At 36.9% G+C, this 57,671-nt stretch carries 46 protein-coding genes and 3 pseudogenes (1 of these 49 only partly in view); 29 read left to right on the top strand and 20 right to left on the bottom strand.

The genetic code is table 11. The features are described 5' to 3' along the window. The 3 genes and pseudogenes from NG743_RS13750 to NG743_RS13740 form a co-directional block, all read left to right on the top strand. Positions 1–628, top strand: the 3' portion of a protein-coding gene (locus NG743_RS13750) for an LOG family protein (RefSeq protein WP_257120265.1). 443 nt of this gene lie to the left of the window's left edge; the window shows 628 of its 1,071 coding nt (coding positions 444–1,071); its start codon lies off the left edge, out of view; its stop codon occupies positions 626–628. Positions 629–990: 362 nt separating this feature from the next. Then, positions 991–1,218, top strand: a pseudogene (locus tag NG743_RS13745) (RNA-guided endonuclease TnpB family protein); the annotation flags it as partial. Between the two features lie 585 nt (positions 1,219–1,803). Further along, complete coding sequence (locus NG743_RS13740) at positions 1,804–3,126, top strand: D-alanyl-D-alanine carboxypeptidase (protein WP_027403315.1); 1,323 nt, start codon at positions 1,804–1,806, stop codon at positions 3,124–3,126. 152 nt (positions 3,127–3,278) lie between these two features. Here the strand turns inward: NG743_RS13740 and lptC are convergent, their stop codons facing one another. The 3 genes from lptC to metG form a co-directional block, all read right to left on the bottom strand. Next, a complete protein-coding gene (gene lptC / locus NG743_RS13735; RefSeq protein WP_257120264.1) occupies positions 3,279–4,523 on the bottom strand; it encodes an LPS export ABC transporter periplasmic protein LptC in 1,245 nt (414 codons plus the stop codon). After that, positions 4,523–5,152 carry a LabA-like NYN domain-containing protein gene (locus NG743_RS13730; RefSeq protein ID WP_027403313.1) on the bottom strand — a complete coding sequence of 210 codons (630 nt, stop codon included), beginning with the start codon at positions 5,150–5,152 and terminating at the stop codon, positions 4,523–4,525. Before NG743_RS13730 ends, lptC begins: the two co-directional genes overlap by 1 nt. A gap of 363 nt (positions 5,153–5,515) precedes the next feature. Further along, positions 5,516–7,111: a methionine--tRNA ligase gene (gene metG / locus NG743_RS13725; protein ID WP_027403312.1), complete on the bottom strand. Its 1,596-nt coding sequence runs from the start codon at positions 7,109–7,111 to the stop codon at positions 5,516–5,518. 672 nt (positions 7,112–7,783) lie between these two features. Here metG and NG743_RS13720 point away from each other — a divergent pair. After that, a complete protein-coding gene (locus tag NG743_RS13720; RefSeq protein WP_257120263.1) occupies positions 7,784–8,629 on the top strand; it encodes an alpha/beta fold hydrolase in 846 nt (281 codons plus the stop codon). Between the two features lie 168 nt (positions 8,630–8,797). Here NG743_RS13720 and NG743_RS13715 read toward each other — a convergent pair whose 3' ends face one another. Next, on the bottom strand, positions 8,798–9,187 hold the full coding sequence (locus tag NG743_RS13715; RefSeq protein ID WP_027403310.1) for a DUF1815 family protein: 390 nt from the start codon (positions 9,185–9,187) through the stop codon (positions 8,798–8,800). 1,030 nt (positions 9,188–10,217) lie between these two features. On the opposite strand from NG743_RS13715, the gene NG743_RS13710 reads away from it, so the two are divergent. Further along, entirely contained in the window at positions 10,218–10,391 is a 174-nt protein-coding gene (locus tag NG743_RS13710; RefSeq protein ID WP_257120262.1) for a hypothetical protein, read from the top strand. Here NG743_RS13710 and NG743_RS13705 read toward each other — a convergent pair. The 5 genes from NG743_RS13705 to NG743_RS13685 form a co-directional block, all read right to left on the bottom strand. Continuing rightward, the gene (locus NG743_RS13705) at positions 10,376–10,600 is read right to left on the bottom strand and encodes a PIN domain-containing protein (protein WP_257120261.1); all 225 of its coding nucleotides are present in this window, start codon (positions 10,598–10,600) and stop codon (positions 10,376–10,378) included. The two genes, NG743_RS13710 and NG743_RS13705, sit on opposite strands and share 16 nt — an antisense overlap. A gap of 86 nt (positions 10,601–10,686) precedes the next feature. Beyond that, positions 10,687–10,884 carry a hypothetical protein gene (locus tag NG743_RS13700; RefSeq protein ID WP_027403308.1) on the bottom strand — a complete coding sequence of 66 codons (198 nt, stop codon included), beginning with the start codon at positions 10,882–10,884 and terminating at the stop codon, positions 10,687–10,689. Between the two features lie 159 nt (positions 10,885–11,043). Further along, positions 11,044–11,304 (bottom strand): hypothetical protein, encoded by a 261-nt coding sequence (locus tag NG743_RS13695; protein ID WP_193962688.1) that lies wholly within the window; start codon positions 11,302–11,304, stop codon positions 11,044–11,046. Between the two features lie 329 nt (positions 11,305–11,633). Next, positions 11,634–12,080, bottom strand: a complete 447-nt coding sequence (locus NG743_RS13690; RefSeq protein WP_168466213.1) for a type II toxin-antitoxin system VapC family toxin — start codon at positions 12,078–12,080, stop codon at positions 11,634–11,636. Continuing rightward, positions 12,077–12,319, bottom strand: a complete 243-nt coding sequence (locus tag NG743_RS13685; RefSeq protein WP_257120260.1) for a hypothetical protein — start codon at positions 12,317–12,319, stop codon at positions 12,077–12,079. The genes NG743_RS13690 and NG743_RS13685 overlap by 4 nt, the downstream gene beginning before the upstream one ends. Positions 12,320–13,324: 1,005 nt before the next feature. On the opposite strand from NG743_RS13685, the pseudogene NG743_RS13680 reads away from it, so the two are divergent. The 9 genes and pseudogenes from NG743_RS13680 (at position 13,325) to NG743_RS13640 (ending at position 21,891) form a co-directional block, all read left to right on the top strand. Beyond that, positions 13,325–13,681: pseudogene (locus tag NG743_RS13680) on the top strand (type II toxin-antitoxin system RelE/ParE family toxin). Next, positions 13,678–14,007: a helix-turn-helix domain-containing protein gene (locus NG743_RS13675; protein WP_027403304.1), complete on the top strand. Its 330-nt coding sequence runs from the start codon at positions 13,678–13,680 to the stop codon at positions 14,005–14,007. The pseudogene NG743_RS13680 and the gene NG743_RS13675 overlap by 4 nt, the downstream one beginning before the upstream one ends. A gap of 220 nt (positions 14,008–14,227) precedes the next feature. Then, positions 14,228–14,785: a YjaZ family protein gene (locus tag NG743_RS13670; RefSeq protein ID WP_257120259.1), complete on the top strand. Its 558-nt coding sequence runs from the start codon at positions 14,228–14,230 to the stop codon at positions 14,783–14,785. 673 nt (positions 14,786–15,458) lie between these two features. Further along, entirely contained in the window at positions 15,459–16,583 is a 1,125-nt protein-coding gene (locus NG743_RS13665) for a formylglycine-generating enzyme family protein (protein ID WP_306459768.1), read from the top strand. A 585-nt stretch (positions 16,584–17,168) separates the two neighbouring features. Further along, on the top strand, positions 17,169–18,758 hold the full coding sequence (locus tag NG743_RS13660) for a Ycf46 family AAA ATPase (protein WP_257120258.1): 1,590 nt from the start codon (positions 17,169–17,171) through the stop codon (positions 18,756–18,758). Between the two features lie 84 nt (positions 18,759–18,842). Continuing rightward, a complete protein-coding gene (locus NG743_RS13655; RefSeq protein WP_257120257.1) occupies positions 18,843–19,217 on the top strand; it encodes a DUF1257 domain-containing protein in 375 nt (124 codons plus the stop codon). 91 nt (positions 19,218–19,308) lie between these two features. Next, positions 19,309–19,521 (top strand): DUF2997 domain-containing protein, encoded by a 213-nt coding sequence (locus NG743_RS13650; RefSeq protein ID WP_015079055.1) that lies wholly within the window; start codon positions 19,309–19,311, stop codon positions 19,519–19,521. Positions 19,522–19,593: 72 nt separating this feature from the next. Beyond that, a complete protein-coding gene (locus NG743_RS13645; RefSeq protein WP_257120256.1) occupies positions 19,594–20,145 on the top strand; it encodes a nucleotide exchange factor GrpE in 552 nt (183 codons plus the stop codon). Positions 20,146–20,304: 159 nt separating this feature from the next. Next, positions 20,305–21,891, top strand: coding sequence for an Hsp70 family protein (locus tag NG743_RS13640; RefSeq protein WP_257120255.1), 1,587 nt, complete (start codon positions 20,305–20,307; stop codon positions 21,889–21,891). A gap of 502 nt (positions 21,892–22,393) precedes the next feature. On the opposite strand, the gene mutL is transcribed toward NG743_RS13640, so the two are convergent. Continuing rightward, positions 22,394–24,052, bottom strand: coding sequence for a DNA mismatch repair endonuclease MutL (gene mutL / locus NG743_RS13635; RefSeq protein ID WP_193964605.1), 1,659 nt, complete (start codon positions 24,050–24,052; stop codon positions 22,394–22,396). A 176-nt stretch (positions 24,053–24,228) separates the two neighbouring features. Here mutL and NG743_RS13630 point away from each other — a divergent pair, with 176 nt between their 5' ends. After that, positions 24,229–24,564, top strand: a complete 336-nt coding sequence (locus NG743_RS13630; protein WP_027403295.1) for a rhodanese-like domain-containing protein — start codon at positions 24,229–24,231, stop codon at positions 24,562–24,564. A gap of 291 nt (positions 24,565–24,855) precedes the next feature. On the opposite strand, the gene NG743_RS13625 is transcribed toward NG743_RS13630, so the two are convergent. Next, the gene (locus NG743_RS13625) at positions 24,856–25,866 is read right to left on the bottom strand and encodes an adenosine deaminase (RefSeq protein ID WP_027403294.1); all 1,011 of its coding nucleotides are present in this window, start codon (positions 25,864–25,866) and stop codon (positions 24,856–24,858) included. A gap of 225 nt (positions 25,867–26,091) precedes the next feature. Here NG743_RS13625 and NG743_RS13620 point away from each other — a divergent pair, with 225 nt between their 5' ends. Beyond that, positions 26,092–26,550, top strand: coding sequence for a pentapeptide repeat-containing protein (locus tag NG743_RS13620; protein ID WP_193899758.1), 459 nt, complete (start codon positions 26,092–26,094; stop codon positions 26,548–26,550). Between the two features lie 91 nt (positions 26,551–26,641). Here NG743_RS13620 and metK read toward each other — a convergent pair whose 3' ends face one another. Next, positions 26,642–27,883 carry a methionine adenosyltransferase gene (gene metK, locus NG743_RS13615; protein ID WP_027403292.1) on the bottom strand — a complete coding sequence of 414 codons (1,242 nt, stop codon included), beginning with the start codon at positions 27,881–27,883 and terminating at the stop codon, positions 26,642–26,644. Between the two features lie 307 nt (positions 27,884–28,190). On the opposite strand from metK, the gene NG743_RS13610 reads away from it, so the two are divergent. The 3 genes from NG743_RS13610 (at position 28,191) to NG743_RS13600 (ending at position 31,143) form a co-directional block, all read left to right on the top strand. Then, the gene (locus NG743_RS13610; RefSeq protein ID WP_027403291.1) at positions 28,191–29,858 is read left to right on the top strand and encodes an AAA-like domain-containing protein; all 1,668 of its coding nucleotides are present in this window, start codon (positions 28,191–28,193) and stop codon (positions 29,856–29,858) included. Between the two features lie 581 nt (positions 29,859–30,439). Beyond that, positions 30,440–30,859, top strand: a complete 420-nt coding sequence (locus NG743_RS13605) for a XisH family protein (protein WP_027403290.1) — start codon at positions 30,440–30,442, stop codon at positions 30,857–30,859. Then, positions 30,844–31,143 carry an element excision factor XisI family protein gene (locus tag NG743_RS13600; RefSeq protein WP_015080193.1) on the top strand — a complete coding sequence of 100 codons (300 nt, stop codon included), beginning with the start codon at positions 30,844–30,846 and terminating at the stop codon, positions 31,141–31,143. The genes NG743_RS13605 and NG743_RS13600 overlap by 16 nt, the downstream gene beginning before the upstream one ends. A gap of 224 nt (positions 31,144–31,367) precedes the next feature. On the opposite strand, the pseudogene NG743_RS13595 reads toward NG743_RS13600, so the two are convergent. Next, positions 31,368–32,015 (bottom strand): annotated as a pseudogene (locus tag NG743_RS13595) (NF041680 family putative transposase); the annotation flags it as partial. 168 nt (positions 32,016–32,183) lie between these two features. Here NG743_RS13595 and NG743_RS13590 point away from each other — a divergent pair. From NG743_RS13590 to NG743_RS13570, 5 genes are all read left to right on the top strand, one after another. Then, complete coding sequence (locus NG743_RS13590; RefSeq protein ID WP_257120253.1) at positions 32,184–35,177, top strand: AAA-like domain-containing protein; 2,994 nt, start codon at positions 32,184–32,186, stop codon at positions 35,175–35,177. Positions 35,178–35,590: 413 nt separating this feature from the next. Continuing rightward, positions 35,591–35,827 (top strand): four helix bundle protein, encoded by a 237-nt coding sequence (locus NG743_RS13585; protein ID WP_306459853.1) that lies wholly within the window; start codon positions 35,591–35,593, stop codon positions 35,825–35,827. Between the two features lie 128 nt (positions 35,828–35,955). Continuing rightward, positions 35,956–36,078: an element excision factor XisH family protein gene (locus NG743_RS13580; protein WP_228043730.1), complete on the top strand. Its 123-nt coding sequence runs from the start codon at positions 35,956–35,958 to the stop codon at positions 36,076–36,078. Next, the gene (locus tag NG743_RS13575) at positions 36,066–36,419 is read left to right on the top strand and encodes a XisI protein (RefSeq protein ID WP_027403289.1); all 354 of its coding nucleotides are present in this window, start codon (positions 36,066–36,068) and stop codon (positions 36,417–36,419) included. Before NG743_RS13580 ends, NG743_RS13575 begins: the two co-directional genes overlap by 13 nt. 226 nt (positions 36,420–36,645) lie before the next feature. Further along, positions 36,646–37,041, top strand: a complete 396-nt coding sequence (locus NG743_RS13570) for a CU044_2847 family protein (protein WP_257120252.1) — start codon at positions 36,646–36,648, stop codon at positions 37,039–37,041. A 1,518-nt stretch (positions 37,042–38,559) separates the two neighbouring features. Here the strand turns inward: NG743_RS13570 and NG743_RS13565 are convergent. Then, positions 38,560–39,561, bottom strand: a complete 1,002-nt coding sequence (locus tag NG743_RS13565; protein WP_027403287.1) for a phosphoribulokinase — start codon at positions 39,559–39,561, stop codon at positions 38,560–38,562. Positions 39,562–40,909: 1,348 nt separating this feature from the next. Here NG743_RS13565 and cpcD/petH point away from each other — a divergent pair. Both cpcD/petH and NG743_RS13555 read left to right on the top strand, forming a co-directional pair. Beyond that, a complete protein-coding gene (cpcD/petH, locus tag NG743_RS13560) occupies positions 40,910–42,265 on the top strand; it encodes a bifunctional rod-capping linker CpcD/ferredoxin--NADP reductase PetH (protein WP_257120251.1) in 1,356 nt (451 codons plus the stop codon). Positions 42,266–42,398: 133 nt separating this feature from the next. Further along, a complete protein-coding gene (locus NG743_RS13555; RefSeq protein WP_257120250.1) occupies positions 42,399–43,688 on the top strand; it encodes a homoserine dehydrogenase in 1,290 nt (429 codons plus the stop codon). A 1,375-nt stretch (positions 43,689–45,063) separates the two neighbouring features. On the opposite strand, the gene NG743_RS13550 is transcribed toward NG743_RS13555, so the two are convergent. Then, on the bottom strand, positions 45,064–45,501 hold the full coding sequence (locus NG743_RS13550; RefSeq protein WP_027403284.1) for a CAAD domain-containing protein: 438 nt from the start codon (positions 45,499–45,501) through the stop codon (positions 45,064–45,066). Between the two features lie 457 nt (positions 45,502–45,958). Here NG743_RS13550 and pcrA point away from each other — a divergent pair, with 457 nt between their 5' ends. Further along, a complete protein-coding gene (gene pcrA, locus NG743_RS13545) occupies positions 45,959–48,286 on the top strand; it encodes a DNA helicase PcrA (RefSeq protein ID WP_257120249.1) in 2,328 nt (775 codons plus the stop codon). A 147-nt stretch (positions 48,287–48,433) separates the two neighbouring features. Here the strand turns inward: pcrA and NG743_RS13540 are convergent, their stop codons facing one another. The 5 genes from NG743_RS13540 to NG743_RS13520 all read right to left on the bottom strand — a co-directional run bounded on the left by NG743_RS13540 (position 48,434) and on the right by NG743_RS13520 (position 52,317). After that, on the bottom strand, positions 48,434–48,736 hold the full coding sequence (locus tag NG743_RS13540; RefSeq protein ID WP_257120248.1) for a DUF4351 domain-containing protein: 303 nt from the start codon (positions 48,734–48,736) through the stop codon (positions 48,434–48,436). A 334-nt stretch (positions 48,737–49,070) separates the two neighbouring features. Beyond that, on the bottom strand, positions 49,071–49,784 hold the full coding sequence (locus NG743_RS13535) for a PulJ/GspJ family protein (RefSeq protein WP_257120247.1): 714 nt from the start codon (positions 49,782–49,784) through the stop codon (positions 49,071–49,073). 5 nt (positions 49,785–49,789) lie between these two features. Next, a complete protein-coding gene (locus NG743_RS13530; RefSeq protein ID WP_257120246.1) occupies positions 49,790–50,320 on the bottom strand; it encodes a pilus assembly FimT family protein in 531 nt (176 codons plus the stop codon). Next, positions 50,295–50,831, bottom strand: coding sequence for a type IV pilus modification PilV family protein (locus NG743_RS13525; protein WP_257120245.1), 537 nt, complete (start codon positions 50,829–50,831; stop codon positions 50,295–50,297). Before NG743_RS13525 ends, NG743_RS13530 begins: the two co-directional genes overlap by 26 nt. Before the next feature lie 91 nt (positions 50,832–50,922). Beyond that, positions 50,923–52,317 carry a hypothetical protein gene (locus NG743_RS13520; RefSeq protein ID WP_257120244.1) on the bottom strand — a complete coding sequence of 465 codons (1,395 nt, stop codon included), beginning with the start codon at positions 52,315–52,317 and terminating at the stop codon, positions 50,923–50,925. A gap of 1,097 nt (positions 52,318–53,414) precedes the next feature. Between NG743_RS13520 and hpsA the strand changes: the two genes are divergently transcribed. Together hpsA and hpsB are read left to right on the top strand one after the other, a co-directional pair. Next, a complete protein-coding gene (gene hpsA / locus NG743_RS13515; protein ID WP_257120243.1) occupies positions 53,415–56,579 on the top strand; it encodes a hormogonium polysaccharide biosynthesis protein HpsA in 3,165 nt (1,054 codons plus the stop codon). After that, a complete protein-coding gene (gene hpsB / locus NG743_RS13510) occupies positions 56,579–57,304 on the top strand; it encodes a hormogonium polysaccharide secretion pseudopilin HpsB (RefSeq protein WP_257120242.1) in 726 nt (241 codons plus the stop codon). Before hpsA ends, hpsB begins: the two co-directional genes overlap by 1 nt. Positions 57,305–57,671 lie beyond the last annotated feature (367 nt).

The following is a 57,671-nucleotide window of genomic DNA, read 5'->3' as shown; positions in this document are numbered from 1 at the left end:
TATTGATGGTGATGCTAAACTAATTAATTTTAAATACTTTTTCACTCGCAAGTTATTTCTTCTGAAAGAAAGTGATGCTGTGGCTTTGTTTCCCGGTGGTTTTGGCACTCAAGATGAGGCTTTTGAATGTATGACATTGAGCCAAACAGGTAAATTTGGTCCAGTTCCTTTGGTGTTAATTGATCAACCAGGAGGCGATTATTGGCGTTCTTGGAGTCAATATATTGATGAGAAATTGGTAAAAACAGGGCTTGTTAGTGCAGATGATCCGAGTTTGTACACTGTTACAGATAATCTTGAAGTTGCTTGTAATGCCATTACTGGATTTTACCGAATTTATCACTCTAGTCGTTATGTTGGTGATCAGTTGGTGATCCGGTTAAAAGAAGATTTATCCGATGCTCAAGTGGAATTACTTAATACTCATTTTTGTGATATTTTGCTGACAGGTAAAATTGTTAAAACCCAAGCATTACCGCAGGAGGAACAAGATGAAACATCTAGTTTACCCCGGTTAGTTTTAAATTTTAATCAACGAGATTTAGGGCGTTTATATCAAATGATTGGAGTAATTAATCAGGTGGGTGTTCCCACTCCAGAGGAATTGGCACATCCAGAAAGGAAGTAACCTATACCAATTTATTAATTAGCCAAAATATTTTACTCAATACTTACAGGTCGTAAACAATAAACCAATGATAAGTAGGTAAAGAGAAAAATTTAAAGGTATGTGACGAAATGTAAATTCAATGAATGCCTTGCAAATAGGTTATTTCACGGTTTTTACAAAACTAAACATATATCGTTTTTATTATGTTTACCTACTTAGTTCTAGAGTATAAAGTTAAGGGTAAACAACATCAATACAACGCCATAAGTAGGTGAACACAATAAAACCAATTTGTGTAAAGAAAAGTAAAATCGCCCAAACCCTCTTCACTCTTGCCTCTTGCATGAGTGCCTCTTGCCTTTCCATAACGACGATTTTCAATGCTAACCTACTTAGACGATGCAATTCGGACTACCCAATTCATTCGCAATAAAGCGATTAGATATTGGATGGATGCACCACGCAAGCTAAAAATTGATAAGTTTGCTCTTAATAAATACTCTACTGAACAACGGATAGAATTCCCCTTTGCTGCTGAATTAAACTCAATGGCTGTACAATCAGCCGCAGAAAGGGCTGGGTCTGCCATATCAAGGTTTTACGACAATAAACACTTAAAGTATCAGTGTCAACAATACTGATAAATATAATCAGGCTCGTATATTAGTATAAGTTGCTAGGAAAAGAGGGAATTAAAAGTTAAAAATAGTTTCAGAATACAGCACTTCCCGATGTTATGAGGTACAAGAACCCCACCCCCCACCCCCTCCAGTATCAAAAGCTTATCCTTTTCTTCCCTCCGCTGCGGGGGGATTGAGGGGGGTGCGATGAGGGGGCTAAGATGTACCTCATAAGAGCGGAAACCGCTGTATCAATACCTTGTCCAAATTGGCAAAAGCCTTGATTTGTAGGTTGGATATCAGCTTAAGGGACTTCCAAGAAATAAATTATCCTGATTAACGAACCACAGAGGCGCAGAGGACACAGAGGAATAAGGGTTTGAGAGATTTTTGCGTTAGGTGGTTGAGTATTTTTTTATTTGGAAGTCCTTAAAAAATATGAAACCCAACAAATGCGCTGGGTTGCGCTGTCGCTTAACCCAAACTACAGAAAATGGACAAGATATTGAATATAGTTTACGCTTACGAAATTAAAGAAAACTCTTACCAATTAACGAATAAAGGAATTTAAATATGCTGGAATTATTAGGATCAGGTTTGTTTTCTATGTGGCTAGAAGTGGCTAAGGCGCAGATTCAACCTTTAGAAGCCTTAAGTGTCTTGGCTTGGCAAGGTAGCTCTAGCTTGATTCTTGTCCCTGATCCAAGTCCAGCAGGCGCTATTACGGTTCACGAATATCTTAATGGGTTAATTACGTCAAAATTAATTGACCAAAATCTTATGTCCTCTCAGGGGATTTGGTTACAGTCGGGACCAATGCTGATGGCTAATCATCAAGGTACTATACCTTTACCCGCTGCTTCTTTAACTAAGGTTGCTACTTCATTGGTGGCTTTGAAAGCTTGGGGACCGAATCACCAATTTGAGACTTTAGTTAGTAGCACTGGACCTTTAGTAAATGGGGTGGTGCAGGGTGATTTAGTGATTACTGGTAGTGGTGATCCTATGTTTGTGGGGGAGGAAGCGATCGCCCTGGGAAATACTCTGAATAAAATGGGTATTAAGCAAGTTAAGGGCAATTTGGTAATTACTGGGGCTTTTGCGATGAATTTCCAACGTCATCCCTTGCTCGCCGGTCAATTACTCAAACAAGCACTAAATCATCAAACTTGGTCTCGTTCTGTGGTTTTCCAACACTCAGTTATGCCCAAGGGAACACCCAAACCCCAAGTGATTATTGCTGGTAATATTCAAGCAGATCCTCAACCGAGAGTTGGACAGACTTTACTAATCCGTCATTTTTCCTTACCTTTGCAAAAAATCATTAAGGAAATGAATGTTTTTAGTAATAACGATATTGCGGAAATGTTAGCCGATTCTGTGGGAGGTGCAGATGTAGTTAGCGCCACAGCATCCCAACTGGCTAGATTCCCAAAGTCAGAAATTCTCTTGATTAATGGTTCTGGTTTAGGGAAGGAAAATCGAATTTCTCCCAGGGGGGTTTGTGCTATGTTCATGGCATTACAACGGGAAGCTAGTTTTTATCAGTTAAATTTAGCTGATTTATTTCCTACCTCTGGACTAGATCATAGAGGCACGATACATTCTCGACATATGCCCAAAGCAACGGTAATGAAAACTGGTACTCTCAATAATGTTAGTGCTTTAGCTGGAGTTGTCCCCACACGCGATCGCGGTTTGGTTTGGTTTACAATCATTAATCGTGGTGGCAATGTATCAGCTTTTCGGGTTCAACAAGATAAACTTCTCCAGACTTTAGAAAAAGAATTAGAAGTATCTACTGACACTCCCGATCCTGTCACACCTCGATTAGATAATTCTTTACCAAATTTTGGTGCAGCTAATCGCAATCAAGTTTTGTATAAGCAATCATAGGAGTTAGGAGTTAGGAGTTAGGAGTCAGGAGTCGGAAGGAAGAAGGAAGAAGGAAGAAAATAAATTTATACCCTGCCCCCTGCCCCCTGCTCCCCTGCCCCCTGCCCCCAACTCCCCCTACTCCCCAACCCCCCCCACTCCCCCAACTCCCCCTACCTTTCCCCCTGGGGGATAATTTCTGTGACTACTCTGCTTTCGGAGGAATTACCACCTTTAACAACAATATTTTCTGTTTCCAAATTACCGACGGCTGTTTCCCCTTGAAAAGTTAATTTTGGTTCGATTTGACGATAAATTATATTTCCTTGAGCTTCTAACAATTTTTTATCTAAATACCAAGTTAGTTGATTTGATTTTAAAGACTGACTACGTTTTCCAACCGCATTAACATTACCAGTGAGATACACCGTGTTTTCTGGTATTTTCATTTTTCCCTGATTAGCGGTGACAGTGACATTCTCAGCAACTTGGAATATGCGAATAGGAGAATTTGTGGTAATATTTTCTTTGTTAATATTCCAGGTTATAGAGTTACTAGTAATTTGCATTGGTGGATCTATTAACTCTAATTTTGCCTGTGGTTTGAGAGTCGCAATTTGAGTTTTTAAATTAATTTCTGCGGCGTTACCCTGACCACGTGCAGTAATTTTGTTATCTTTATATCTTTCTATTTGAATTGGGCGATCGCTAAATAATTTCTCTTCCTTAAGATGCCACATTAAATGCTCAGTTCGCATTTGCAACTGTGGATCTGTGGATTTAGCAACTACTCCTTGTGAAAATTCTACCCGTTGTTCACGAGTTTTAATCTTTGCCTCTTGAGCTACAGCCTGTAATTGTTTATGACTACCATTTAACTGATTGCGAACAATTAATAAATCTTCTTGAGGCCGCCATTCTAGCTCATTACCCTTGAAGACAATCCCATTACGAGTATCAGTAGCGACAATTTTACCTTGAAGAAATAGTTGCTTACCATCTTGCTTAATGTCAGCTTTTTCTGCTTTAATTTGGTAGACAACTTTTCCATCTTGGTAAAGTTCCCCTTCAGGATTTTCCGCCTGACCTACTTGTTTATCTGTAGTGTACTTTGCCTCTTTAGCTTTAACTTTCCAAATTGGTCTACCTACCTCATCAAATTGTTCAAAAACAATCCTAAAAAAAGTTACCTTAGTATCATCATCTTTTGGAGATGAAGGATCAGTTTTTGATTGGGTAGGTGATGGATTACCGCAACTCGACAAGCATAAGCCTAAACATAATATCAAAGGCAGGTAAAACCAATTAGTTAGTGATGTTAACCCCAAAAATGAATAGAAGTGGGGAGAATGATTTTTAATTCCCCTCTGATGTTTTCCATCTTGTCTTCCATTCTCCCTCGCTTGTGAATCTTGCATTATTCTGGAACTTCTAGATGTCTATTACTATCTCTAGGATCGTCTAAAAAGCCCATACTAGACAATGGCCGATATGGATAACTTTGGCGGGGAGTTTTTTGGATATCTTCTTTGATGGCTTCTAAATCTATATAGCGATCGCTCACATTAATTAAACTATCACTAGTCATAGAACGCAAACTCACCACCTCTACCCTCACCCCACGATAGCTGACAGAATTGACAGCATAAGCCAAATCGCCGTCACCGCTGACTAAAACTGCGGTATCATAGGAATCGCACAATGCCATCATATCAACAGCTATTTCCACATCTAAGTTAGCTTTTTTAGAGCCATCTGGTAATTGCACCAAATCCTTAGCAATCACCCGATAACCGTTACGACGCATCCACAACAAAAAGCCTTGTTGTTTCTCATTTGTCCGATCCACTCCTGTATAGAAAAAAGCCCGTAATAGCCTTGATCCGCCAGTCAACCGGCACAATAACTTAGTGTAATCAATTTCGATTCCTAGTTGTAGTGCCGCATAGAATAAGTTTGAGCCATCAATAAAGATAGCCACCCGACCCCGATTTTCCAAAACCTGTTCTGGGGTAAATATTGAGTCGTTTTCAAAATTGTTCAACATTGTTGTCATACCTTGTGTTGTTATCCCTGTTATGATAGAAATTTCTAACTATCTACTTGTTAGAGTTGCTTATGATAAGTCTCTGGGGCTAATACATTAGGAGTTATCAATCATCAGTAAAACTGTTTTGATTATTCACTCCCTTTAGCTGCTACAAGCCTTTAATAGTAGCCCCGAATTGTTTTTTGAAGAAATTCGCAGTTCCCAAAATTAATCTTTTATTGTGAGAAGTCACCGAGTCAGGAGGTAGGGGCGCAGGGCCTGCGCCCAGTCAGGAGTCAGAAAGAAGGATGAAGAATATTTTCTGATTCTCTTCCCTATTGCTTGCCATATCAAACATTCTGTATCCTAAATCCTTACCTTTTATTTTGATGTTTCTATCCGTTTAAAAACTGGTTTTGGCGTTCCCAATATTTGTTTATCGGATAATATTCCCCATGTTGAGTGGGTACAAAAAGGAGCTAAAATTGCACTTTCTTTTTGTTCATTAAAATTTATTCCCCAGCCTAATTGCTGATAAATATCACTGCTGATATTAGGAATAATTGGGGAGAGAAGATAAGCTGCTAGTCTTACAGATTCCAGCACCGCATATAGCACCACTTCCACTTCCCCCTGCTTACCTTGTTTATATAATGACCAAGGAGCTTGATCATCAATAAACTTATTACTGGCTTGTACCAGAGATAGAACATAGTGACAGGCTTCATTGAAAGCTAATGCTGTGTATGCTTGTTTCACCTTTTCTCCTAACTGCAAACCCATTGTTTTCAAAGGATTGTCAATGGGAATAGCTGATTGGCTAATGGACGGTACTTGACTAGCACAGTATTTCTTCACCATGTTTAAAGTCCGATTTAACAAATTACCTAAATCATTCGCCAAATCTGCATTCAAAACATTAATGAACCTTATTTCATTAAAATCGCCATCTTTACCAAATTCGATTTCCTTAAGGAAGTAATAACGAACGGCATCACTACCATAATTTTCCACTAAAGTAATAGGATCAAGGGTATTACCTAAAGTCTTCCCCATTTTTTGACCATCTTTAGTTAAAAAACCATGTCCAAATACCCTGTCTGGTAAAGGTAAACCTGCTGACATCAACATTGCTGGCCAGTACACAGCATGAAAGCGTAAAATATCTTTACCAATCAGGTGCAGGTTAATCGGCCACCATGTTTGTAAAGCATTAGCTATAGTTGGTTCTGCATCTGGTTCTAACAATGCCGTAACATAACCCAGCAAGGCATCAAACCACACATATAATGTATGTTGAGGATTCACAGGTACAGGAAAACCCCAATCCAGATTTACCCGGGAAATTGAAAAGTCCTGTAAACCTTGAGCGACAAAATTGAAAACTTCATTCCGTCTGCTGACAGGTTGGATAAAATCTGGGTGGGATTGGTAAAACTCCTCTAGCTGGGTTTGATATTTAGACAAGCGAAAGAAATAGTTCTGCTCGTCTCGCCACTCTACTTGTTTGTTGGTATGGGTGGGACAGTGTTTGTCTGCAAGTAAATCCCGTTCTTCCTTGAATTCTTCACAGGAAACGCAGTACCAACCTTTCTGTTGTCCTTGGTAGATGTCACCAGTTTCCCAAACTCGCTGAAAGAACTCTTTCACTATCGCTTGGTGACGGGGTGCTGTAGTCCGACTAAAGCGATCATATTGAATATCGAGTAAATCCCACAAGTTAAGAAAACTAGGAACGATTTCATCACAAAAATCTTGGGGTGGTTTTCCTAAATTTGCTGCTGAACGCTGAATTTTTTGCCCGTGTTCATCTGTACCTGTAACTAGTAGTACTTGATGTCCCTGTAAGCGATTAAATCTGGCTACTACATCCGCTGCTATAGTTGTATAAGCACTGCCAATATGCGGAACATCGTTGACATAGTATAGTGGTGTGGTCAGTGCAAAAGTCTTTTCTGTTTTATTCACAAGATTCATGGACTATAAAAGCAAATTATTAATCAGTTTTCTCTATTAATAATCTAGATGATTTAGACAAAACTACGTAATTATATAACATTGCTACTTTTTTTTCAAACTCCTGGCGATGGATAACAAGTTTATGGACTGAAGAATTGTTTAATTACTTCTATAAATCCACCTGATTTTTAACTAAATCAGAGAAAGTATTTACTAATAATCATGGTAAAACTTGTTTCTGTCCTTAGTAGTTACAGAGAATACACTAACTGAAAATCTAGCGATATAACTAATTGTGTGGATATGATTTTGCATATTAGATGTTCCCAGTAATAATTGACTAAACTGTTAGTTGCAATTCTGAGTAATTTACTAGGTTGTTGTTCTAGAAATTCCTAATTTAGCGAGCCTTGTTTGGGAATTTTAATTCATTAATCATTGAACTAACTATTAGAAATTTACTCGCAGCATTTAGCTAATGTCTAGCGACTGAATGCCGACTCACATACTTATATATCATGAATACAAATTGCTATAAATTCTGTAATTATGGTTTCAGAGTGGATGATTTTTTATCTGGAAAGGTTGATTTTAGACAGATGAGAAAAGATAAAAATTTCATCACAATCCCTATCTGGATACCGAAGAGGGTAAAGTTAAAGATAGAGTAGACGAATAAAAATAAGTAAAATGCCAGCAGTTGATCCTAAACCTTGTTTTTTAACGCCAAATCCAGTAAAATCAGATTCTCCTTTATTCATCTATTTACCAGGTATGGATGGGACTGGTGAGTTATTTCAATCTCAAATCCCGGAATTAGCCTCTGGTTTAGATATTCGTTGCTTGGCTATACCCAAAGACTATCTGGCAACTTGGGATGTTTTAGCGAGGAATGTTTTGGACTTGGTTCACGCTGAGTTAGAAAAAAGCTGTCAACGGAAAATATATCTATGTGGTGAATCTTTTGGTGGTTGTTTAGCAATACAAGTCGCCATCCAGTCACCGCAGTTATTTAAGCGTATTATCTTAATTAATCCTGCTTCGGCTTTGCAGCAGCAATCTTGGTTTAATTGGATATCCCCGGCTACTCAATTTGTGCCATCATTCCTATTTGATATTGGTGCGTTGGGTTTGTTGCCGTTTCTAGCATCATTAGAACGGATTTCTCCAAGCGATCGCCATACACTACTTACAGCTATGCGTTCCCTACCATCAGCAACCGTAAATTGGCGCTTATCCTTACTGCGAGATTTCCAGGTTGATAGCAAAGAGCTACAACAGCTAACACAACCAATTTTACTCATTGGCAGTGGTAGCGATCGCTTATTACCCTCTGTAAGTGAAGTTACTCGATTGGCAGGTATTTTACCAAATAGCCAGACATTCATATTACCACATAGCGGTCATGCCTGTTTATTAGAGAAGGATGTCAATCTCTATCAAATTCTCAAAGATAATGATTTTTTAGAAGTTAATATTAATATACCGAAAATTACCAAATCAACGGACAGTCCTATTTTCACCAAGTCCGTGTGAAGCCCGGTTGTATTAGTATAGGGGGTATAGGGGCAATTTATCTAGCTTGCGTCCGAAAGGGTCTTGCCCCTACAATGTGCAATTCTCCAGAGAGATGATCAGCCTATTTTCATCCTTCTATAGGTAATAGAAAATAGCAACCTGAAATACCAATATATTGTCAGGAGATTATCGGTGAGTTTTCACACTTCCCGCTGTATTCTGTAACATCCGTTTACTCTTCGGAGATGAATACTCAGTACCTCTAGAAGTTTGCATCGCCTCTTTAACAAGGGTTGCTAGTTCTTCTAACTGATTAATTGCTTCTGCACCCTCTAATTTCATTAACTCTCTATCATCACGCATTTCTGTCCAAGTAATCCCATAATCGGATACTAAAAAGCGAATTAAGTGATTATCGCCTAAGCTTACCATAAAAGATGCACTGTTCATTTGGTCGCCGCAAGTATAACAAGAAGCCGGATAACCATACCTCTCTAGTACAACTGCTAGAGCTTGCAAATTCATTACTAAATCTTGAACAAATTGTCTATGCTCGTTTGCTAGTCTTAAAAACACTTGTCCCTCCAGACACCACAGTCATTTGAGTTTATTTTATATTTTCTTTAGATTTTCTCATGAATCGGTGTTGTAAAATAGATTTTACAATTTTTAGTGTTTCATGAGTTCGTTAATTAGTTAACTTGTCTAGGTTAGTAGATAACGATTCTTGAATAAGTATCAGGCTATTCAATTCATCAGGTAGTTATAGCAGGCTCAATTACTAAAATTTACATTTTGGCTTTATTGCTCTGTCGGAACTGTACCTAATAAAATTTAGACCTTATTAGCCTAGCTTAAATTCCTTCATAGTCAAGTCCTTTAAAGCCATACTTGGCACTATTACAGGTCATATAGAACCATATTAAGATGATTTATTTAGTCTAACGCTTATTTTCGTTCTTTGTGTTTTTACCTCCACTTCAAATAAACCTCGAATGATATAGCATAGATTGAGATTAACGCAAGTGTTGAATATACTTAATTAATGTATCGTTTTTAATATATATTTTTAATACCCTCCATAACACTGATTAGGATTAGAGGATTTACAGGATTGTAATTTGATGGTTAATGACTCAGTTTATAATATTTTGTCAGAATCAGGATAACCAGGATTATAGGATTAACAGGATGATTATTTGATAATTACTAGACGTGAATGATGTATTGATTATTACAATAATTTGATAAAAATGAACCTTTCTTCATACTAATCATCAACAACCAACCAATAATTAAGAGACTTCCAAATAAAAAAATGTCCCAAAACTGATGCAGAAATTCTCTCTCTGTGTACTCTGTGCCTCTGTGGTTCGTTTCTTAGGATAATTTATTTCTTGGAAGTCTCTAAACAATCACATCCTGTACATCCTCAAATCCTGGACATCCTGATTCAGACAAATGTAAATTTTTGACTTCCCTAAGAGTGTCCTGATTCTGACAATAATATGCTATTTTTAATCAGTTTTGCTTTTGCTAATTCTGAACAACTAGAAAATCATGATAGTGGTTTTTTTCGTAATCTTAGAAAAGATGGTTTAGTAATATGAATCCTGAACAACAAAGATTGTTAGAAAAAGCTGAGAGGAGATTACAAGCAGCAGAACTTAATAAAAGTCATATCTTCCTCCATTATCAATTAACAAAGGGATTTTCAATCTTTAGTCCAGTAATTCCTTTAAAATCACCGATATTTCTTGTTACTCAAAATGCGTCTTGATTTACTGCTGTAGCGGCGATAATTGCATCAGGAAGTTTAATTTTATATTGTCGTTTGATTTGGATTGTCTGATTTTCAATTTCTCGTAAAAATGGAACTGTATTAAACTGAGATAGTAAATCTTCAATAGACTGTTCCTCCTCTTTTGATAAGTCGGCAAAACTCAGTAATTCAATGCGGATAATCGGTGAAACTAGAATTTCGTGCAAATTCAAAAACTCTTCTGTAAACTATGAATTAACTGTTATATCATCGGCTAGATAGTAAATAAAAATATTGGTATCATAAAGATATTTTATTCTTCCCATTCCTGACGCAGAGTATCTAAATGAGCTAACATTGCTGCTTTTTTATGCTTTAAAATTCCTTTGGCTTGAATAATTTTTTCATAGTTTTTTTTCCAATGTGATAGCATTGATTCTGGTACATCTACTGTAATTGAATCTTCATCTTGAGATACAAGATAATGTCTTGGTATTTTGATTAATGGCATAGTTTTATGCTCCTGTTTCTCTCAATTCAGATTGTAACATAATGTCAGAATCAGGATAACCAGGATTAGAGGATTTACAGGATGATTATTGTCTACATCAAATATAGCATCAATTAATAGCATAAATAATTGCCATAATAGCAGAAGTATCAATAACCATTATTCTAGGATTCCAAAATCGTTATAACCAATAATTTCATCAGGAGTTCTGCTATCAAGAACTGGTAAATTTCTAATCTGATGACAAATACTCCGAACAAGATTAATATCAATTTTGTTCTCTTGGCGATTGGGTAAGGAAATAGGATGAACTTGATATAAAAGTTTTCCTGTTATTTCCATCCCGGCAAAATTTGGGGGAAGTTTCAGGTATAAACAACCATTTTCATCTACACGAGCATCAAAATTAATTTGTTGCATGGTCTTTTCTGATCAATTTAATTACGGAATTTTTGATTTTACCTCTATTCCAATTGTAACATATTGTCTGATAGCGAAGCGTGGCGTTAGCCATATCAGGATACCCAGGATTATAGGATTTTCAGGATGATTATTTGATGATTACTAGACGTGAATCATGTATTGATTATTAAAGTAATTTCATAAAAATTAACTTTTCTCCATACTAATCATCAACACCTAACCAATAATTAAACAATCACATCCTGTACATCCTTAAATCCTGGACATCTTGATTCTGACAACATTAAATCTATCTAAAAACTTAGTAAAATTACCCAAATATGGTCTTAGCTATTAATACTTTGAGGATGAATAATCGTAATTTCTGGAACAGCTATAAAATCTTTGGGGTTTAAAGTTAAAATATGGCTGATATTATGAGCAAGCATCACTGCTAATATGTGTATATCATGAGTTCGTTTACCAGAAATATTATATGTTGTTACTAAGTTCAACCAAATAGAAAATACATCTGGTGTTTCTTCTAGTAAATCAAATTGATTTATTAGCATTTGTACTGCTTGAGTTGTTTGTTCTACAGTCCATCCTAAGCCATTAACATTAACAGGACGAGTAGCAACAACCCAAAATTCAATAATTACTTGAGAGGTAATAAAACATTGATGATTATTAGATATTAAATATTTAATTGTTTTATCAACTAGATGAAAATCAGGAGATGTGATATCTCTTGAACGTAACAGAATATTGGTATCTAATAAGTAATTACTCATGTTCCTCTATCATCATAAATGTTTTCTCGACGTAGTGCTTCATCAGGAAGATTAACAGAACTTTGAGGAGCTTTTTCTATCCACTCTTGCCAAAGTTGTAATCTTTCTTCAGAGGTTAAAGGCTTTTTAGTTTGTTTGTTGAAATCTTGATAAGTTAACCTTTGTTGGAAAAGTTGTTTTTCTTCAGGAGTTAATTTTAAAACAATTTCTACAAGGGAATCAACAAGTTGTACATTCATAATTGTTTATGTGATTTACTAGGTTATAGGCATATTGTACTGTATTTTAATTATAATCTGTCAACTGTCAGAATCAGGATAACCAGGATTATAGGATTTACAGGATTGTAATTTGATGGTTAATGGCTGTTGTTTATGTATTTATTCTTCCATGTGACTTTATGAATATTTATTTAAAATTTTGTCAGAATCAGGATAACCAGGATTATAGGATTCACAGGATGATTATTTGATGATTACTAGACGTGAATGATGTATTGATTATTAAAGTAATTTCATAAAAATTAACCTTTTGTCTGAATCAGGATATCCAGGATTATAGGATTTACGGGATGATTATTTGATGATTACTAAACGTGAATGATGTATTGATTATTACAGTAATTTCATAAAAATTAACCTTTTGTCTGAATCAGGATAACCAGGATTAGAGGATTTACAGGATGATTATTTGATGATTACTAGACGTGAATGATGTATTGATTATTAAAGTAATTTCATAAAAATAAACCTTTTGTCTGAATCAGGATAACCAGGATTAGAGGATTTACAGGATGATTATTTGATGATTACTAGACGTGAATGATGTATTGATTATTAAAGTAATTTCATAAAAATAAACCTTTCTCCATACTAATCATCAACACCTAACCAATAATCATCCAATCACATCCTGTACATCCTTAAATCCTGGACATCCTGATTCTGACAACCACAACTTTCACCACACAACAAAAAATCATCCAATCACATCCTGTACATCCTTAAATCCTGGACATCCTGATTCTGACAACCACAACTTTCACCACACAACAAAAAATCATCCAATCACATCCTGTACATCCTTAAATCCTGGACATCCTGATTCTGACAATATTAAATTTATCTAAAAACCTAGCAAAATTACCCAAATATGGTATATTTAATAGAGGATATATCAAACAAAAATTGATTTATAACAATGTACAACTGATTGAGATAAAATAGAATAAGTTAAATGAATTTATGGAATGGAATATAATATTTGATCCTGATTTTAGAATTTGGTTTTATCAACAAGAACAGGGATTTCAAAATGAAGTATTTGCTGTATTAGGTATTTTAGCAGAATTTGGACCCGGTTTAGGAAGACCAAGAGTTGATACTTTAGAAGGTTCTGATTTCAGCAATATGAAAGAACTGCGTATTCAACATCAAGGATAACCTTGGCGGATTTTATTTGCATTTGATCCTAAAAGACAAGCGATTTTATTAGTTGGAGGTAACAAAGCTGGTAATAAAAAATGGTATAAAGAAAATATTGCCATAGCAGATAAACGATATAGAGAATATTTGGAGACAATCAAGGAAGAAAAATCATGAAAAAATATACAACTTTATCTGAAGAATTAAATCAACTTTCTCAAGAAAGAAAAGAAATTATTGCTGCAAGAACTTCTGAAATAAGGTTAGAAGAAATTACGCTTCAACATTTGGGGGAAAAACTGGGTTTATCACAATCAGAATTAGCTGCTAGTTTGGAGTTATCCCAAAAAGAAATATCTGATTTAGAAAGTGGAGAAAGTTTAGAATTAAATACGCTGCGTAATGTTGTTAATGCTTTAGGAGGAACTATGGAAATTATTATCAAACTTCCTAACAAAGAACCTATTATGATGAATTTGTCAGAATCAGGATATCCAGGATGAAAGGATTTTCAGGATGGTTATTTGATGGTTAATGGCTGTTATTTATGTATTTATTTTTACATCTCACTTCATAAATATTTACTTTCTCCATACTAATCATCAACAACCAACCAATAATTAAACAAGAACATCCTGTAAACTTTAAATACTTGACATTGTGATTTTTATACTATTAAGATTACAAGATTATTGTATAAATCATAGCAGCTTATATTAACTCATGGGTAAAAATTTTAATACAGTCAAAACGGAGGTTAAACACTGGAGAAATTTCACATTTAATGGTCAAGTTTACGACTTATCACATCTTGATGTTCACTGGGTTGAATATACTGATGATACAGATGAAAATAACCCATTCACATACAAATTTATCGTTACATATAGCTCACATTGTTTTACTAAAGAATCGGATGAACTGAGTAGCGAAGAATCAAATTTATTGATGTATAATGCTCCAAGAGAGTCTAGACCATTCAATTTTGAAAGATACAATTTGTCAAAGCATTTACCCAGTATTATCAAGTCACTGGGTGAAAAAACAACATTAGTATGTCATGCTGGATATGGAAACTTTGCAACCGTTAAAATTTTAGATTCCAATGGTATTGAATTTGATTATTTTGTTGTTTTTACAGTATTTCGGGAAAGTAAAAAACTGAGGTTGCACGTAGAAAGCGCCTACCCTAAATATGATGGTATAGGTAAAATCAAAAAAGTTCGCTTTTTTGTGATAGCCAAAAACTTATTAAATAATAAAAAATTACCCAGTCCTTAAATAACAAAGACTCCTTGAGGAGTCTTCGCCAAAAATCAATTTTTGGTATTCAGAACGTCTTTACCGGAATTCCTCGACCATAAAGGTAACGGGATGTCATGTTTAGACTATCTTTCAACGCCTAAATCATGTCTGCTGCATCCTATATTTTTATATTAGAGTATATTTTCAACTTCGTCAAGTTTCTATTTGTCAGAATCAGGACTACCTTCGGGAAGTCAAAAGTCAAAAAGTTAGAATTTTTTGTCTGAATCAGGATAACCAGGATTATAGGATTTACAGGATTGTTATTTGATGGTTAGTGACTCAGTTTATAATTTTTTGTCAGAATCGGGATAACCAGGATTAGAGGATTTACAGGATTGTTATTTGATGATTACTAGACGTGAATCATGTATTGATTATTACAGTAATTTCATAAATATTTACCTTTCTCCATACTAATTATCAACACCTAACCAATAATTAAACAATCACATCCTGTACATCCTTAAATCCTGGACATCCTGATTCAGACAACCACAACATTCACCACACAACAAAAAATCATCCAATCACATCCTGTACATCCTTAAATCCTGGACATCCTGATATGGCTAACGCCACGCTACGCTATCAGACAATAATATGCTATTTTATATACAGCATACATGAAACCAACCATTAACCAATCATGAATAATCCACAACAACCGCGAGAATACGATGCTGTGCTTGGTGGTAATAGTCAATCACTAGAAGGTGCAGCCGTTTTAGGTGGTATTGAAGGGGTAAAGTTGCGGTTACAAAATCCAGAGGCAAAGGTGAGAATTGCTGCACTTGAGCAAGCTTTGAATTATGGAGAACAGGGTTTAGATTTAGTAATTGCAGGTTTAAAGGATGAATCTGTAGAAATTCAGATACAAGCACATCATATATTAAATTCTAGAATTGAATCAAAAGCGAAACAAGCAGCTTTTAATTTTAATCCCCAAGGTTTAAAACTAGAACAAATTGAAGTAGTAACAGTCAACAAATTTGGCGAAATTATTCACCGTCAGCCGCGTGTAGCTAGATATTTCATGGAAGATTTAGGTAGTGGTGTAAAGTTAGAAATGGCTGCAATTCCTGGTGGTACTTTTATGATGGGTTCACCGGAAAATGAAGATAGAAGAATGGATAATGAAGGTCCTCAGCATCAAGTTACAGTTCCTAGTTTCTTTATGGGAAAATATCCGGTAACACAGGCACAATATCAAGCTATCACGGGAACTAACCCTTCTTCTTTCAAAAGTAATAATCGCCCTGTTGAAAGAGTTTATTGGTATGATGCAGTGGCATTCTGTGAAAAGTTAAGTCAAAGGACAGGAAAAAACTACAGACTGCCAAGTGAAGCCGAATGGGAATATGCTTGTAGAGCGGGAACTACCACACCATTTCACTTTGGAGAGACGATTACAACGGATTTAGCTAACTATCATGGTCATTATACTTATAGACAAGGACTCACAGGAGTTTATAGAAAAGAAACAAGAGAAGTAGGGAGTTTTGGAGTAGCCAATAACTTTGGATTATACGATATGCACGGCAATGTATGGGAGTGGTGTCAAGATAATTGGCATAGTAACTATGAAAGTGCGCCAACAGATTCAAGCGCATGGTTAGGTATTGAAAAGATTGCTAATACAAAGCTGCTGCGCGGTGGTTCGTGGAACGACGGTCCTGGGAATTGCCGTTCTGCTTATCGCTACTTCGACGACCTCGACTACAACTACAGTGTTGGTTTTCGGGTTGTATGTAGTGGTGCGGCGAGGACTTGATAGCACTATGCGCTTTTGCCCTCTTGCTCTTTTCTTTTCTTATCCCTCTCGCATAGCGAGAAAAATTTTTTGTCTGAATCAGGATATCCAGGATTAAAGGATTGACAGGATTGTAATTTGATGATTAATAGATGAGATTCATATATTTATTCTTCTATCTCACTTCATGAATATTCACTTTCCTCTATACTAATCATTAACAACTAACGAATAATCAAACAATCACATCCTGTACATCCTCAAATCCTGGACATCCTGATTCAGACAATAATCTTCCATCTCACTTCATCAATATTCACTTTTCTCCATACTAATCATCAACAACTAACCAATAATCAAACAATCACATCCTGTACATCCTCAAATCCTGGACATCCTGATTCAGACAATAATCTTCCATCTCACTTCATCAATATTCACTTTTCTCCATACTAATCATCAACAACTAACCAATAATCAAACAATCACATCCTGTACATCCTCAAATCCTGGTCATCCTGATTCTGACATTTATTTTCTTCTTTGCAACTTTGCGCGAAATAAAAACCCGAATAAACTAACAACTAACTCCCCTATTTATACATAATGAATAACCCCCATCAACAACTCATCCAACAAATAGACTTAATGCTTCGCGCCCGCTATCCCCTACTATATATAGTCGGAGTCGAAGAAGAACCAATAGAACAAGTCCTCCAACAACTCACCCAAATATCCCAGACACCACGACAACTATTATTATGGGATATCGTCACCGGTTGGGATGACAACGGAACTGATAAAGGTTCAGTCATGGGAGCATTATCAAGAATTACCAAAACCCCAGAAAATACAACCACAATATTTGTATTGCGAGACATCCATTTTATCCTCAAAAACCCCGAAACAGAAAAAAATGCTCCCGTAATTCGGGCTATCAAAAACCTCACCCGTCAACTCAAACGCACACGCCAAACCCTCATCCTCACCAGTCATACATTAACCATTCCCCCAGAACTACAAGAAGAAATTACAGTAATTGATTTTCCCTTACCCAACATCGAAGAAATAGATTATTTAATTCATCAATTAATAGTCCCCGAAAAACTTAACTTAAATGGACTAGGAAAAGAACAATTAATCAAAGCCTGTCAAGGATTAAGTCGCGCCAGAATTAGAAGAGTTTTAGCCGCCGCTTTAGCAGCAAAAGGACAAGTCAACGAAACAGATATTGATAGAGTATTAGAAGAGAAAAAACAAGCAGTTCGCCAAACTGGAATCTTAGAATTTTACACCGCTAATGAATCATTAAAAAATGTCGGTGGTTTAGAAAATCTTAAACAGTGGGTGCGAATGCGTCAAGATGCTTTTACCGAAGAAGCACGACGTTATGGAATCCCCAACCCCAAAGGCGTTTTATTAGTAGGAATCCAAGGAACAGGAAAATCATTATCAGCCAAAACTATCGCCCATGAATGGCGTTTACCATTGTTACGTTTAGACGTGGGGAGATTATTTGGGGGCATAGTCGGAGAAAGTGAAAATCGCATTCGGCAAATGATACAATTAGCAGAAGCAATATCACCCTGTGTATTATGGATGGATGAAATAGATAAGGCTTTTGGTAATATTAATAGTGGTGTAGATGGTGACTCTGGAACATCGCGCCGGGTATTTGGTACACTCATTACCTGGATGCAAGAAAAAACCAGTCCGGTGTTTATGGTGGCTACTGCTAATAATGTGCAAATATTACCAGCCGAGTTATTAAGAAAAGGCCGATTTGATGAAATATTCTTTTTAAATTTACCCACAGAAAAAGAACGCCATGATATTTTTAAAGTCCACTTGCAAAAAATCCGTCCTTCCCGACTGCGAGATTTTGATTTACAGAAACTTGCAAGTCATAGCGAAAATTTTAGCGGTGCAGAAATTCAACAGGTAATTATTGATGGTATGCACCGCGCTTTTGGTAGTTTAATAGATGGTAATAGGCGGGATTTTCACACTGAAGATATTTTAGCGGCGGTATCGGAAACTGTTCCTTTGGCTGCTATTGCTAAGGAACAAATTACGAGTTTAAAACGCTGGGCTGCGGAAGCTGGCGCAAGAACGGCTTCTATTGATACACTGTTAATTGAGGAGTTAAAGGTTTATTCTCAGCAGCAGGGTTTGGGTCCTTTGGAGGTGGATTAAATAATAAAAGAAAACGAACCGCAGAGGCGCGGAGGACGCGGAGGGAAGAGGTTTTGGAGAGATTTTTATAGGAGTTGATTTTTTATGTCTCATTTTACAACTATTAAGGTGCAAATTAAACAGGGTGAAGTGCTGCTTCAAGTATTAAAGGAGTTGGGTTATCAAGTTGAACAAAATACTCAGGTTCGGGGTTATATGGGTGATAAAACTAATGCTGAGTATGTGATTAAGCAATCTAATGGTTATGATTTAGGTTTTCGTAAAAATGGCGAAAGTTATGAATTAGTGGCTGATTTTTGGGGTGCGAAAATTAATCAGCAGGAGTTTATTAATAATATTAGTCAAAAGTACGCCCATAAAACTTTGATGGAAACCATACAAACTGAGGGTTTTAGTGTGGAGGAAGAGGAAGTTTTAGCAGATGGTACGGTGCGGGTTTTAGTTGGTAGATGGGTTTAAATAAGATCCCCGACTTCTTTTTAAGATTTTATCAATAAATGATTAAATAAGGTAAGAAGTCGGGGATCTGAGGACAAAAGGAAAAATCATTATGGCTGAATATCAAAAAGTTGAATATCGCATTGGTAAAGATGGTAAAATTGTGGAACGGGTTTTAAATGCAATCGGTTCTAGTTGTGTGGAAACAACAAAAGGGTTAGAAAAGTCCTTGGGAGAAATAGAATCTCAGGAATTGTTACCGGAATATTATCAAGATGATGAGTTAATTACCACTTCCGAAAATCAATCTTTACAACAACAATAAACTAGAATAAACTAGATCCCCGACTTCTTAAAGAAGTCGGGGATCTGAACACCAGCTAGATAAACAAATAATATGCTAGAACAAATTAATGATATTGCTTTTGCTGTAATTCTCGTAATCATCGTTTATATTATTCTCCGGTTTTTATTCCCAGCAAATAATCAAGATATACCTATTAATAATCAACCCGTAACTTCTCCAGACACAGAACAGAAGATTAAAGAGTTAGAAATTCAATGTCAACGACTACGAGAAGAATTAAAACAACAATCTCAACAATTACAAAGTGATTTTCAATATGAAACTTTTACCAAATTACAAACTTTACTCAGCAATTATCCCACAGTCAAAAAAATGGCTTTAGCTAAACCTGACTTACCTGCTAAAAACTTAGTTTCTCTATTTACATCTTTAGATAATTTAATTACTAATTGGGGTTATAATGCTATTGGTGAAACTTGGGAACAGGTTAATTATAATCCCCAATTACATCAAGCTGATAGTGATGATATTCAAGAAGGTGAATCAGTCTATATTCGTTTTATTGGTTATCAAGATGGTGATAAAGTTCTCTATCCTGCAAAAGTTAGTCGCACTCTTCCACCAGGATTCAATAATACTTAAACTCATGAATTTGTAGGTTGGGTTGAGGAACGAAACCCAACATTTACTGCTTACAATTTTTTAGATAATATATTTATTCTGTCTTAACCCAACATCAAGATATCAATTATCTATCATTTTTGTTGGGTTGCGCTTCGCTTAACCCAACCTACTTAAATTATGACAACTATCGCAATTGATTTTGGTACAAGTAATACTGTAATTAGTATTTTAGAGGCTGATACTCAACTACCTAAAAGTTTACGTTTTCCTAATTTATCCCGTGTATTTGTGGGTGTCACTTCTCAAGGTGAAAGAGTAGAATATCCGGTTATTCCTAGTTTAATGTTTATTAAATTAGGTAATAATATTATATTAGGTGAAGGTGTTCGTAGTCAAAGATTAGGACTTTCTCAAAGTTATCCTCCTGAACGGTTATTTAAAAAGTTTAAACGTGATTTAGCTGGAGATTATCAACCACCAGCAAGACAAATTGATGGCATAAATTATAATTCTGTCTCTGTTTGTGAGTTATTTATCCAAACTATTTGGACAGAAATACAAAAGCAAAATATCCAACCTAGTCATTTAATTTTTACTGTTCCTGTGGGTGCATTTGAACGTTATTTAGATTGGTTTCGAGATTTAGGTCAAAAATTAAATGTTCCTCAAGTTTCCATTGTTGATGAATCTACAGCAGCGGCTTTAGGTTATGCTGTTAAAAGTCCCGGTAAATTGATTTTGGTAGTAGATTTTGGTGGGGGAACTCTCGATTTAAGTTTAGTTAAAACTGTGACTAATTCTGATGATAATAATAGTTTACGGGCTGAGGTTTTAGCTAAGTCGGAAGCCTATGTAGGTGGTGAAGATATTGATGTTTGGATAGTTGATGATTATTTACGTTCTCAAAATCTAACACCAGAACAAGTAGGGAAAATTGGTTATCAGAATTTATTAGAAATTGCTGAAAGATTGAAAATTCAATTATCGAAAAATCCATCTGTAGCTGAAAGTTGGTTTGATGATGAATCTTTTATGTCTTATGAATTAAAAATCAATCGTGAAAAATTAGAGGAGATTTTAGAATATAGACAGTTTTTACAACAGTTACGAGATACCTTAGATGAGGTTTTAGCTTCTGCTTTACGAAAGGGTATTAGTAAAAATGATATTGAACAGGTTTTATTGGTGGGAGGAAGTTGTTTAATTCCCGCAGTTCAACAATTAATTATTTCCTACTTTGGTAAAGCTAAGGTAAAACTAAATAAACCTTTTGATGCTGTCCGTCATGGTGCATTAGCTATTACACAAATTACTGAAATAGATGATTTTTTGCGTCATAGTTATGCAATTAGATTATGGGAAAGTTATAGCAAAAGTTATATTTATCATCGCTTATTTACCAAAGGTGAAAAATATCCTTGTCAACGTCAAGAATGGTTAAATCTGCAAGTTGCTAATCATGGACAAAAAGAAATTCGTTTAGATATTGGTGAATTAGCTGATATGTCACTAACTGAAATTGCTTTTGATGCTTCGGGAAGAATGACTTCTAGCACTCTTCAACATCAAGAAAGTTACCGTTCCTTAGATAATCAAAATCAACAGGTTTGTGTGGCAAAACTTAATCCACCAGGAGCAGCAGGAATGGATAGAATATCGGTGTTGTTCGAGGTTGATTCTCGACGGACTCTATTAGTAACTGTGAAGGATTTATTAACAGCAGAAGTCTTAGTTAGTAGGGGTGAAATTTATAAATTAGCATAAAACAATACCAGGGTTAGTATGATAAAAATCAAATGCTTTTTGCCAAATAACAAAGAAACCAGACGTGTAGGGGTAAAGCAAGAGCTTCATTGGTGTCAATTTAAGCTCAAATCCCTACCACATCTCGTTCCTAGTCTCTGACTAGGAATGCAGTTGATGAGGCTCTGCCTCTAATAAGTAGTGAGACAGAATTAATTACACAATGTCATTGCGTTAGCGCAGCGTGGCGTTAGCCATATATAACGAAGTGAAATGAAGCAATTCCAATGGTTGTGATTGCTTCCCTGCGCTCGCAATGACTGTAAATATTTTTGTCCAATTACTTATTATTGAAGGCAGAGCCTTCTAGAATTCATTCCCAGTCAGAGCAGGGGAATGAGATGACTTGAGTTCTTTGCGGGAAGAGGTTTTACGTTAAGTTGACACCTATGAAGCTCTTGCTTTACCCCTACGTTTAGAATCAAACAATCAAGCCGTTTTGAGTATAGTTCAATAAAATATTTCAAATTCCATGACTTTTGCCAATTACCCAATTACGTCGGAAAAACCGTGCTAGTGCTGATTCTTCCAAAGATAAATAAATCGGTCTACCATGAGGACAGGTGCGCGGGTTGCGGGTATGTTGCCAATTATCTAATAAGGTCTGCATTTCTGGTAAACTCATTTTTGTGCCATTGCGAATTGCACTCCGACAAGCAACAGCAACTTGAGCAGTTTGTAAGTCCCCTCCCCAACTTAATTCTAAAATTGCTTCTGCACAATCTTCTCGTTGTTTTAACATGATAGGAATGTTACGCACTGCCCAAAGGTTATCACCAAATGGTTCTATATCTAAACCAATGCGTTGTAATTGGGAAACCTGGGCTTGTGATAATTGATAAATAATAATTGGGGTTTCTACAGCTACTAATTGCCAACTATCACACAATTGTTCATATAATACTCGTTCATGGGCTATATGTTGTTCTACTAACCACATTCCTCCAGAATGTTCAGCAACAATATAAGTATTACTCAGTTGGGCAATGGCTTTTAAATAGGTTTGATTTTCACTACTTTGGGATTTTTGAGAGTTGAAGTTATATTCACCTTTTGATTCTGCGACTTTCAATAAATTACTAACTCTGGTTGTGTGAATGGATTCTTTTATATTGGTTTCCGAAATCCGCAGAGATTTGTGAATAGCTTCAGTAATTTGTTCTTGCCAAAAAGTTAGTTCATTGAGATAAATTTCTGTTTTGGCTGGGTTACGATTCCAGTTAATTTGTTCTGGAGAAATAGTTAAGTGTAGAAAACAAACGGGATAGCGATCGCGTGGTAATATCTTATGAAAGGCTGAAAATATTGTCTGTTCTAGTTCTGGCGTTTTAATCATTCTGCCATTAATTGCCACTTTTACCCAATCAGGACGATGACGATGGCATCTATCGGGTAATCCTATCACCAAATGCAAAGACGAATTTTCCAGATTTGGTATTTGTAAATTCACCTCATGTAAATCACCTTGTCGCACCTGGGGGAGAATTTGGGGAATTAGTTTTCCCACAGTTGGTGCGGGACAAATCGTAAACCATTCTTTGTCATTTTGCCAAATTTGATAATTAACATGAGGATGACACAAAGCTATCTGTTGAATGACATTTTGTACAGCCTTTAATTGCTGATTTGTCGCCGGTAAACCCTGACGACGAGCTTCATAATTAGCAAATAAATTATTAACTGTTACTACTGTACCCGGTGCGATCGCTACCACTTCTACTTGTGATACTTCTCCTTCATTATTATAAGCAACTCGCCAACCTTCACTTCCCCCCAAAGGACGACTTAAAACTTCTAAATCTGCCAAAGTCGTTAAACTATGTAGCGCCTCACCACGAAACCCCAAACTGCTGATTTTCCATAAATCTGCACTGGAATGAATCTTACTGGTACTGTGGGCAGTTGCGGCTTGTTGTAAATCATCTAAATTCATGCCACAACCATTATCAGCCACACGAACTCGCCACATTTGCGGCCATAAAGAAACGACAATGCGTGTTGCTCCAGCATCTAGGGAATTTTCCACCAACTCCCTGACAACAGCTACCCAAGAGTCAATTACTTCTCCTGCCGTAATTAGATATACAACCTCTGTTGGTAAAGCTTGAATCGTAGATGCCATTATCATTAAAAATTACTAATTAAAAATTAAAAATTGTCTTTACGGTTAGATAATTAGCTTACAATATTATGACTGCAAAATATTAATTTCTCAAATCTGCTGTGATCCTAAAGAAATACGAATTAATAAGGGATATTTGGTAAATTTCTGATTAGATTAGAAGCAGAGAAAAGCTTATGAGTATTAATTTAGTTGCTGATGTTAACGACTTAAAGAACAGTCTTCTATGGGGTCAACCTGCTTTTACAATTATTGATGTGCGCGATCGCTCAAAGTACAATTATAGCCGCATTACCGGAGCAATTTCCATCCCCCTCAATGACTTGGAATCTCGCGCTCAAACCTCCCTATACAGAGAACGCCAAATCTACATTTACGGCGAAAATGACAGCCAATCAGCCCAAGCTGTGAGAACCCTGCAATTCCTCGGTTTCACAGCCGTAGCTGAACTGGGCGGTGGCTTACCAGCCTGGAAATCTATCAACGGTGCGACAGAAGGGGTAGAGGGTTGAAAGGAGTAGGGGGAGGTGGGGGAGGTAGGGGAGGTAGGGGAGGTCGGGGAGGTAGGGGAGGTAGGGGAGGTAGGGGAGGTAGGGGAGGTAGGGGAGGTAGGGGAGGTAGGGGAGGTAGGGGATAAAAGAATCTTGCCTCCCCCGACTCCCCCGACTCCCCCAACCCCCCGACTCTCCCAACTCCCCCAACTCCCCCAACTCCCCCAACTCCCCCAACTCCCCCAACTCCCCCAACCTCCTCCACTCCCCCAACTCCCCCAACCTCCTCCACTCCCCCAACTCCCCTGTCACCTACCTCAACAACCCAGTTAACAAAGATGCTGGACGTTGACTATGAGGCCAAGCGAAAGCATGACGGAAAGCTGCCTCTTGACAAGCTTGTAACTGTTGAAAATTGATAATGTCGTAAGTCAAAAGATTTTCATATTCAAACGGAAGACGCACATTATGTAAACCCGCATTATCCGTACAAATAGCGATATCCACCCCAGCTTCAAAACATCGGTCAAAAACCAACTTGAGTTGCCGAATATCCTGTAAAGTCCCTGTTTTTAAATAAGTTGTCGGACAAACCTCTAAACATTGTCCTCTTCTGGCAATTTCTGGCAGTAGTTCAGGATACAAAAGCGGAACTTGGATTCCGTGACCAATTCGCATTAAATAGGGTAACAATTCTGGATAACAACCATCCTTAGTTTCATAAAGATGCCCTGTGGTGTTAATACCCAGTGAATGGGCATAATTATATAAACTAATCCATTCTTCCATGCGTTCATCATAATAGCGATCGCCACCAGCCACATCTATCGCACAAACATACTTTCTATTTTGCGCTGCCAAATCAATAATTGCCTTATTCACCTCAAAAGATAAACGGGAGTGCATACAAAGAATTTGACTAGTAACAATCGGATAGTCGGGTACATAACTAGATTTACCCACAATATCCACAATTTCCGCCATTTTATCAATTCTTTCACCTTGACTCAAATGTTCAGGAGTTCGCAAATAGGGAGTATAGCGTAACTCCAAATAAGCCAAATTCTCAAAAATATAAGCACCACGTAATAAACGGTAAATAAAGTAAGGTAAAGTCTCCACCGTTTGCACACTTTCCACAAGAGTATGCAATTCTAGATATTCATCCAAAGTATTACGAGGACGAGTATAAAAATCTTCAAACTCTGCATATTCACCAAAGCGAGAAATCAACTCAGCATTATGACGCTGGAAATACCGCCATAGTACACGAGGTACAACTGAACCACCTAAATGCCGATGTAATTCTGCGTATAAAGCCATAGTGGTATTTCACCAGGAAAATTTCATCAATCTTAACAAAAACCACTATAAAAAACTAGGACTTAGGAATTGACGCAGTTTACCAATGGTCTATTCCCAATTACTGATTTATAAAAAGAAATATCAAGCTTGTAGTTTAAATCAACATTTTTTAGCTAATTAGTGAGATAATGAATTCGTGAGGCAAAGAACGGACATAACTATATTGTGAGAGGGGGAAATTTTATGAAACTTCAACTATTAGCCGTTATGGCCTTGATAACTCCCCTGTTTCTAGCTAATTCAGTTCAAGCTGGCAGCCAAAAAGATTTACAGAAACTTTTGTCAACTAGAGAATGTGTCCAATGTAACCTATCAGGACTCAACCTCAGTGGTACTCATTTAATTGGTGCAGACTTACGAGGCGCAAATCTTCAGGGCGCTAACCTAACAAATGCTAACTTAGAAGGTGCTGACTTAACTGGGGCAAACTTAGCAGGTGCTAATTTAACATCAGCCTTTGTTACCAACGTCAATTTGAAAAAAGCTAACTTAAACGGCGCAAATCTTACCCGCGCCACAGTCAATGATTCCAACGTCTATCAAGCATCAATGGACAATCTTAACATTACTGATGCTGGTATATATAACACAGGAATCGGTATTGGTGGCGAAGATGGAGCTAACTTTCCTGACTGGGATTAAGTAAATTAACTTGTAAAACTCCAAAAAAAGAGGCTATAGATAATTAAACCGTCTATAACCTCAAATTAAGTTTGGGTATTAAACTAACTGATTAAGCAAACGCCGCTTTCTTTAAAACGTCTACCTTATCAGTGTGTTCCCAGGGTAAATCCAAATCCGTTCTTCCCAAATGACCGTAAGCTGCAACGTCCTGATAAAAACGTCCGCCTCTTTCACTTGGTAAGTTGCGTAAATTGAACACATGGATAATTCCCGCTGGCCGGAGTTCAAAGTTATCCTTGACCAAGTTCAACAGAATTTCATCATCAACCTTACCTGTACCAAAAGTATCAACAAAGATACTCACAGGACGCGCTACACCAATGGCGTAACTTAGCTGCACTTCACATTTTTCTGCTAACCCAGCCGCAACAATATTTTTCGCTGCATAACGAGCCGCATAAGCCGCAGAGCGGTCTACCTTAGTGGGGTCTTTTCCAGAAAAAGCCCCGCCACCATGTCGAGAATAACCACCGTAGGTATCAACAATAATTTTCCGACCTGTTAAACCGGAATCTCCTTGTGGTCCACCAATCACAAACTTACCGGTGGGGTTGACCAGAAACTTTGTTTCCTGACTGGGTTTAACAGTAATATCACCAAATATAGGTTCTACTACTTCTGCCCACAGGTCAGCCTTAATCTTAGCCTGTACCCCAGCATCATCGCTAATATCCCCAATGGTAGCTGTATGTTGGGTGGAAATTAAGATGGTGTCAATACCCACAGGTTTGCCATCTTCATAAACCACAGTAACTTGGGTTTTACCGTCAGGACGCAAATAAGGAAGAATACCAGCCTTACGAACTCCTGCCAATCTTCGCGCAATGCGGTGCGCTAAACTGATAGGTAAGGGCATAAGTTCCGGTGTTTCGTTACAAGCGAAACCAAACATGATACCTTGATCACCAGCACCAATTTTATCGAATAGCTCTTCACTATCCTCAGTTCTGGCTTCTTTAGCAATATTCACACCTTGAGCAATATCCGCTGATTGTTCATCCAAGGCAATTAGAACACTGGCACTATCCGCAGAAAAGCCATTATCAGCGTCAGTATAGCCGATTTCCGCAATTTTTTTACGGGCAAGATTGACGTAATTAACATGAGCTTTAGTGGTAATTTCTCCAGTAATTAGCACCAAACCAGTATTAACTACAACTTCTGCTGCCACACGGCTATTAGGGTCTTCTGCTAATAGCGCGTCAATAATGGTATCCGAAATTTGATCACAAATTTTATCGGGATGACCTTCTGTAACTGACTCGGAAGTAAATAAATAGCGTCGAGACAAAGGAATTTCCTCCTGAAAGAATGTTTTCACTGATGAGATACATCAGTTACTAATTTCTGAAATCATAACAATATTTACAGTTTTTGGAATAAGTATCTTTTATCCCAGTGTCTAAAGGCTTATATGTATAACAAGAGCCACTCAGATCCCCGACTTCTCAAAGAAGTCGGGGATCTTGTTGTTGAGAGTATCTACCAGAAAAGTCCTCAGTAACCTGAGATTGGATCACCGTTACGGTTTTGGTAACTATAAAGGATACAATACTTCATATACACAGTATTGGTAATATCTTCACAAAACGATGGTGATGAAAAGAATTCTTATTTTAACCGCTAACCCTACTAACACAAAACCGTTACGTGTAAGCGAAGAAGTGAGGGAAATCAAAAGTGCTTGGGAGCGATCGCTCAACCGTGAACAATTTACAATTATTGTAGAAGAGGCAGTCCGTCCTCAAGAACTTCGTCGTACCCTATTAGGTCATAAGCCAGATATTGTGCATTTCTCAGGACATGGTGGAGGAGAACAGGGTTTAGCTTTAATGACAGATAATGGAGAAGCCTTTTTAGTCAAAGTTGCTCCTTTAGCCAAATTGTTTAAAGCATTACAAGAAATCTTTTTTATTGATTGTGTTTTTCTCAATGCTTGTTATTCAGATGTACAAGCAGAAGGTATTTATCCTTATGTTAATTATGTCGTCGGAATGAATCAAAAAATTGGTGATCAAGCCGCTAAACAATTTGCTATTGGTTTCTACGATACTTTATTTGCAGGACAATCAATTAAAAGTGCTTTTGATTTAGGATGTAATGCGATTGAAATGGAACATATTCTAGAGCATTTAACTCCGATTTTGAGGACAAAAGATGCAACGACTAAAAAAGCTATTATTCAGGGTGTACCTGAGTCGAAATCTAAACCTATTCAACCAAGAGATATTAATATTCCTTTTGAAAATTTAGATGGCCAAGTCCCCCTAAATTCTCCTTTCTATGTTGAACGTCCTCCCATTGAAGCTACCTGTTACACTGCTATTGTAAAACCTGGGGCATTAATTAGGATTAAAGCACCTCGACAAATGGGGAAAACTTCATTAATGAGTAGGATTTTAGATCAAGGAGAAAAGCAAGGTTATCAAACAGGATTTATTAATTTATGGAGTCGAGAATTATTTAAAAATCTCGATAGTTTTTTAGAGTCTTTTTGTGCAAATGTCAGTTTAGAATTAGGGATTGAAGAAAAGATAGATCAATATTGGAAACCTCAACGTTATAGCAGTCAAACTAATTGTACAAATTATTTCCAATCCTATCTTTTAAAAGAATTGAAACAGCCTGTGATTCTAGGATTAGATGAGGTAGATAGAATCTTTCAATATAGTGAAATTGCTGATGAATTTTTCACTATGTTACGTTCATGGCATGAAAAAGGCAAAAATAATGAAACTTGGCAAAAACTGAGATTAGTTCTTTCCCATTCTCAGGAAGTTTATATTTCTTTGGATGTGAATAAATCTCCTTTTAATGTGGGTTTACCAATTGATTTAAATAAGTTTAGTTTAGCACAGGTTCAGGATTTAGTTAAACGACATGGATTACAATGGTCAGATACAGAAATTAATCAATTAATGGGGATGATTGACGGTCATCCTTATTTGGTGAGAACGGCATTATATCATATTGCCACTAACGACTTAACTTTAAAGCAATTTTTAGAAATTGCTCCCACTGAAGAAGGACTATATGAAGATCATTTGTATCGTCATCTTTTGATTTTGGAAGAAAATCAAGAACTAAAATCAGCTATGTTAAAATTGGTTAATAGTGATGATGCCGTTACCTTAGAACCAATTTATGCTTTTAAATTAAAAAGCATGGGATTAGCAGAATCAAAAGGTAATAAGGTGATTCCACTATGTAATTTATATCGGCTTTATTTTAGCGATCGCTTGCAAAGATTAATTGATGTCATTTAAAATAATGACAATTAACTAAATCTAACCAGAGTTATTTTGTTATAAACATAAACCGCCCTGAACTGAAGTATGGCTTACGCCACGCTTCGCTATCAGGGCTAATAACTAAAGTCCGTTGAAACGGACTATGAATTTTTCTTCAGTCGTCTTTAGAGGACTTTTGCTATTAGACTCAGAATTCATTCTGAAGCGGGCTATGTAATTTATATCGGCTTTATTTTGGCGATCGCTTGCAAGATTAATTGATGTCATTTAAAAAGCAAAATTTAGGTAATAGTAAAGTTTTGTTACATGATGTTTGATAGAATAGTTGTCAAAGTCCTGTCATGGTATATAATGCAAGTATTATCGGTTCTTTGGTTATTTTTATGGAAAGCCTGGTTCAAAATCATTGAAAGCGCTATTGTGTAGGCATTTCATTGAAAATATGGAAATAATTGTTTATAACTCTTGTCCCGTAAGGGTTTTGTTATCATCGATCCTCAATCACCATAAAAGAGACGCAAGAGCCGTATTATCTTACTTATCAAAGTGCTATGAAAGTAGATATGGAATCTAAATAACCAACAGTTAACAAAAAAATGTCTAGGAGAGATAATTTACACTTATCATTACGTCATACCTTAGAAAAGGATGGTTGGCAAATTACCGATGATCCCTTAATTTTAGCACTAAAAAAAACATTACTCAAAGCCGATCTAGGGGCAGAAAAATTTTTCAGTGCTGATAAAGAAGACCAAAAAATTGCCATCGAAATTAAAGATTTTGATGCTCCTTCTGTAATCAGTGAACTAGAAAAAACCATAGGACAACTTCAACTTTATCAATGGGCTTTAGAAGAACAAGAACCAGAGCGAAAACTTTTTTTAGGAATTAGTCAAGCTATTTATTTAAAACACTTTCAAAAACCTATTTTTCAATTGGTTATTAAACGTAATAAAATTAATCTAATTGTTTTTGATCCTGAAAATGAGGTAATTTTACAATGGATAAATCACTAAAGTATACTCAGATTTTAACCCAAGTTTTAAGAAAAGAATCTGCTATTCAACCTCGATTACAAAAACTTAAACTTAGTTCAGTTTGTGATCAAGAATCAGGACAATTTTTGATTATTATGACAGGTTGGGAAAAACAAACTTGGACTGATACTATTTTATTCCATGCTAGATTACTAAATGATAAAATTGTTATTGAAGATGATAATTTTGAGCAAGGATTAACAAATGCTTTAATTCAAGCAGGAATACCTCCAGAAGATATTGTTACCGAAATTCTTCAATAATAAGTAGTGAGACAGAATTAATTACACAATATCATTGCGTAAGCGTTGCGTTAGCCATATGGAACGAAGTGAAATGAAGCAATTCCAAGGGTTGTGACTGCTTGCCTTCCCTCCTTGAGTTTGGACTAACTGACATTTAGCAGCAATGAAAAGAAGGCAAGAGAAAATTACCCAACGTCTTTGAGAGACCCAGTGTTGTTGAATCGTGGAAAAAGAAGCAGAAACTAAGCAGCAGTTAGGTCGGCGTTCTTAAGTGTTTCTTCTGATTTAGGTTTTTTAGATGCGTGTTTTTTGACAGTGGGATAACGGGGACGTGGAGGTGGCTGATGTCCTTGGGCGCGACCAGGTGATTTACCGCGAGTTTTGGGGGGTTGGGCAGGAGTGCCAATAGCAGCTAAAATTAGAGGAAAAGCTTGTGCTACACGCCCTGGAGACAGTGTATCCTGAGTTGATTGCCAAGGCAATGGGGAGTCAATGCAAGCTGCCCTTGCTAACCATAGTTGCCAAGTTAACAAGGGCATCAAGTCACTCCATCGCTCTGCCGCCTGAGTCGAGCTAAGTTGAGGTTGTGTCCAATGTAACCTTTGCTTCGCAAAACGATACCAATGTTCTAGAGTAAAACGGCGTAAGTATTTGTGCCAGAGATCCTCTAATGCGGGCATTGTCTGACCCAACCAAGCCAGCCATAAGGGTTGAAACTGACGATTGCGTCCGACCGGTTGGAGTATCTCGACGCGAATGATTTCCATTGCCCGGTTTGGGGATTGAAGGAAATGAAATCCACTCCAACGCATGACTTTCACTCGTCCAACTTTCGGGTCTTCCATTTCTAGAGTTTCAGTGGACCCTGGCCAAGTTTCCGGATCATTGAACTAATTACTGAAGATTATAATATAACGATATGCACTTGAATGAGATACATCATAAGCCCCCTCCTCGCTTGCGGGGAGGGGGTTGGGGGTGGGGTTCTTATATCTCACTCAACCGAGAACCGCTATAGCATAGGAGCTACGCTAATTTATTAGTATTCAACAAGTGAAATGGAAAATTTAAACTCAGTTAATTATGAATATCAAGTAGGTGGTTCTCTCCCTGCTTCTGCGCCTACTTATGTTACCAGAAAAGCCGATAATGAACTATATCAAGCTATAAAAAAGGGAGAATTTTGTTATGTGTTAAATTCTCGACAAATGGGTAAATCTTCTTTAAGAGTTCAAACAATGAAACGACTTAAAGAAGTAGATGGATTTGCTTGTGCTGCTATTGATTTAACTGATATTGGTTCAGCCAATATTACCCCTTTACAATGGTATGCAGGAATTATTAATGAATTAATTAATACCTTTGAATTAAATGAAAAATGTGATATAGATAGTTGGTGGGATAAATATGATCAAGAATCTTTGTCTGCGGTGAATTTCTTTGGTAATTTTCTCCGAGATATTCTTTTAAAATATGTTGAATCAAATATCGTTATTTTTATAGATGAAATTGATAGTATCATTAGTTTACAGTTTAATGTTGATGATTTTTTCGCTTTGATTCGCTCTTTTTATAATCGTCGAGTTGATAATATTGAATATAATCGTCTGAGTTTTGTGTTATTAGGTGTAGCTACTCCCAGTGATTTAATTCAAGATAAAACGCGGACTCCTTTTAATATTGGTTATGGCGTAGAATTAACAGGTTTTACTTTTGCAGAATCTCAAGCATTAGCAAAGGGATTAAGTGTTAAAACCAATCAACCGGAAAAGTTATTAGAATTAATTTTAAATTGGACTGGAGGACAACCTTTTTTAACTCAAAAAGGCTGTAATTTAGTTTTAACTGACCCCCCACAACCCCCCTTGGAAAGTGGGGAGTATACAGAATGGTTAGAGAATTTAATTAGAACTAATATTATTGAAAATTGGCAAGCAAAAGATGAACCGGAACATTTACGCACCATTGAAAGACGGATTTTAATTGATGAACAAATGGCAGGTGAATTATTAGATATTTATCAAAAGATTTATCAACTGGGAGAAGTAATTAGTCAGAATACTGGAGAGGAAGGAAAGTTACAGTTATCGGGTTTAGTGGTGAAAAGAAATAATCACTTACAGATTTACAATCCCATTTATCGAGAGGTTTTTAATCAACAGTGGATTGATAATCAATTAACTGCTTTACGGCCCTATTCTGAGGCATTTAGGGCGTGGTATAATTCAGGTTGTCAGGAAAATTCTTGGTTATTACGAGGAAATGCTTTAAAAACAGCAGAAGCATGGGCAGAATCTAAGAATGTAAGTTTTCAGGATAAACAATTTTTAGCAGCTTCTCGTCAACAGGAAATTGAGGAGGAAATCAATGAACGGGAAAAGGAAGCTGAGTTAGAAAGGGAAAGAAAGGAGAAAGAAGCAGCAGAAAGGGCGAGAATTATTGAGGAAGAAGCTAAACAGAAAGCAGAAAAGCAATTAGAAACTGCTAGGAAAAAAATGAGTTTTGGCGTAATTATTTTATTTATTACTTTAGGTATTACAGGTTTATTAGGAATAGCTGCATTTATAGCGGGTAATAAAGCTATAATTGAACAAAAAAAAGCTAAAAACGCTCAACAAATAGCTACAGAAGCCACAAATAAATCGGAACAAGCTACTAAAGAAATTAAATCAAAAAATTCGCAATTAGCAACTGTGAATAAACAAATGGAAAAACAGAAGGAAGAAGCGAAAAAAGCCGAACAAAAAGCTGAAATAGCTAAAAAGGATTTAATTAAAGTTCAAGATGATAAAAAGAGTTTAGAAACACAAAAAAATAAGTTAGATAATGATACTAAAAAATTACAAGGAGAATTACAGTCAAAGTCTCAACAAATCAAATATGCTGTTTCAAGGTTCCAAAAAAAGCAAGCAGAAATAAACAATCAACTTCTGACAAAACAAAAAGAACTTAATACTGCTAAAGAACAAACAGAAAAATCTCAAAAAGATATTGCTCGCATTAAACAAAACATTGCTAAAATTACAGAATTATCAGCAGTTGCTTCTAAACTACAACAAAAAGGTAAAAATAACGAAGCTAACCAATTTTTAAATATTGCAGGTTTAGTTTTACAAGATAAAATCAAAAACCCAGAACTTAAAGAAGCTTTATTGGATAGTTCTTTAGTTTTAGGATATGAATCTTTAAAAATAGAAGAGGATAAAAATCCACAATTAGAATCACAATATAACAAAGCTAAAGAAGATTTGAATAAAAGTTTTGAAAAATTACCAAAAGAAAATAATATTGAGAAAAATGATTCTAGTTATTTAGCTACTTTAGTTTATATTTACTATGTAAAAGGTAAATTAGGAAAATCATTAAATAATTACAAAATAGCCTCAGATAAATATAATCTTCTCAAATCTCAATTAAAATCTTCTAATACTAATTTATTTAAGTTAGACCTGAATATTCTCTACAATGGTAATGCTGATATTGTCGTTTCACTTTATCGTCAGCTTAATGATTTAGATAGTTCAAATACAGTTTATTATGAATTTTTAAAAGCACATTTATTAGATGAATTAGACTATTTAATGAAAGAAAATAGATGGAAAGATGCAGATTTTAAAAATTGGCAGTTTATTCTAGTTTCTGCTAAAAGAGAAAAACAAAGTTATTTAGAAGTAAATAATATTAAAAACTTTAACTGTAAGGATTTACAAAAAGTAGATAAATTATGGGTGGATAACTCAAAAGGAAAATTCGGTTTTAGTGTTCAGAAAAGGATATATCTGGAAACAGGTAATTCTTTAGATTTTGACTGGGAAAAGGGAACATTTACAAAATGGAACGAGGAAGGGTATAATAGTTTTGTCGAAATGGTGGGATGGAAGAGGGGCAAAGACGAAGGGGGAGACTGGATGAGATACGATGAATTACCTTTATGGGAAGTAACTAATTTAGACTTGCATAAGCGTCGAGGTACGTTACCGATTACGGAGGTACTGCGGATGAAAATTGAGATTCCTCTCTTCTTGCAGAGACTTGTAGGTTGTAGCAGATAAGGCTTTCTTAGAATTTAGAATTTAGAATTTAGAATTTAGAAAAAACGGCTCTTGCGTCTCTTTTATGGTGATTGAGGATTGATGATAACAAAACCCTTACGGGACAAGGGTTATAAATAATTATTTCCATATTTTCAATGAAATGCCTACACAATAGGGCTTTCAATGATTTTGAACCAGGGTTTCCATAAAAATAACCGAAGAACCGAAAAAACCATCATAAAATTTTTCTTTTTTGCCACCAATTATTAACAAATTACCAGTAAATTGTTTAGATTAAATATCATTAAAAATGGCCAATAAAGATATACAAGAAAGAACTCTAAACTTTAGCATAAGAATAGTTAATCTTTGTAAGTTTCTGAGAGAAAATGGTGGAACAGGATATGATTTAAGTAAACAATTAATACGCTCTGGAATCAAGTATTGGTGCTAATGTTGAAGAAGCACAAAATGCAGAAAATAAACCTGATTTTATTCATAAAATGAGTATTTCTTTGAAGGAGGCTAGAGAAACAAATTATTGGTTAAAAATCCTAATCGCCACCGAGAAACAACTAGAACCAAGATTACTTCCTTTACTAAATGAATCTAATGAATTGATTTCTATTCTTCATGCAATCATTAAAAATAGTAAGGCTAAAAATTAATTCGGCTTTTGCGTTGTTTTTATGGTGATTGAGGATTGATTATAACAAAACTATTGCCCCGTAGGGGTTAGAAACAATTATGCCCATATTTTTAATGAAATGCCCACACAATAAGGCTGTCAATTATTTTGAACCAGAGTTTCCATAAAAATTTTCAACGTAAGTCTGTACAAGCAGTCATCCAAGAAAATCAACTTTTATTAATAGTTGTGAATACAGAAAAGGAGGAAATTGAACAATGGATAAACTAGAACAATATCGTCATGCTATCAAAAAGATATTGACAGAATATTACGAAATGAGTAATCCTCAAAATGTTGAAAATGGCAAAATGGAGGCTAGTGAACGTTTAGCTTTTGATGAAAACAGAGATCAATATATTTGGTTTCGATTTGGCTGGGATGACAAAAAACAAATACAGCATATTATCATCTATCTTTGCATCAAAAACGGTAAAGTTTGGGTAGAAGAAGATGCAACTAATTTATGTGTTGTTGATGATTTGCTATCAACAGGAATACCTCAAAGCGATATTATTTTAGGTTTCCAGCATCCCAGTAAACGCAGTTTAACAGAATTTGCTACTGCTTGAATAGGTGACTATTCGTTATTCAAAAAGCCTTTTTGCATTTCCGCAGCCTTTAGGTTAGCGTAAATATATCTGAGTATAGAGAAACACCTGACGGCTTTTGTGACGAGTTAATTAAAATTCACGGTTATTACAACGAGTGGTAATATGATAACTGTATGCTGGTATTGAGTCGCGCTTTGGTCGTGGCATCAGATGACGGTTACATTGTAAAAAATAATTTACCTTTATGTCACAACTAACGCCGATTCAACTAGAAGACGGAACAATTATTTATATTGAAGCATCAGAAAATATTGCTGTATCTATTCCCCAACCTCCAGAAAATGAGAACCTAGATTTTCTAATTCCCACCCCTGAACAAGCAGACCGCAGTTTTGGCTTAGAAAAACTGAACGAAAAACTGAATATTAAAGAACAGGGAGACAAACTCCAAAAAACTATTCAATCCTATTCAAAACATATTATTCAATCCTTCAAAGATTTAGCTTTAGCCGAAGTTTCTGAAGTTACATTAGAATTTGGGGTTAATGTCGGAGGAATGACAGGAATCCCTTATATTGTCACAGGAAAAACTAGCAGTAATATTAAAATTACTGTTAAATGTAAATTTAATCAGAAATAAATTTTGTCAGAATCAGGATATTCAGGATTAAAGGATTTACAGGATGTTATTTTTGAATTAGTCTAGGAATCTTCTGCAATTTATAGTGTTTAGAGAATGTTGTTTATTTTAGGCATTTACTAGATAAGCTGTTACGCAGCTAGATTTGATAACCAAAATTTACTTGAACTTTGTAGTGAGGGCATCTTGCCCGCTAGAATTATACAAACTAAATGCACAACAGCTTATTCTTTTCCACTTATCATCATAATCCTTAATTCTGCCACAATCAAACAATATGCAAATAACAATCCTGTCAATCCTCGAATCCTGGACATCCTGATTCAGACAAAATATTCACTTAATTCTGCCACAATCAAATAAGTAGTGAGACAGAATTAATTACACAATGTCATTGCGTTAGCGCAGCGTGGCGTTAGCCATATGGAACGAAGTGAAATCAAGCAATCGCCAGGGTTGTGATTGCTTCCCTTCGCTCGCAATGACTGTAAATATTTTTGTCCAATTACTTAATATGCAAATAACAATCCTGTCAATCCTCGAATCCTGGAAATCCTGATTCAGACAAAATATTCACTTAATTCTGCCACAATCAAATAAGTAGTGAGACAGAATTAATTACACAATGTCATTGCGTTAGCGCAGCGTGGCGTTAGCCATATGGAACGAAGTGAAATGAAGCGATAGCGTTCGCGGAGCGTCCCGGAGGGAACTAGCGCTGCTGCAAGCAGTTCGCCAGGGTTGTGATTGCTTCCCTTCGCTCGCAATGACTGTAAATATTTTTGTCCAATTACTTAATATGCAAATAACTATCCTGTAAATCCTCAAATCCTGGAAATCCTGATTCTGACAAAATATTCACTTAATTCTGCCACAATCAAATAAGTAGTGAGACAGAATTAATTACACAATGTCATTGCGTTAGCGCAGCGTGGCGTTAGCCATATGGAACGAAGTGAAATGAAGCGATAGCGTTCGCGGAGCGTCCCGGAGGGAACTAGCGCTGCTGCAAGCAGTTCGCCAGGGTTGTGATTGCTTCCCTTCGCTCGCAATGACTGTAAATATTTTTGTCCAATTACTTAATATGCAAATAACAATCCTGTAAATCCTCAAATCCTGGACATCCTGATTCTGACAAAATATTCACTTAATTCTGCCACAATCAAATAAGTAGTGAGACAGAATTAATTACACAATGTCATTGCGTTAGCGCAGCGTGGCGTTAGCCATATGGAACGAAGTGAAATGAAGCAATCGCCAGGGTTGTGATTGCTTCCCTTCGCTCGCAATGACTGTAAATATTTTTGTCCAATTACTTAATATGCAAATAACAATCCTGTCAATCCTCAAATCCTGGACATCCTGATTCAGACAAAATATTCACTTAATTCTGCCACAATCAAATAATATCCAAATAACAATCCTGCAAATCCTCAAATCCTGGACATCCTGATTCTGACAAAAAAAAGAGGGAACATATTTAACTGTTCCCCCTGAACTTTGACACAAACTGCTGTTTTAGACTTGAACTGCTAATTTTGCTTCTTTAGCTGTCAATCGCTCATAAGCATCACGCATTTTCAACCCTGTCAATACTTGGAATAAACCAGTACCATTATTAGAACCTGGGTATTCACGGTGTTGTAGTAACAAGTGAGTCATCTCACCTTGATATTTGGTGGATGTTTTGCTCAAATGAGTTTCAATGTAAATTACTTCATCGAGGTTATCAAATTGACCGTCTACTTCTAAAACAGAGACGTAACGACCATAGTAAACATCAGAACCGTAGTAAAGCTGCATACCGGGGTAAGAACAGGTCAGTTTGCGTCCGCAAGGAGTCCACTGAATTGTTGAACCTTCGTCAAACAGGTAACTTGGCTCAAAGCCTTCTTTACCTTCCCGTTGTAACATCCGTACCCGTAAAACTTTACGTTCTGTATCGTTTTTAATTAAGTTTGTGGGTAATACTTGCAGAACCACGTCAGCAAATTCTCTTTGTGGTTCGATGAATTTTTCAAAATCAGGTTTACGAGAATTGATTTGTGCTAGAACATCTTCATAGCGGTGACCTCTTTCAGCCATATCGCGTTGAATTTTCCAAGCAATTTTGACTTCATCGCCGATATCAAAATAAACACTGAAGTCTAAAAGCGCTCTTACTCGTTCATCATACAAAGGATGCAGCCCTTCTACAACAATAATATGATTTGGCTCAATCCATTCTGGTGGATCAATCATGCCAGTTTCGTGGTTATAAATTGGCTTATGAATCGCCTGACCTTCTTTAAGAGACTTAATTTGTTCATACATTAAGTCAAAGTTATTTGCTCTGGGGTCAAGTGCAGTTATGCCTGTTTCTTTACGTTGTTTACGATCTAGGCAATGATAGTCATCTAAACAGATAACTGTCATAAATTCTTCGCCAAATAAATCAATCAACCGACGCAAAAACGTAGATTTACCGCACCCAGAGTCTCCGGCTACTCCAATTAGTACCACGCGTTCCGGCTTAGTCATAAATTCCCTCTAAATACTAAATGTGTCAATCAATAATTTTTCTCACAGCAGATTCTGAATCTAGGAGCTTACCCCAAAGGTATTGTCCTACGTTCTGGCTATCCAGCATAACGATGACAGATTTCAACAAATAACTTGTACGCCTATAGCAGTTACTCGTCCTAATTAGCCTAATTTTATAGCTGGTAAGTATTTAATCTTAGTGTTGCCCTAAATTTTAACAGAATGGGGTGTACTCTCACAAGATTTACCTTAAGAACGAATCTAGTTTCCTAGCAATTATCTGTTTAATATTCTGCCATAGATGATACATTTTTTTTAGATGTGAGAGAAAATAGGAGTTAGCACTTTGGCTGACTTCGACAAGCTCAGTACAAGTCGCTCAGTTCCTGATCGAGAGAACAAAGAATGTGTAAAAGCTTGTTAGTGTTTGATAGTACAGTGTAACCTATGGCTCAACTCGCACTACGCTAAATTATGTAGTAATTTTAACGCTATATTTAATTTATACTCAAAATGGCTAAAAATTGGACTTTTTTCTAATACAAATAACAAGTTCAAAGCCTCTCCAATTATAAAAGCTGCTCCTTTTCCCTCCCTTGTAGGGCTTGTAGGGGAGGGTCAGGGAGGGGTGCAAAGGAGAGGTTTACCAGAGGGGTTTCATATTTGTTTAAGCAATGAACCGTTTGCAGTATACTTAAAATGTACTGTACATGTAAAATTGATTATTAAGTAGTGAGACAGAATTAATTACATAATGTCATTGCGTTAGCGCAACGTGGCGTTAGCCATAGGGAACGAAGTGAAATGAAGCGATAGCGTTCGCGGAGCGTCCCGGAGGGAACTAGCGCTGCTGCAAGCAGTTCGCCAGAGTTGTAATTGCTTCCCTTCGCTCGCAATGACTGTAAATATTTTTGTCCAATTACTTAATAGAGTCCGTTACTGCACTGTCATGGTAAGATATTACTGGTAGTTTTAGTTCAATCCAAACTAAAGTTATAAATCGAAAGGCTTTTTTGCAAACCCAGGATTTTTGCATGATCAATATATAGTAGAATGTTTGATTAACAAGCCTAAGACTATGTAGTTCAAGAAAAAAAGATTAAAGTGATTCACTATTAACATTCTCGCAAAGACTTATCCTCTAATTTAGAAGGTGAACAGGTGTGTTTTTTGCCATGCCTACTGGTCTTGGGCGAGTGTACTGAGCAGGGCATCATCATAAATGATGTCGGTTTCCCAGATGGCTAGTTTTGTGATCCGAAAATCCGGTAAACTAAACCTCGCATAAGGATGGGAATGGTTTTTTTTGATAAACGGTTAAGTAAATATCGGAGTGTTAGAAGGAATGTACAATCAAGGTGCTGTTGAGGGTGCTGCCAATATAGAATCAGGTAGCCGCGTCTTCGTTTACGAAGTGGTGGGTCTGCGTCAGGTTGAAGAAACTGATCAAACCAACTACCAAATTCGTAGAAGTGGCAGTGTATTCATCAGAGTACCTTACAACCGCATGAATCAAGAAATGCGACGGATCACTCGCCTGGGCGGTAAAATTGTTAGTATCCAATCTGTTACAGCTTTACAGCAACTCAATCGCAAAGTTGACTTAGTAGTTAACGAAAAAGTTGAATTGGCAACTACTGACATTAAAGTTAGCAGCGAAGTCGCGGCTGAAGTAAGTGCTAACAAAGATGAAAATGGTAAATCCACACCTGTAAGTAATGTTAGTGAAGCTAAAGGCTTTGCTAAAACACCAGCTAAGGATAAGAAAGGCAACTCCATGACTCAAGCAAAAGCCAAAAAAGATGCTCATGCTGATGTTCCTGTGAACATTTACCGTCCTAATGCTCCGTTTATTGGTAAGTGTATTTCTAATGAAACATTAGTTAAAGAGGGTGGAATTGGGATTGTTCAACATCTCAAGTTTGACCTGTCTGCCGGCAACTTGAGGTATTTAGAAGGACAAAGTATTGGGATTATTCCTCCTGGTGTAGATAAGAATGGTAAGCCTGAAAAACTCAGACTGTACTCCATTGCTTCTACTCGTCACGGCGATAATCTAGATGATAAAACAATATCTCTGTGTGTTCGTCAGTTAGAGTACAAGCATCCAGAAACAGGTGAAACGGTTTATGGTGTTTGTTCTACCTATCTGAGTAAAATTAAACCAGGTGATGATGTCAAAATCACTGGTCCTGTTGGTAAGGAAATGTTATTGCCGGAAGATCCTGAAGCTAATGTGATCATGTTAGCAACAGGTACGGGTATTGCGCCTATGCGGACTTATCTGTGGCGGATGTTTAAGGATGCAGAAAGAAAAGCTAACCCAGAATATCAATTTCAAGGATTTTCCTGGTTATTGTTTGGGGTGCCAACATCTCCCAATATTCTCTACAAAGAAGAATTGGAAGCAATGCAAGAGAAATATCCAGAAAACTTCCGTCTCACCTATGCTATCAGCCGGGAACAAAATAACCCCGCAGGTGGCAGAATGTACATCCAAGACCGGGTTGCAGAACACGCTGATGAATTGTGGCAGTTAATTAAAAATGAAAAAACTCACACTTACATCTGCGGTTTGCGCGGTATGGAAGATGGCATTGATGCTGCTTTAAGTGCTGCTGCGGCTAAAGAAGGTGTAGTTTGGAGTGATTACCAAAAGGATCTAAAAAAAGCTCACCGCTGGCACGTAGAAACATACTAATTTAGTCAGTGGTCATTAGTCATTGGTCATTGGACAATTAAAAGAAGATAATTAGTAGGTAGGGCTTATGCTCTGCCTACAATTGTTTTATTGTTCTATATTTCTATATAAGTTCATTGTGGGTGCAAAATCTGTGGCTGTCAAATTAGGAATACTTGGATTAGGTACGGTGGGAACAGGGACAGTGCAACTGTTGCAAGACAATGTAGGTCGTCATCCGCTGTTACAGGACATTGAAATCTATCGAGTGGGTGTGCGATCGCTCACGAAACCCCGTGCTGTAGAATTATCTCCAGAGGTGATAACTACGGATTTAGAAGCAATTGTTAATGATCCAGCCGTAGATATAGTTGTAGAACTGATGGGGGGATTAGAACCCGCACGCACACTCATCTTGACAGCTATTAAAAATGGTAAGCACGTAGTTACTGCCAATAAAGCCGTAATTTCTCGATTTGGTGGCGAAATATTCACCGCTGCTAATCAAGCGGGTGTCTATGTGCTGCTAGAAGCCGCCGTTGGTGGTGGTATTCCTGTAATTCAACCCCTCAAGCAATCTTTAAGCGTTAATCGCATTAACGCTATCATGGGTATTGTCAATGGTACAACCAACTACATCCTCACCAAGATGCAAACAGAAGGGAGTGAATTTGATGATGTCTTAGCAGATGCTCAGAGGTTGGGTTATGCTGAAGCTGACCCCACAGCGGATGTTGATGGTTGGGATGCCGGAGATAAGATTGCTATTTTGGCATCTTTAGGATTTGATGGCCGAATTAATCGAGATGATGTTTATTGCGAAGGTATTCGCCAAGTTACAAAAACAGATATTGCATACAGCGCTAAATTAGGATTTGTGATTAAATTATTGGGGATAGCTCAACACTTAGATCAAGATAATTCCCGACTTTCCGTGAGAGTTCATCCTACCCTAGTTCCCCAAACCCATCCTTTAGCTAGTATCAACGGTGTTTACAATGCCATTCTTGTGGAAGGAGAACCTATAGGACAGGTGATGTTATTCGGTCCTGGGGCTGGGGCTGGGGCTACCGCTAGTGCTGTATCATCAGATATCTTGAATCTTGTCGCTACCCTTAAAACTAATACAGCTAAACCAAATCCTCTCCTCGCTTGTAGACATCAACATTACTCGCAAATTACCCCCATTTCCGAGTTAGTAACCCGGTTTTATGCCCGTTTCCTCAGCAAGGACCAAGCGGGAGTCATTGGTAGACTGGGAACTTGTTTTGGCAATTATGGCGTGAGTTTAGAATCAGTCGTCCAAACTGGTTTTCAGGGAGAACTAGCAGAAATTGTTGTTGTTACCCACACTGTCCGAGAAGGGGACTTTAGACAAGCTTTGGCAGAAATTCAAGCAATGGAATCAATAGATAGTATTCCTAGCGTGTTGCGAGTGCTTTGAATCACAAAAACATCCTCGGCTTCTTGAAGAAGTCGGGGATTTGTTACTCTATTCTTAATTAACAACAAGATAGTTCTTCCTTATCAAGTTTACCATAGCATATTTAAAATTGTTTGTCAATACTATAAATCTCTTTTTTCGGTTGGCGTTTTTGCGTTTTTTAGCGAAACATCATCACCCCATGATGTATACGTAACACGGCTTAATAATTTGATTCTAAACGTAGGGGTAAAGCAAGAGCTTCATTGGTGTCAACTTAAGCTCAAATCCCTACCACATCTCGTTCCTAGTCTCTGACTAGGAATGCAGTTGATGAGGCTCTGCCTCTAATATCATTGAAGGCAGAGAATTGATTCCCAAATAAGCTTTCACACCCGCCCGGAACTGAAGTTCCGGTCTAATAGCTAAAGTGCGTTTCAACGCACTGTGATTAAATCAAAATCAGGAATTATCCTATTTTAGAATAAATACCGCCAAAATAGTCGGTTTCAACCGACTTGAGCTTTTAGACAGGGAATTAATTCCCTGGCTGGGAGGTACTTGACACTGTTGAGCAGTGGTAAACCTTTACAAATTATTATACGACACTAGAATGTATTATTTATAAACACAACTGTGATCTTTCAGTTATAAATAATCTTTTTGCCACATATATTTAGAGTTATATGAGTGATATATATGCAGTTTAACATTTATACTCAACACGGCTTAATTATTTGATTCTCCCGGTAGGGGGTTAGCAATGCTTAATAGTGTCAACTTAACGTAAAACCCATAACCCAACTGGGAATGATAGCGTAGCGTGGCGTTAGCCATATTCCCAGTCTCATAGCAAAAGTCCTCTCAAGACAACTCAATATACTGCAAACCGTTCATAGTTTAACCAAATATGAAACCCCTCTGGTAAGTAGTGAGACAGAATTAATTACACAATGTTATGGCGTTAGCGCAGCGTGGCGTTAGCCATAGGGAACGAAGTGAAATGAAGCAATTGCAAGGGTTGTGATTGCTTCCCTTCGCTTGCAATGACTGTAGAATATGAATTAAATAAAGTGCAAAAGTAGGGTGTGTAAAGCCCTTGCGGGCATGGCTTCGCTTAGAGCGACAGCGTAACGCACCATTTCAGGTTAAGTCAGAATTGCAGGTTATTAAATTTGCGTTTCTGTAAATATTTTTGTCCAATTACTTAAACCTCTCCAGTATTAAATGTTCTTCCTTTTCCCTCTTAGGAGAGGGTTAGGGAAAGGTGCAAAGGAGGCTTTGAACTTGTTCTTTGTATGATAAAAAAGTCCAGCTTCTAGCCGTTGTAAAAAAGAAAAAAGATACCCGATTTCTTTAAAGAAATCGGGTATCTAAGATGATCTAAATTTGTGAGTTAAGATTTAGAAGTGTGCTTACCCACAACTTGGGATTTGAGTGTGGTAATTTCTTCAGATAACTCCTGTCTGCTAGAAGCTTTGAGTAAATAGCGATAAACAAACCACACAGAATAACCAATGCCAATTAATTCAAAGGTAGGTGCTACCAAAGGAACATCATTAAGAGCATCTAATACAGCCAATAGTACCTTAACTGTGATTACTCCTGTCACTACTAAGCCAATACTAACAATGGGCTGCTGATATTGACCAAAGAATTTACCTACATAGTCTGGTAATGTCCCCAAAAAACCAGAAATTTGTTGTCCATATTTCAGCCATTGTTCTTGAGACTGCATAGGAGGTTGAAGTTTGGTCAAATTCCCGGTTTGAGTGTTAATTTCGGGTATGGTTGTTTCTTTAGACTGGGTTTCTTTAAATTCTGGTTCTTGCATTTTTGTTTCCATGATTTTGAAAGTTGAGTTTCTTACCTAGATATTTACAACCAAAAGGCTGTTAACCGGCACTTTCCCTCGCTAATCAGAGTGAGAGATTAGAGATTATTGGTTTATCTTACATCTAGAGTTCTTCACAAGTATGATAAAACTGGAACAAGAACCCCACCCCCAACCCCCTCCCCGCAAGCGATGAGGGGGCTAAGATGTACCTTATATGATTGGAAATCGCTGTAATATATATAGGTTTTCGGTTTATGTGGCTATCGCCACGCTACGCTATCAGCAAGCGCTAAATAATCTAATACTATATCAAATTTTCTCAAAGTTTAGCAATTTAAGTAAATTTTTATCATTTTTGCCCCATTATGCTGCTTTTGTTTAATTCTTTGTACTGAGTTCGACGTTGACAGAATAACCCGATAACAAATTGTCCTTTTCATCATTGTTGTAGTTTATGACCACAAATATTGATTTTCTTGCTCACCTTAATCCTAGTCAACGTCAAGCAGTCGAACACTACTGCGGACCATTGTTAGTGGTGGCTGGCGCTGGTTCCGGGAAAACCCGGGCACTGACTTACCGCATTGCCAATTTAATTATAAAACATCGTGTTAATCCTGAAAATATCCTCGCGGTGACATTTACCAATAAAGCTGCTAGGGAAATGAAGGAAAGAATTCAAAGGATATTTACTGAACAATTAGCAATATCACAACATGGTAAAAAGTTTGATTTACTGACAGAATATGAACAAAGCTTACTAAAAACACAGGTTTACCGCACTACTATTAAAGATATGTGGTGTGGAACTTTTCACAGTTTATTCTCGCGGATTCTGCGCTGGGATATCGAAAAGTATCAAGATGAAAAAGGCAGAAAATGGAATAAGAACTTTTCTATCTTTGATGAATCGGATGTCCAAAGTGTGATTAAAGAAATTGTCACCAAAGATTTAAATTTAGATAGTAAAAAATTTGAACCTAAATCTGTTCGCTATGCTATTAGTAACGCCAAAAATCAAGGACTTTCTCCCCAACAATTTGAAAGTGAACAACCAGACTATCGGGGTAGAGTTATTACTGATGTTTATAATCGCTATCAAGATAAACTTGCCCAAAATAACGCTTTAGATTTTGATGATTTAATTTTAATTCCTACCCGATTATTTCAACAAAATGAGCAAGTTTTAGCTTATTGGCATCAAAAATTTTCTCATATTCTAGTTGATGAATATCAAGATACCAACCGGACTCAATATGATCTAATTCAGCTTTTGGTGACAAATGGAGAAACCCGTAAAAGTGAATGGAAATGGCAAAATCGCTCTGTGTTTGTGGTTGGTGATGCTGACCAGTCAATTTATAGTTTTAGAATGGCAGATTTTACCATTTTGCTAGAATTTCAGGAAAATTTTGGGGATGGTTTAGCAGATGATGATACTCGTTCTATGGTGAAATTAGAAGAAAATTATCGTTCATGTGAAAATATTCTCCAAGCGGCTAATGAATTAATTGAAAATAATACTCAACGGATTGATAAAATCCTCAAAGCGACAAGAGAACCAGGGGAAGAAATTTATTGTCATAAAGCTGATGAAGAAATGGCAGAAGCAGCTTTTGTGATTAACCAAATTAGAAATTTAGAACATCAACACCCGGAATTAAATTGGGGTAACTTTGCAATTTTATATCGAACAAATGCCCAATCTCGACCTTTTGAAGAATTATTAGTAAAATATCAAATTCCTTATACGGTTGTGGGAGGCATGAAGTTTTACGATCGCAAAGAAATTAAAGATGCTGTGGCATATTTAAGGGCGATTAATAACCCAGCGGATACTGTCAGTTTATTACGAGTTATCAACACACCTCGGCGGGGAATTGGTAAATCTACTGTTGATGCTTTGGTGAATGCTTCCCAGCAATTAGGAACAACTTTATGGGAAATATTAAGTGATGAAACATCTGTAAATACTTTAGCAGGACGTTCGGCGAAAGCTGTGAATAATTTCGCCGCCATGATTCAAAATCGTCAAGAACAAATCAAAGTTGTTCCCGGTTCGGAAATTTTACAAGGGGTTTTAGAGGATTCTGGCTATATTAAGGAATTGCAAGATCAGGCTACAGATGAAGCTGATAATAGAATTAGTAATGTCAATGAATTATATAATGCTATGCTGCAATTTCAAGAAGAAAATGCTGGAGAAGATATTTCTTTACAGGCATTTTTGCAAAGTGCGGCTTTGAGTTCTGATTTAGATAATTTAAAAGAGGGACAAACAGCGGTTTCTTTAATGACTTTACACGCTTCTAAAGGGTTGGAGTTTCCTGTTGTCTTTTTAGTGGGTTTAGAACAGGGACTTTTTCCGGGTTATCGTTCTTTACAAGATCCTTCATTGTTAGAAGAGGAACGGCGTTTGTGTTATGTGGGAATTACCCGCGCTCAAGAACGGTTGTTTCTATCTCATGCCAGAGAAAGGCGTTTATATGGGTCTAGAGAACCGGCAATGCGATCGCAATTTCTCGATGAAATCCCCGCAGAACTATTAACTACCCAAAATAAAGTTACCCGGAGTTCGACTAAAACCACTTCTGCAACCACTAGTAAACAAACCACCCCCGGAATTTGGCAAGTAGGTGACAGAGTATTACATAAGTCCTTCGGACTTGGAGAAATTACCCACGTTTTCGGAGAAGGAAATAAAGTTTCTGTAGCGATTAAATTCCTGAGTTTAGGACAAAAAATTGTAGACCCCAGAGTAGCCCAATTACAAAAAGTCTAACTTATCATAGAAACGTAGGGGCGCAGGGCCTGCGCCCATGATTAGGTTAGGTTAAGAGACAGCGAAACCCAACAAAATTCTTGATAATGTTGGGTTTCATTCCTCAATGTTGGATTTATAATGTTGGGTTTCGTTCCACAACCCCACCTACAAATTTTGTAACCATTGTTCTAAATCGGTAATCGAAGAAAAATCCAAAAGTGCTTCACCCAGCAATTCTAATTGGTCAATTGTTAAAGTCCGAATTGTGTCAATTAATGATGATTCAATTTCACCAATTCGCCGATTTAGTTGCCGGATAATTAGCTGTTGTTCTCGTTGTATACCCTGTTGTATTCCTTTTTGCTCACCCCGTTCCATTGCCAGTTCTTCGGTTGGACTAATAAAAGGCATTTTAGTTTCCTCCTCAAAATGTTTGATTTTAGCGACTAATCCTGCTTGTATACTCAAAGCGGCTTAATTATTTGATTATGCGGGTAAGGGTTTAGCAGTGCTAAACCCCTACAAATCTAGGTTTTTCGGGATTTTACAAAAGTCCATATTTCTCACCCCGTTTCATTTCAAAATACCTTATTTGTTGGCTTCCACACCCGCCCGGAAATCAATTTCCGGTCTTATAGCTAAAGTGCGTTAAAACGCACTCTGATTAAATAAAAATTAACTTTTATATCCTAAATTAAATAAAACAAATAAACTAAAACTAGTCGGTTTTAACCGACTTCAGCTATAAGACAGGGAATTTATTCCCTGGATTCTGAGACTGTAACTGTAATAAATTTCGCAATTATTTAGCCCTAGTAACAGCAGTAGAACTTACTTGTAGAGTTGTTGAATCTGTTTCTGTTAACTTACCATATAAAGATAGAATAACTTGACGGGTATTGGAAATACAACCATAAAAACCACTAGTACCTACAGACACATTAGAACAGGAAGGAATACTAGTCGGTGCTTTCAGACCATCAACAAGCATCACACCAGTGTTTGCTGGTATAGTAGAACCACTAGCATAAGTACCATTGGCACGAAAAAGGGCAAATGGACACTGCCATAAACTAGTTGTTTTATTACAGGTACTCGCCTTGTCACTAGGAGCTACAAAATATACACTTTTTGTATTATCGGGAAATGTCAGCACAAGACCATTGGTACTTGAGGGTATATTAAAACCACTAGGTAATGCTAAATTATCACCAGTATTAGCAGTATTATCAGTAGTTTTTATACTCTTAGCGCTTCTCACTTCATTGCTAATATAATCTAAAGCCCGATTCAAATTAGCACGCCTGTCGCTTTCTGATGCTGCTTTCTTGTTCTGATTGAGCATAGCCACAAGACCAACGCCAACTATACCCATAACAACAGTCATGATAGCTGTTGCTACTAATAACTCTATCAAAGTAAATCCCTCATTGCCATTGAGAGCAGATTGACGGGTTTTATAATTTTGAAGAAAAAATTGGATATTTTTTTTGATATCAAAAGTATTGTTTAACATATTTTTTAAGGAGTACAACTAGATGAATAATTAGTACCACTAACAGGATCAATATATTTGCCAGTGGCAATTAATCCTAATGGTTGGGAAATAACTATACATTTTTTACCTCCAATATTGCTTTTATGTCGCAACACAATTGTTATAGGATTTGTTTCCGTCATATTACCAAGATAATCAAATGTCAAACTAGAAACTGCACCTGTTCCATCTTTATATATGTTCATGGAAACGTTATATAAAGTTCGCGTACCCATAGATAAACAGTTATCACTAGAACTACTAATAATAGGTTCACCGGAAGCGGAAACAGAGAAAGACAGGGTACAGTCTTTACCCCGACGCATAGCCCCTCTTTGTGCTTCTAATAGGGCATTTTCAGCATTAGTAACATCCTGAGTAACTTTATTCCTTTGATTTAAACCTATGAAACCAGGTGCAGAAATGGCAGCGAGAATGCCGACAAAAATCATGACCACCATTAATTCTAGTAAAGTAAATCCATCTTCATTATGATGGGCATTGTAATGACGCATAGGGTATCACTTCCATATAAGATGTAGCTAATGTAGTTTGTGTATTGGTTGGATCAGTGCTAGTACCTGTTTTAACTACATACTTTAGTTGTAAAACATTATAAGGAGCATCAGTAGAAACCTTTTGATTCCTCAACAACCAATAATATTGACCTTTTACCTGTTTAGGAGTACCTGCAACAGGAGAATAAGTAGTCCCATTTGCTGAGGCTGTAATTGATAGAGAACTCATGAAATAAGTTGCCATACCCTTGTCAATATCGGCAGGTTTACATGAAGTATTGTTTAATGCAGGAGTTAATGAATAGGTATCAGCAGCACTCTTGATTGTTTCTATATCTTGCTGAATAAGGTTGATGGCGTTTGTGTACTGAACTGCTTTCTTTTTAAAAATACCAGAAATTACAAACATATTCAAAGCAACATTAGTAAAGAAAAATATCATCAGTAAGGCAACTACTACTTCTATGAGGCTGAATCCCGAATCGGGATTATATTTGAGGTTTTTCATATATACATAAAATCAGTTCTATTTTGATAAAGGTTGTATAAAAAATGTGGATTTGGGTATTCTGAATTAAATTCAAAATACCCATATCTGTTTAATTAACTTTTTGCTTTGTCCAGCTACTGGGAAGATCAATTGTTGGTGGTAATTCTGTTAGCGTTACTACATCCTTTAAAAGATTTTTCCCTTGTGCTGTTACAGTCGCAGATGTTTTAACAACCACTTTATTACTGCTAGAACCACATCCATTTAAAGCATTCCATGACTTTGCCCACACATTACCATAGATGACAGGATCAGCGTTACCACCACCACTCACAGCTACGTCATAAGTAGGAGCATAAATAAAGGCACTTATAGTATTGCTACCATTGAGGCATATACTAGGATTGCCAGAAGGATATTTTGTACCTGTACCAATAATTAATACATCGGAAGGAGAACATTGAGCCTCTGTATAATCGCTACAATTGTGATTTATAGTCACATTTTTATCTATACTACCTGTAAGGAAGATTACAACTTTTTGTGTTGGCGGAATTGTAAGTGTAATCTTGCCATTACCACCAATATCGCCAACCTTATAAACAGGGCGACCTTGATAAGATGATGTAGGCGTTGGTGTTGGCGTTGGTGTTGCATTACCATCGGCAGATACACTACCCGATAATGTAGTATCTTTAGTAATATCTCCCAAATCAGTATATGTATTAGGCAAAGCTGGCGCTGCTCGCATTGGTGAACTGGATTCAATTACTTGATTAACATTGTTATTGGCGAGATTATTCTCTTTCATTGTAGTAATTTGAGCAGGTGTTAATTCACCACATTTAAATTTAATATCACCATCAATTTTTTGATTGTTACTACCAACAATAGAACCACTTATAGTCCATAATGCCTCTCCATTACCTGGATCGGGGGCTTTGACAGGTATTTTTACCTGTATTTGTGCTGTAGAGGTACTAGTAGAATTATTATTAACTCTACCCTGAACAGTTAATGTACCCGTCCCTGGCAATGTTCCTGATGCTGCGTTTGGATCATCTTGTTTATAAGTGTACGATACAAGCTTATACTCTCCTTGTTTAGGATCATCAGAAGTTACAGGCAGCCAATAGTCTTTATCTGATGTACCTGCATAAGTGTTGACAATTTTCTCCGTAGTAATAGCGATGTTTGAACATTGTGAGGATGAGGATAAAGCACTTGTATAGCTTGATGATAAGTTAGTGGAAGTAAAATCAACTTTTGCTAGGTTTCGGTTAGTATTAATTAAATACTGATAACGAGTAATACTTACTTCTGCGATTGATAATGCACGAGATGTATTTTTTTGATTTAAACCGAGAGCTACATCACCTTGTGACCTAAGTGCCATAGTCAACCCAATTAAAATCATCACCAAGCCAACTCCCACAGCAATTACCGAAGCAAAACCTTGTTCGCCTGTGTGCCGAATTAGAGCCAGTTTTAATCTAGGATTCATATTTCACCTCACCACTGATAACTATGCAATTAGAAAAAATAGAATTTTATTTGTTGGGTTTCGCAGTCGCTACATTTCCTTAACCGACAAGATTAATCCTGATTTTCATCCTGTCCATTTTTTAATCTTGGATACTATCTCGACTATGGCTACGCCACACAAGCTATACCCGCATTTCTCACAAACAATGGGATTACTAGGTCGCGTTTAGCGATCGCAATCTATATAATCCTTATAGAGAAACGGTTTCGGGCATTTTTCACGAGGTTGATTTTTGATGCAGTGTAAAAACCCATAATCCAGATTTTATCAGGGTTTGAGGATTTTGGTGAGAAATCAGGGTATACCGCAATAACCACCTGATTCTGACAATCACCCACCCATAAGCTCACTTTCTGATTGGGTAAATTACCAAGAGGAGGTTAGGAACGGGTTTAAATTATACTGTACTTAATAGGGAATCACTATCACTATAATATATCATAGCTATTAGTAGTGATACTGATGAAACTACTGAATCTGATCAAAATTTCCAGAAAATTCCTATTTTTATCTCGAATCTTGTTACTAGGGAACACCAAAAAATAAATTACCAATTTTGTGGGATGGGCATCCTGCCTGTCCTTGATGATTAGCGGGCAATTCGTCCCGCACCACAAGAAATTTTTGGGTATTTTTTTACAGCAAATTGTCATCAAACCCGGAACAAGAACCCCACCCCCAACCCCCTCCAGTATCAAAAGCTTATCCTTTTCTTCCCCCCGCTGCGGGGGGATTTAGGGGGGTGCGATGAGGGGGCTAAGATGTACCTTATATGATTGGAAATCGCTGTAATTGGAAGACTTCCAAGAAATAAATTATCCTGATTAACGAACCACGGAGGCGCAGAGGACACAGAGGAATAAGGGTTTGAGTTCCCTGTTCCCTTTCTCAACGAGTGAATTTAATTTTGTCCGACTACTTATTTTTGTTACAGTCAAGCGTCAATATCCTCTATTTCCTAATACTTCAGATAGATATTTAAGCAAGCGATTATAAATATAGTAATAACCGGGGTATTAATTCCCATCCCGTAAGTTTTAAGACAGTTATCAGGTATGTATCGCAAACGTCAGTTATCAAAAATCTTCACCAAATTGATTCGGCGGTTTTTGACCCACTCAAAAAAACAAATTATTTGGTTACTGTGGACTACTTTCGGTACTCGGAAACAATGGAAAGTAACAACCGCAGGTTTCGTATTACCGACAGTGGCAATGGTCTCAATGGTAGTAGTATTATTGACCACTACTATTATGTTACGTTCCTTTGACCGAGCCAAAAATGCTAGTAATGTCCGCATTAACGAAATTGTACTTAGTGCTACTATTCCAGCAATTGATCGCAGTCGAGCTAAAATCAACAAACTGTTTGAAGATATATCATTACCAAAAATCACCCCCACAGACGCAGAATTATATAAAGTTCTTGATGACATAAACAATATAGACAACATTAATAAATACACCTTTGCAGACGAAACCAAACTGCAAATAAGTTTTGATATTAGTGGCAATAGTATAATTGAGCAACCTACTACAAATACATCATTATATGATAACGAAACAGTAAATACAGCCTGGAAATTTCCCGTTGATACTGACAATAATGGGAAATTTGATAGTTACACTCTCTATGGCATTTTATTTAGAACTCCCAGAAATATTAGTGGTAAATATGCCCGCGCGAGAAACCGCTTAGAAGCCAGAACTTCACCAATGGTCAAAGGAATTTTAGATGCTAATTGCACCACAAATAACAACCCAATATTGGTCGGTAATACAGGTTGGATTAAACAAAATAATGAGCTAAAAAAATCTTTTTTTGTTTATACAGCTACAGTACCAATTATAACTTTGCCTAGTGATACTACTAACTATGAAAAATATCAAGGTAGTAAAGGTTTCGCTGCCCTAGAATATCAACAAGACCGCATCCAAATACCACCCAGTAACATTGCTATTTATAACGATGATCTAGAAATTAATCCCGATACAGCCCTAAATCTTAATGGTGGAATATTTACTAATAGTAATTTTTTAACAGGTGGTTCTGGTCAAGTTCAATTATATCAAATTAGTAGTAAAGAATCCTGTTATTACAAATCTAAAAATTCTAAAATTATCGTCGGTGGAAATTTAGGAGCAGGTGGTTTTAAAAGTGCGGGAACTACCACAACTAAAGTTGATTTATTCAAAGGTACCACTACTAATCCTGCTGCTTCTACATGGGAGGCATCTGTTACTAACAGTTCTAGTAACCTCATGTACAATAACCTCGCTTATATAAATCGGATTAATAAACTGATTGCTAGTCAATTTGCTAATGCTATTAGTAGTGATCCATCCGAAGTAAAAACAGGTATTGAAAATAAAAAACAAGATTTAGGTTTATCCAGTTTCACAACAGCGGAATTTGATGCAATTCGTCGTCAACAATTACAGCTTTATTTCCAAAAACGGACTCGTCGCGTACCTTATCAAGAGGTTAATTTTGCCAGTACAGAGACATTTCCTGCTAATGTACTTCAAGGTAGTGGTGATAAATTGCGTCCCATTGATAAATGGATGTATGCCACAGATCCCGGTGATGATGCTTTACTAGATGCGTCTGGTACATCAGGCATACAAACAGACGCGCAAAAATTAGTAAGTCCTGTTGACCATATTCTTGATTCTACTCGTCGTCCCAATGCAATTATGCTCATCAATGGAAGCAAACTAGGACGGGGAACAACAAATACTTACCGAGAAGAAGAAAAAGGTTTAATTTTAGCCAGTAATTTGCCCGTATACATTAAAGGTAACTTTAATCTCCATACTCAAGAGGAATTTACACAAACTCTAGCAAATGACTGGAATAATTTTTACACTCGTACTAGCACCAACCTTAATCCTAACTTTGCTTGTCGTTCTGGTAATCCTCAACTACCCAATTGTCCTACTGGGGATGAATGGCGACCTGCAACAGTGTTAGGTGATGCTGTTACCTTGCTTTCTGGCAACTTTAGAGAAGGTTTTCGTGATGAAGGAGATTATGACTGGAACAATAGTCTAGTTGGTACACCAGCGCCAGGGTTTTCCGCAGTTAATTTCTTTGGTGCAAATGGTAAATGGGCTGATATAAATAATTCTGGTTTTCCTAAAGACTTTGATACAGCCACAACAGGATACCAAGGTAGTTCCTATGTAAATAACTTTGTCACACCACTGGTGAGGATGATACCAGCCAGACAGTATGCTTATGAAATTTGTAGTTCAGCAGTGAAAGACGAATGTTTTTGTAGTGCAACGAATACCACTGCTCAATGTGCTGTCAAAACTAAACGCTGGACAATAAATAATGTTGCTTTCAATGGATATAACAGTTCTAGCGGAAATTCAAATGGTTGGGAAGCATTACCATTTAAGCGGCTGGCTTTGAAACGTAATTTAACTACCACGTTGCTAACTACTCCTCTAACTATCTACGGAATTCCTGCCAGTGGCAATAAACTAGCAGAATATCCAGTAGGTGGCACAACCTCACCAGCACTAGCCCTAGACTCCAGTGGTAATCAATTTCTTGTTCCTTGGTTGCTACCCAATAGTAGTAATGTATTTGAACCAGTTTTACAAATTCAAAAACCCTTTGCCACTGAAACTGACTCTACTAACACTACAGTCATAAGTAGTGTGACTAATACATCAAAAACACCAAAAGAGAATCAAGATAGTAGGAACTGGTTGCAGCCAGTATTAGCAGACACTACTTTTAACTTGAATGTCGCCGCAGGAGATAGTCCTGCCCGGCCAACAGAAGATAATGGTGGTTTACAAAACTTTACCCGGTTTATGGAGAATTGGGCATCTTCTCATGGTCAAAAAACAGCAAAGATTTCTGGTTCTTTTATCCAGTTGAAAAAAAGCACTTATGCTACGGGAACATATAACGTCAATGTGGGAGCAAGTAGCATTGTATATGCTATTGTGACTGATAGTGGTGCAACTACAGGTTATCTTCCTCCTAGGAGAAATTGGAGTTATGATGTCGCGCTTTTATCCCAATCTCCCGACAGATTCGCTAGTAAATTGGTACTCACATCACCTGATTTACCAGATGAGTATTTCCGGGAAGTTGGCAAAGATGATAAATGGGTAGAGACTTTGTTATGTGCTAAAACGACCAATTCCGGTACTCCCTACGCCCTAGCTCAAAATCAGCGCCCTTCTACCTGTAAATAATGAAACCCAAATCACAATCCAAAACATTATTTTACCGTGATTCCGGCTTTACAATTATTGAATCACTCATAGCTATGGTTGTAGTTAGTATTCTCCTAGTATCTATCACTCCTATCTTAGTCCTGTCGACAGCTATTCGTGTTCAATCCCGGCGCGTAGAAAAAGCAACTCAGGCTGCAAATACTTTTATTGATGGTATTAAAACTGGTTCAATTGTTACGGGTTCAAGTACAGCACCAAGTAAAAAAATTACTTTAGACCCGACAACGGTCAGAACTTCCGCAGATTATCTAATTGGTATCACACAAATGCCAGTTCCTAAAAGCAAAAGCGATGTAGATGTAAACTTGTATCTCTTGAAAGAAGATGGAAATACTTGTATAGCCAGTGATTCAGCTTGTCAACCAGACCATACAAATCTATTCAACGAGTTTTATGTTCAAGCTATGCCCATAATCGTTAATGGTATTCATCCAAAAACCAGTGGTTATCGTCTAGCAGTTCGGGTTTATCGCTCAGATGTTGATTTTAGTAAGCCTCTTTTAGCGAGTACAAGTAATGCCAAAAAAGTAGCTTCGTCTGTTGTGTCTGGTATAGGTAATCAGCAAAAACCATTAATAGAAAGAACTGTTGATATTGCCCACAGTAATACTACATTTCAGGCTCTATGTTACCGACTTGGACTGAGAAAAAATCAGAATGGTAATAATCAATTTTGTCAATAAATTGCGGCTCTACCGTTCCCTTTATCTAAGAGGATGTTTGAAAAGTTTTTAATGTATAAATAAACCCCTTTGGTAAACCTCTCCAGTATTAAATGTTATTCCTTTTCCCTCTCCTAAGAGGAGAGGTTTTGAAACCCCCCATTCCAGCTAAAAAAAGTTTTTTCCTTTTCCCTCTCCTTTTACAGCAATTCTCGTTTTCACGAAATTACAGTCATTGCAAGGGAAGGGAAGCAATCACAACCCTATCTAAGAGGATGTTTTAAAAGTATTAGATGAAACCGATAATCTCCAAAAACCTAACCCCCTGCCCCCTTCCCTACGAGGGAAGGGGGTTTTCAAAGCCTCTCCCCGCTTCGGGGAGAGGTTT

The organism is Dolichospermum heterosporum TAC447 (genome assembly GCF_024584745.1).
GTDB lineage: Bacteria > Cyanobacteriota > Cyanobacteriia > Cyanobacteriales > Nostocaceae > Dolichospermum > Dolichospermum heterosporum.
The sequence above is the reverse complement of the archived record's forward strand: the minus strand, read 5'-3'. Positions and strand labels throughout refer to the sequence as shown.

What these genes read in the sequence shown, in the direction of transcription:
- NG743_RS13710 (WP_257120262.1), top strand. Translation starts at nt 10,218, where the DNA reads ATGAATCCTGAACAACAAAGATTGTTAGAAAAAGCTGAGAGGAGATTA.
- NG743_RS13645 (WP_257120256.1), top strand. Translation starts at nt 19,594, where the DNA reads ATGCTAGAACAAATTAATGATATTGCTTTTGCTGTAATTCTCGTAATC.
- NG743_RS13630 (WP_027403295.1), top strand. Translation starts at nt 24,229, where the DNA reads ATGAGTATTAATTTAGTTGCTGATGTTAACGACTTAAAGAACAGTCTT.
- NG743_RS13600 (WP_015080193.1), top strand. Translation starts at nt 30,844, where the DNA reads ATGGATAAATCACTAAAGTATACTCAGATTTTAACCCAAGTTTTAAGA.
- NG743_RS13695 (WP_193962688.1), bottom strand. Translation starts at nt 11,304, where the DNA reads ATGCAACAAATTAATTTTGATGCTCGTGTAGATGAAAATGGTTGTTTA.
- NG743_RS13700 (WP_027403308.1), bottom strand. Translation starts at nt 10,884, where the DNA reads ATGCCATTAATCAAAATACCAAGACATTATCTTGTATCTCAAGATGAA.
- NG743_RS13730 (WP_027403313.1), bottom strand. Translation starts at nt 5,152, where the DNA reads ATGTTGAACAATTTTGAAAACGACTCAATATTTACCCCAGAACAGGTT.
- hpsB (WP_257120242.1), top strand. Translation starts at nt 56,579, where the DNA reads ATGAAACCCAAATCACAATCCAAAACATTATTTTACCGTGATTCCGGC.
- NG743_RS13610 (WP_027403291.1), top strand. Translation starts at nt 28,191, where the DNA reads ATGAAAAGAATTCTTATTTTAACCGCTAACCCTACTAACACAAAACCG.
- NG743_RS13685 (WP_257120260.1), bottom strand. Translation starts at nt 12,319, where the DNA reads ATGAATGTACAACTTGTTGATTCCCTTGTAGAAATTGTTTTAAAATTA.
- NG743_RS13655 (WP_257120257.1), top strand. Translation starts at nt 18,843, where the DNA reads ATGTCTCATTTTACAACTATTAAGGTGCAAATTAAACAGGGTGAAGTG.
- NG743_RS13665 (WP_306459768.1), top strand. Translation starts at nt 15,459, where the DNA reads ATGAATAATCCACAACAACCGCGAGAATACGATGCTGTGCTTGGTGGT.
- hpsA (WP_257120243.1), top strand. Translation starts at nt 53,415, where the DNA reads ATGTATCGCAAACGTCAGTTATCAAAAATCTTCACCAAATTGATTCGG.
- NG743_RS13625 (WP_027403294.1), bottom strand. Translation starts at nt 25,866, where the DNA reads ATGGCTTTATACGCAGAATTACATCGGCATTTAGGTGGTTCAGTTGTA.
- NG743_RS13620 (WP_193899758.1), top strand. Translation starts at nt 26,092, where the DNA reads ATGAAACTTCAACTATTAGCCGTTATGGCCTTGATAACTCCCCTGTTT.
- NG743_RS13570 (WP_257120252.1), top strand. Translation starts at nt 36,646, where the DNA reads ATGTCACAACTAACGCCGATTCAACTAGAAGACGGAACAATTATTTAT.
- NG743_RS13640 (WP_257120255.1), top strand. Translation starts at nt 20,305, where the DNA reads ATGACAACTATCGCAATTGATTTTGGTACAAGTAATACTGTAATTAGT.
- mutL (WP_193964605.1), bottom strand. Translation starts at nt 24,052, where the DNA reads ATGGCATCTACGATTCAAGCTTTACCAACAGAGGTTGTATATCTAATT.
- NG743_RS13535 (WP_257120247.1), bottom strand. Translation starts at nt 49,784, where the DNA reads ATGTTAAACAATACTTTTGATATCAAAAAAAATATCCAATTTTTTCTT.
- NG743_RS13720 (WP_257120263.1), top strand. Translation starts at nt 7,784, where the DNA reads ATGCCAGCAGTTGATCCTAAACCTTGTTTTTTAACGCCAAATCCAGTA.
- pcrA (WP_257120249.1), top strand. Translation starts at nt 45,959, where the DNA reads ATGACCACAAATATTGATTTTCTTGCTCACCTTAATCCTAGTCAACGT.
- NG743_RS13690 (WP_168466213.1), bottom strand. Translation starts at nt 12,080, where the DNA reads ATGAGTAATTACTTATTAGATACCAATATTCTGTTACGTTCAAGAGAT.
- NG743_RS13590 (WP_257120253.1), top strand. Translation starts at nt 32,184, where the DNA reads ATGGAAAATTTAAACTCAGTTAATTATGAATATCAAGTAGGTGGTTCT.
- NG743_RS13525 (WP_257120245.1), bottom strand. Translation starts at nt 50,831, where the DNA reads ATGAAAAACCTCAAATATAATCCCGATTCGGGATTCAGCCTCATAGAA.
- NG743_RS13520 (WP_257120244.1), bottom strand. Translation starts at nt 52,317, where the DNA reads ATGAATCCTAGATTAAAACTGGCTCTAATTCGGCACACAGGCGAACAA.
- NG743_RS13670 (WP_257120259.1), top strand. Translation starts at nt 14,228, where the DNA reads ATGGGTAAAAATTTTAATACAGTCAAAACGGAGGTTAAACACTGGAGA.
- lptC (WP_257120264.1), bottom strand. Translation starts at nt 4,523, where the DNA reads ATGCAAGATTCACAAGCGAGGGAGAATGGAAGACAAGATGGAAAACAT.
- NG743_RS13565 (WP_027403287.1), bottom strand. Translation starts at nt 39,561, where the DNA reads ATGACTAAGCCGGAACGCGTGGTACTAATTGGAGTAGCCGGAGACTCT.
- NG743_RS13675 (WP_027403304.1), top strand. Translation starts at nt 13,678, where the DNA reads ATGAAAAAATATACAACTTTATCTGAAGAATTAAATCAACTTTCTCAA.
- NG743_RS13650 (WP_015079055.1), top strand. Translation starts at nt 19,309, where the DNA reads ATGGCTGAATATCAAAAAGTTGAATATCGCATTGGTAAAGATGGTAAA.
- NG743_RS13660 (WP_257120258.1), top strand. Translation starts at nt 17,169, where the DNA reads ATGAATAACCCCCATCAACAACTCATCCAACAAATAGACTTAATGCTT.
- NG743_RS13575 (WP_027403289.1), top strand. Translation starts at nt 36,066, where the DNA reads ATGGATAAACTAGAACAATATCGTCATGCTATCAAAAAGATATTGACA.
- metG (WP_027403312.1), bottom strand. Translation starts at nt 7,111, where the DNA reads ATGAATCTTGTGAATAAAACAGAAAAGACTTTTGCACTGACCACACCA.
- NG743_RS13605 (WP_027403290.1), top strand. Translation starts at nt 30,440, where the DNA reads ATGTCTAGGAGAGATAATTTACACTTATCATTACGTCATACCTTAGAA.
- NG743_RS13530 (WP_257120246.1), bottom strand. Translation starts at nt 50,320, where the DNA reads ATGCGTCATTACAATGCCCATCATAATGAAGATGGATTTACTTTACTA.
- NG743_RS13740 (WP_027403315.1), top strand. Translation starts at nt 1,804, where the DNA reads ATGCTGGAATTATTAGGATCAGGTTTGTTTTCTATGTGGCTAGAAGTG.
- NG743_RS13550 (WP_027403284.1), bottom strand. Translation starts at nt 45,501, where the DNA reads ATGCAAGAACCAGAATTTAAAGAAACCCAGTCTAAAGAAACAACCATA.
- cpcD/petH (WP_257120251.1), top strand. Translation starts at nt 40,910, where the DNA reads ATGTACAATCAAGGTGCTGTTGAGGGTGCTGCCAATATAGAATCAGGT.